We start from the raw sequence: 54262 nt of genomic DNA, 5'->3' as shown, positions 1-54262 counted from the left end.
ATGAGCATGCCGAACTGGGTGCCCCAGTCGCCGATGTGGTGGCGCCGGATCACCTTCTCGCCCGTGAACTCCAGGATCTCGACCATCGCCGCGCCGATGACCGCCGAGCGCAGGTGGCCGACGTGCATCTCCTTCGCGACGTTCGGCTGCGCGTAGTCGATCACCGTCGTGCCCGCGTTCGCTGCGTACGGGACACCGAGGCGGTCGTCGCCGGCCCGCGCGGCGAGGGTCTCGATGATCGCCCGGTCGGAGACCGTGATGTTGAGGAAGCCGGGGCCCGAGACCTCGATCTCCTTGATCAGGTCACCGCCGGGGATGGCCGCGACCACGGTCGTCGCCAGCTCGCGCGGGTTGGCCTTCGCCTTCTTCGCGAGGGCGAGGATGCCGTTGGCCTGGAAGTCGGCCCGGTCGCTTCGTCGCAGCAGCGGGTCGGCGCCGCCGGCCTCAGGCAGGGCCGAGGCGAGGGCGTCCGCGACGCGCTGATGGACGGAAGAAGCGAGGGAAGGGACCGAGGCCATGAGCTGCCGTTCCTGTGAGGTCGTCGTGCGTGTGGGCGCACTTGGTTGTTCCGACAAGCCCCGAGTATCCCACGGAGGGGCTGTCCGGATTCCGGGATTTCCCGGGCACTGCAGTGCGGGGACGGACGAGATCACCCCGCGCGGTGAGGGTCCGGCGGTCGCTCCGGAGACGGTCCCGGCGGCAGTCCTTCGGACGCGCCCGGCGAGATGCTCGCCGCCGTGCAGCGACTCGGGGGATTCCGCTCGGCGCGGGCTGACAGGCAACCTCGAAGGGGCTGCTTCCGTCTGGGAGAATGGCTGAAGCCAGCATTCGAGATAGAAGGACGTGTCGTGGCTCAGAGCAGCACCGAGACCGACTGGGTCTCCCGTTTCGCGGACGAGGTCATCGCCGAGGCGGAGCGCCGAGCACCCGGCAAACCTGTCGTCGTCGCGTCCGGACTCTCCCCCTCCGGCCCGATCCACCTGGGCAACCTCCGCGAGGTCATGACCCCGCACCTGGTCGCCGACGAGATCCGCCGCCGCGGCTTCGAGGTCCGGCACGTGCTGTCCTGGGACGACTACGACCGCTACCGCAAGGTGCCGGCCGGCATCCCCGGCGTGGACCCCGAGACCTACGGCCAGTACATCGGCATGCCGCTGACCTCCGTCCCGGCCCCGGCCGGATCGGAGTACGCGACCTGGGCCGAGCACTTCAAGGCCGCCATGGTCGAGTCACTGGCCGAGCTGGGCGTCGAGTACGACCCGATCAGTCAGACCGAGCAGTACACCTCCGGTGCGTACCGCGAGCAGGTCCTGTTCGCGATGAAGCACCGCGGCGACATCGACGCCGTCCTCGACCAGTACCGCACCAAGCAGAAGCCGGGCGGCAAGAAGCCCCAGCAGAAGCAGGTCGACGAGGCCGAGCTGGAGGCCGCCGAGGGCTCCGGTGCGGCTGCCGAGGACGACGGCAGCAGCGCCGAGGGCGGGTACTTCCCGTACAAGCCGTACTGCGGCCGGTGCGGCAAGGACTTCACCAAGGTCACCTCGTACAACGACGAGACGACCGAGCTGACCTACGTCTGCACCGAGGACGAGTTCACCGAGACGGTCAAGCTCAGCGAGTTCAACCGCGGCAAGCTGGTCTGGAAGGTCGACTGGCCGATGCGCTGGGCCTTCGAGGGCGTGGTCTTCGAGCCCTCGGGCGTCGACCACTCCTCGCCCGGCTCGTCGTTCCAGGTCGGCGGGCAGATCGTGCACATCTTCGGCGGCGAGCAGCCGATCGGGCCGATGTACGCGTTCGTCGGCATCAGCGGCATGGCCAAGATGTCCTCCAGCAAGGGCGGGGTCCCCACCCCGGCCGACGCGCTGAAGATCATGGAGCCGCAGCTGCTGCGCTGGCTGTACGCCCGCCGCAGGCCGAACCAGTCCTTCAAGATCGCCTTCGACCAGGAGATCCAGCGGCTGTACGACGAGTGGGACAAGCTGGAGGCCAAGGTCGCCGACGGCTCCGTCCTCCCCGCCGACGCCGCCGCGCACACCCGCGCCGTACGCGTCGCCTCGCACGAGCTGCCGCGCACCCCGCGCCCGCTGCCGTACCGGACGCTCGCCTCCGTCGTCGACATCACCGCCGGCCACGACGAGCAGACCCTGCGCATCCTGGCCGACCTGGACCCGACGCAGCCGCTGGCCTCCCTCGACGAGGTACGGCCGCGCCTGGACCGCGCCGAGAACTGGATCACCACCCAGGTCCCGGCCGACCAGCGGACCCTCGTCCGCGAGGAGCCCGACACCGAGCTGCTGTCCTCCCTGGACGACGAGGGCCGCGAGTCGCTGCGGCTGCTCCTGGAGGGCCTGGACTCGCACTGGTCGCTCGACGGGCTCACCACGCTCGTCTACGGCGTCCCGAAGGTGATGGCCGGCCTGGAGCCCGACGCGAAGCCGACGCCCGAGCTCAAGGTCGCCCAGCGCTCGTTCTTCGCGCTGCTGTACCGCCTGCTCGTGACCCGGGAGACCGGGCCGCGCCTGCCCACGCTGCTGCTGGCGGTCGGAGCGGACCGGGTGCGCAAGCTGCTCGCCGCCTGAGCCGTCGAGGCGTCGTGTACGACGTCGGAAGGGCCCGCACCCCTCGGGGGTGCGGGCCCTTTCCTGTATGCATGACCGCTACTTCGGGTCGCTGTTGAACTTGGAGGTGGACCAGAAGTAGCCGAGGACGGTGAGGGCGATGCACCAGGCGATGGCGAGCCATCCGTTGTTGCCGATTTCGGTGCCGAGGAGGAGTCCGCGGAGGGTTTCGATGGCGGGGGTGAAGGGCTGGTATTCGGCGATGGGGCGGAACCAGCCGGGCATGGACTGGGTGGGGGTGAAGGCGCTGGAGAGGAGGGGGAGGAGGATCAGGGGCATGGCGTTGTTGCTGGCGGCTTCGGCGGTGGGGCTGATGAGGCCCATGCCGACGGCGATCCAGGTGAGGGAGAGCGCGAAGAGGACGAGGAGTCCGAAGGCGGCGAGCCATTCCAGGGGGGTGGCGTTGGTGGAGCGGAAGCCGATGGCGATGGCGACGAGGGCGACGAGGACGACGCTGGCGATGGATTGCAGGACGCTGCCGATGACGTGTCCGACGATGACGGATCCGCGGTGGATGGCCATGGTGCGGAAGCGGGCGATGATGCCTTCGCTCATGTCGTTGGAGACGGATACGGCGGTTCCGATGACGGTGCTGCCGATGGTCATCAGGAGGAGGCCGGGGACGAGGTAGGCGATGTAGGCGTCGCGGTCGGGGGTGCCACCGGTGATTCCTGCGCTCATGGTGTCGCCGAAGATGTAGACGAAGAGCAGCAGGAGCATGATCGGGGTGAGGAGGAGGTTGAGGGTGAGGGAGGGGTAGCGGCGGGCGTGCAGGAGGTTGCGGCGCAGCATGGTGGTGGAGTCGCGTACGGCGAGGGAGAGGGAGCTCATCGGACGTTCTCCTTGTGCTGGGCGGGCTGGGTGGGCTGGGCCGGCTGGTGGGGGATGTCGGTGTTGGCGGTGAGGGCGAAGAAGACGTCGTCGAGGTCGGGGGTGTGGACGGTGAGTTCGTCTGCTTCGATGCCGGTGGTGTCGAGGTGGTCGAGGATGGTGCGCAGTTCGCGCTGGCTGCCGTCGCTGGGGATCTGCAGGGTGAGGTTTTCGTCGTTGCGGGTGGCGTGGTGGAGGGTGGCGGCGGCGCTGCGGTAGGTGGTGGGGTCGGTGAAGCGCAGGCGGATGTGTCCGCCGGGGATGAGTCGTTTGAGTTCTTCGGCGGTGCCGTGGGCTGCGATCTTGCCGTTGTTGAGGACGGCGATGGTGTCGGCGAGTTCGTCTGCTTCTTCGAGGTATTGGGTGGTGAGGAAGACGGTGACGCCGCCGGTGACGAGTTGGCGGATGATCTGCCACATGTTGTGGCGGGATCGGGGGTCGAGGCCGGTGGTGGGTTCGTCGAGGAAGATGATCTTCGGGTTGCCGACGAGGGTCATGGCGATGTCGAGGCGTCGTTTCATGCCGCCGGAGTAGGTGGAGGCGGGCTTCTTGGCGGCGTCGACGAGGTCGAAGCGCTGCAGTAGTTCGGTGGTGACGCGGCGTCCCTCGGTTTTGGGGAGGTGGTGGAGGTCGGCCATGAGGAGCATGTTCTCCTCGCCGGTGATGAGGCCGTCGACGGCGGAGAACTGTCCGGTGACGCCGATGGTCTTGCGGACGGCCTGGGGGTGGGTGGCGAGGTTGTGGCCGCCGATGTGGATGTCGCCGGCGTCGGTGGTGATGAGGGTGGAGAGGATTTTGACGGCGGTGGTCTTGCCGGCGCCGTTGGGGCCGAGGAGGGCGAAGACGGTGCCGGCGGGGACGGCGAGGTCGACTTCGTCCAGGACGCTCTTGTCGCCGTAGGACTTGCGCAGCCCGTACGCCGCGATGGCAAGGTCGGTCATGAGGGGTTCTCCTACTGTCTGCGGCTGGGGGCTGCGCGGGCTGCGGGCTGGGGGCTGGGGGGTTAGAGGGTGCGGGCGGTGATGTCGCCGTAGGCGGTGGTCGCCTGGATGTTCAGGGCGGGGGTGTTGCCGGCGTTCTGCAGGGAGTTGTGGATGCGGCCGTGGCCGGTGCCGGCGTCCAGGGAGGCGGAGGTGCCGGGGGCGGCGCCGATGTGCAGGTTGCCGGCCTCGGTGCGCAGGGTGACCGTGCCGGTCACGGCCTCGGTGATGGTGATGTCGCCCTTCTGGGTGCTGATCTGCGCGCTCCCGCCCAGGCGGGTGACCGAGATGTCGCCGGCCTGGAGGGTCAGGCGGGCGGCGGCGGTCTCGTCGAGGCTGATGGTGCCGTGGGCGCTCTCGTAGGTGACGTCGCCGAGCCGTCCGGTGCTGTGGAGTTCGGCGCTGGCCGTCTTCGCCTGGATGCGGGAGCCGGCGGGCAGCTGGACGGTGACCTCAAGGGAGCCGGTGGCGCCGACGAGCCGGTTCTTCGCCTCCGCGGTCTCGATCCGCAGGATGCCGTCGCGGTAGTCGACCGTGGTCGCCTCCGCCGTCTTCACGTCGCGGCTCTTGCCGGCGTCCGCGGGAGCGACCTCGACCACGGCGCCGTCCTGGTCGGCGGCGACGAACCGGATACGACCCGCGGGGACGTCCAGGACGACCGAGACCGGACCGGTGGTGGCGAACTTCTGCATGGTGCTCTCCTTCGTCTGTGTCGTGCGCCGCACTTGCGGTCGCCGTTTCCGACATTGGAAAAGCTACGTTGCGTTCACGAGGTTGGGAACAGGCTTGTTGCGTAAAAACCCAATCACTGCAGGTCAAGGCAAGGAAATCGTTGCAATGGTTGCATATCTAATGCAACAAGGCCGGTCTTTTCGTTGCAATGGATTGGAGCTGAACGCTATGCGGAATCACCACGCACCACGAAGGAGACCGTGCTGGGGCCGGCCGACGGCCTCGCCCGCACGGAAATCGCCAGGCGCCTCGACCGACGACGACGCCTGATGCCAGTCGACACCGGCCGGCGTCCGGGCCGACGCTCGGCTCGTCGGGATGGCGCGGGAAGGGCTTCGGCCTTGTCGACGCCGGTGATCACCGGCGTCCGCCGCGCAGCCCGGAGGCAGGTGGGTGCGGTTCCAGCCGCACCCACCCCGCATTCTTCAGAGCGCCCAGCCCCACGCCGGACCCGGCGACCGGACGAGAACACGGTCACGAGATCCGTCGGGCGGGTCCTGGCTAGGCGATGTGTTCGTTCTCCAGGTCGCGCTGGTAGCGCTGCTTCAGCTCCGGCATCAGCCGCTTGAGCGTGGTGGCGCTGCGCGGGTGCACGATGCCGAGCCGGTCCGAGAGGTGTATGTCCAGCTGCTCCGGGTTCGGGAACTGGGAGTACTCGTCGATGTAGGCCCGGAAGACCTCGTACGCGGCCTCCGCGAACTTCACCTCGTCGACGGACCCGTCCTCGCCGACGGCCGGGATCGGGAGCTCCTGCTGCCCGGGCTGCCCCTGCTGCTCGGCCGGAAGCTCCGGGCCGGTCGGGGGCATCACCGGGGTCGGCTCCAGGCCCTCGACGTACTGGGGGTTGTAGCCGCCCTCGTACGCGGCCTGCGGGGCCAGCGGCGCGGCGAACCATGCGCTGTCGTGGGCCGCGGGCATGGCCGTCGGGTCCACCGCGAACAGCGGCGGGGCGTGCTGGCCGGGCCCGCCGGCCTGGGCGGGGAGGGAGCCCGGCGCCTGCGGCGCGCCGCCCTGGCCCTGGCCTTCCGGGCCGGAGGCCGCGCCCGCAGCCGCGCCCGGGCCCGGCAGGCCCGCCGCGCCGGAGCCGGCCTCCAGGGCCGGAGCCGGCGAAGCCGGGACCGCCGCGGCCGCCGGAGGCAGCAGCACCGGGTCGATGCCCGCCGCCGCCAGCCCTTCCGGGGCCGTCTGGGACAGGGGGACGCCGATCCGGGCCAGCTTGAGCGGCATCAGCGCCTCCACCGGGGCCTTGCGGCGCCATGCCCGCCCGTACCGGGCCTGGAGCCGCGCCTGGTAGATCAGCCGGTCCTGCTCCATGCCGACGGCCTGCTCGTAGGAGCGCAGCTCCCACAGCTTCATCCGGCGCCACAGCTTGAACGTGGGGACGGGGGAGAGCATCCACCGCGTGATGCGGACGCCCTCCATGTGCCGGTCCGCGGTGATGTCGGCGATCCGCCCGACCGCGTGCCGGGCCGCCTCCACCGTGACCACGAACAGGATCGGGATCACGGCGTGCATGCCCACGCCCAGCGGGTCCGGCCAGGCGGCCGCGCCGTTGAACGCGATCGTCGCGAACGTCAGCAGCCACGCCGTCTGGCGCAGCAGCGGGAACGGGATCCGGATCCACGTCAGCAGCAGGTCCAGCGCCAGCAGCACACAGATGCCCATGTCGATGCCTATCGGGAACACCAGCGAGAAGTTCCCGAACCCCTTCTGCAGGGCGAGCGCGCGCACCGCGGCGTACGAACCGGCGAAACCGATCCCCGCGATGACCACGGCTCCTGCGACCACGACGCCGATGAGTATCCGGTGCGTACGAGTCAGCTGCATCGCGGCCACCCGCGATCCCCTCCCCTTGTCGAGCTACGGCAGGCACAGCGTACGGGTCACTGCACGGGTGACTGAATGTCAGCCTCCCGTTAAGCCTCCCGGATCGCCACCGCCTACTGCGGGGACGGAGAAGCCTGCTGCTCAGGCTGCTTCGGCTGCTCGCCGGCGGCACCGACCGAGGCCACCGCCTCCTTCGCCGCGGTGATCGCGTCCTGGAGCAGCTTGGCCTGATCCGGTGCCCCGGCACCCTCGTAGGCGGCGCCGTTGTAGTCGAGCGTGACGACCACGTTCTGCGTGCGCGCCACGATCGTCGTGTTGAAGAAGTCGACGTCCTTCTTCACGCCGTACACGACCGACGTCGCCTGGTCGCCGATCCCGTCCGCGGCCTCGGCCTTCACGTCGTGCGCGCCCTCGGCGGCCTTCGCGATCCCGACCTGCTTGTTGTACTGGTCCTCGGCGCGCTTGTTCGCGCTGCCGAGCGAGGGGTGCGACTCGTAGCGGATCAGGGAGATCGACAGCCAGCGGTACTGCGAGCCCTTCAGGCCGTCCTCGTCCAGGCCGTTCCAGGAGCAGCTGGCGCGGGCGGTCAGGTCGTTCGACTTGGTCGCGGTGCCGTTCTTGTCCTTCGCCTGCGGAACGAGGGTCTCGATCGTCTTCGTCTGGACCGACTTGCAGGGGTCGGGCAGCGTCGCGAACGCGGCCTTCTCCAGGGCGGCCGTCGCCTTGCCGCTGGGCTTGGCGGGCGCGGAGGCCTTGGACTTCTTGTCGCCGCCCGAACCGGAGTCCTTGCCCGAATCGGAGGAACAGCCGGCGACGGTGAGTATCACCGGGACGGCTGCGCAGGCGAGAACGCGAGTGAGGCGCGAGGCTGATCGGTGCATGGTTCCTTCAGTGCGTTGTGGGGCGCGTTCTGTGGACGCGGTGCGGGCTGCGGTGTGGGGTGTGGTGCGGGCGCTGGACCCGGGCAACGGTAGCCCGACCCGGCGCGCGCCTGCTGTGCGCGCCGTCACGCCGAGCCCCCGCGCCCGCTCTCATTCGTTGAAACGCTCGACGAGGGCTTGCGCCAACTGCCGTGCTTTGTCCTGGGTTTCGGTGCTCGACGGGACCGTACCGGGCAGCGAGGGCTGCACGCTGTACTCGACCGTGACGATGACGTTCGAGGTGCGGAACACGATCCGCACGGTCCGCGCCTGCGCCGCGCTGGCGCCGGCGGCGCTCAGCTTGTCCTCCAGATAGGCCTCGGTCCCGAGCCCTTCCAGAACGCGGGAACCGAGCTCGGGCGGCGGGGCGGAGGGGCTGCCGCTCGGGGCCGGCGACTGCCCGGCCGGGGGAGGGGTGGCGGCCGGCGGGGCGCCGGTCGCGGGGCTCGCCCCCGCGGCGGGGGTGCCGGCGGGGCTTGCCGTGGGGCCGGGGAAGGGCAGGTGCGCGTCCGTCAGCCGGCGTACGTACACCTGCCGGGCCTTGTCGTCGTCGCTCATGGCGGTCCGGTCGTACGAGACCACGCGCTCGAAGCCGACCGACAGCAGCCGTGTCTCCTCGGGCGTCTGCGCCGTCCAGCGGCATCCGACGTGCCGGTCGCCGTCGTACGAGGTGTCCGCGGTGCCGGCGTACAGCTGTGCGCGCTGCTCGTCGGTGAGGGTGGCCGCGGCCGGGAGCATGGCCTTGACGCGCTTGCCGTCGGCGGCCCTGCAAGGCGAGGGCAGGCTGCGGTACTTGCCGGCCGGTGCGGGCGCGGGGCTGCTGGCGCCCGCCTTGGAGTCGGTGTCGGGCCCGGCACTGCTGCCGCTGGTGCACCCGGTCAGGCCGGTCACCCCGGCCATGAGTGCGGTGAGCATCGCGATGCCCGGCAGGACTCGTCTCCGTACCGCCTTGCGCTGCACGTCCACTGGCTCCCTTCGACCGGCCGGCGGCCCGGCGGTCAGGAAAATGCGTTGCCGCGCTTTGGACGCGGATGAACACAATGTCTATCGCACGCGCTGGTGCCGGCGCCGGTCCCCTGTCTGGTTTGGGATCAAAGGCAAGGGTTTTTGCTTATTGCGCCTTTTCTGTGTTTCCGGGGGATAGAAGTCGTATGTCGTACGTAGAGGTACCGGGGGCGAAGGTCCCGATCCGAATGTGGGCCGACCCGGCGTCGGTCGAGGCCGGCGCGATGCAGCAGCTGCACAACGTCGCCACCCTTCCGTGGATCAAGGGCCTGGCGGTCATGCCGGACGTCCACTACGGCAAGGGCGCCACGGTCGGCTCGGTGATCGCGATGAAGGACGCGGTGTGCCCGGCGGCGGTGGGGGTGGACATCGGCTGCGGCATGTCGGCGGTGAAGACGTCCCTGACGGCGAACGACCTGCCGGGAGACCTGTCGGGCCTCCGCTCGAAGATCGAGCGGGCGATCCCGGTGGGCGCGGGCATGCACCGCGACCCGGTGGACCCGGACCGGCTGTACGGGTTCCCGGTGGACGGGTACGAGGGGCTGTGGGAGCGGTTCGACTACCTGGCGGATGCGGTCAAATTCCGTCGTGAACGTGCCACGAAGCAGATCGGTACGCTCGGAACCGGCAACCATTTCATCGAATTCTGTCTCGACCAGTCGGGTTCGGTCTGGCTGATGTTGCACTCGGGCTCCCGGAACATCGGCAACGAGCTGGCCGACCACCACATCAACGTTGCCAGGGGGCTGTCGCACAACCAGGGCCTGGTCGACCGGGACCTGGCGGTGTTCCTCGCCGCCACTGCGGAAATGCAGGCCTACCGGAACGACCTCTTCTGGGCGCAGGAGTACGCCAAGTACAACCGGGCCGTGATGATGAGCCTGTTCAAGGAGGTCGTCCGCAGGGAGTTCCGGAAGGCGAAGGTCTCCTTCGACCGCGAGATCAGCTGCCACCACAACTACGTGGCGGAGGAGCGGTACGACGGGATGGACCTGCTGGTCACCCGCAAGGGAGCGATCCGCGCCGGCAGTGGTGACTACGGGATCATCCCGGGTTCCATGGGGACGGGCTCGTACATCGTGAAGGGGCTGGGGAACGAGAAGTCGTTCAACTCGGCCTCGCACGGCGCGGGCCGCAAGATGAGCCGGACGGCCGCGAAGAAGCGCTTCTCCGCGCGGGACCTGGCCGAGCAGACCAAGGGCGTCGAGTGCCGGAAGGACTCGGGTGTGGTCGACGAGATCCCGGGCGCGTACAAGTCGATCGAGCAGGTCATCGACCAGCAGACGGACCTCGTCGAGGTCGTGGCCAAGCTCAGGCAGGTCATCTGCATCAAGGGCTGAGCCCTTGGTGCGGTCGTCGGGAGGCCCGCCGGTCAGGTGCATCCGATGGCTGTTCGCACGGATCAACGATCTCGCGGCGGTGCCGCGAGATCGTCCTCCTCAGGGCCGAAAACGCAGTAGGCCAAAGGATGCGGTCGCTTGCGGAGAGCTCGTGCCCCATGTGAAGACGGCGGGAATCGTCTAGAGCTCGCGGTGGACCTTCGTGTTCGAGGCCTGGGCGCGGGGGCGGACCACCAGGAGGTCGATGTTGACGTGGCTGGGGCGGGTCACCGCCCAGGTGACGGTGTCGGCCACGTCGTCGGCGGTGAGGGGGGCCGCCACGCCCGCGTAGACCTTCTCGGCCTTCTCCGCGTCGCCGCGGAAGCGGGTCTTGGCGAACTCCTCGGTCTTCACCATGCCCGGGGCGATCTCGATGACGCGGACGGGCTGGCCGACGATCTCCAGACGGAGGGTCTCGGCCAGGACGCGGGCGCCGTTCTTGGCGGCCACGTAGCCTGCGCCGCCCTCGTACGTGGAGTGGCCCGCGGTGGAGGACAGGACCACGACCGTGCCGTCGCCGGAGGCGATGAGGGCGGGGAGCAGGGCCTGGGTGACGTTGAGCGTGCCGAGGACGTTGACCTCGTACATCGTGCGCCAGTCCGCGGGGTCGCCGGTGGCGACGGGCTCGGCTCCGATGGCGCCGCCGGCGTTGTTGACGAGTACGTCGCAGCGGTCGAGGGAGGCCGCGAAGGCGTCGACGGCGGGGCGGTCGGTGACGTCGAGGGCGTGGGCCGCGGCGGAGAGGCCGGCTGCCGTCAGCTCCTCGGCGAGGGCCTCGATGCGGTCCTTGCGGCGGGCCGTGAGGACGACGTGGTAGCCGGCGCCGGCGAGCTGCCGGGCGGTGGCCGCGCCGATGCCGCTGCTCGCGCCGGTGACTACGGCGGTTCGGGTGGCCGTGCTCATGTGCGGGGCTCCTCGGGCGTTCAGTCGTTCGTGCGGGCGAATACCCGCCAGCATAGGCGGGGGTCAGCGGCCGCGCGGGGCATACATGATCACTGCCATGCCGGCGAGGCAGACGAGGGCGCCGGCGACGTCCCAGCGGTCGGGGCGGTAGCCGTCGGCGGCCATGCCCCACACGAGGGAGCCGGCGACGAAGACCCCGCCGTACGCAGCGAGGACGCGGGCGAAGTCCCCCTGGGGCTGGAGGGTGGCGACGAAGCCGTAGAGGCCGAGGGCGATGACTCCGGCGCCGATCCAGGCCCAGCCCCTGTGCTCGCGGACACCCTGCCAGACGAGCCAGGCGCCGCCGATCTCCAGGACGGCGGCGAGGGCGAACAGGGCGGCGGAGCGGGCGATCAGCATGGCCCGAAGCGTACGCAGGCGAGGCGGGGCCGCCCCGCCGGTTGGGGGAGGGCTCGCCCTCGTTCGTGTGATGGTCCGACCGGGCGGGGGCGGTGCTGGCTAGCCTCCGCGCGTGGAGGTGGTGGCGGTGCGCCGTGGTGCCGTACGGAGTGTGGTGGTGGCGGGCTTGCTGGTGCTCGGGGCGGCCGGGGTGCCGGGGCTGCCGGGGATGTCCGGGAGTGCCCGGGCGTGGACCGGGCCCGAGGCGGACGTGGCCTACCACGGGCGGGTGTCGCTGTCGCGGGGGCTGCTGCGGGTGTGGGTGGTGCCGCAGAACGAGGGGCCGGCCGCGCTGTCCGACGCGACGCTGCGGGTGCGGCTGTCGGCGGAGCTCGCGGACCGGCAGGAGCTGGCGGAGGGGTGTGCGCGGGCCGGTCTGCGCGAGGTGATGTGCGAGACGGGCGCGCTCCCGCTGCACGGGCGGGGCAGGCACATCGGGCTGCTGCTGGCGCTGAAGGAGCCGGTGCCGGAGGTGGTGGTCCGGATCGACACGTGGTGGAACGGCGGGGCCTCCGACCGGGACCTGTCCAACAACCAGCACACGGTGCTCGCGCTGGACACGGGCGATTCGTACGCCTTCTGAGCCGGCAGGGGCCGGCCGGGGCGTCCGGCCCTGGCCGCCTGTCCGGGCAGCTCCTACGGGGTGGCCACGCCGCCGAACTCCTCCACGGCCTCGCTGACGATCCGCTCCAGGCGGGCGTGGTGGGCGCCGCGCCAGTAGACGCGCTCGCACGCCGTGCACTGCGCGAAGACGTCGTAGGAGCGGTGCGTCCCGCTCTCCAGGCGGTCGCCGACGCTGTTCTTGTCGGCGTCCCGGAGCGGCCCGTTGCAGGCGGTGCAGCGGGTCCAGGGGGCGAGGGCCGGGGCGAACCGGCCGAGTACGTCCCGGAGTTGCTCGTCGGGGTTGTCGCTGTAGACGTACGCGCCGGCGAAGAGCTCGCGGCGGCGCAGCAGTCCGCGGTCGCGGGAGAGCAGGACGCGCTGTTCGGCGGCGGAGCGGGTGGCGAGGGCGGGGTCGCCGATGTCCTCGTTCTCGTACGCGGCGTCCACACCGAGCAGGCGCAGGCGGCGGGCGAGGGTGCCCAGGTGGACGTCGAGGAGGAAGCGCAGCGGGGCGCCGGGGACGTGCTGGGGGCGCTGGACGCCGAAGACCTCGACGGACTGGCCGGCGCGGGGCACGTACGAGACGGGCACCTCGTGGCCGTCGACGAGGAGTCGGCCGACCTCGGTGAGCGGGACGCCGGCCGATTCGACGACGTGGCCGAGGCTGGAGGCGCCGTCGGTGGGTGTCGGTACGCGTTCGGCGCGCCGGCTGGGCGGGGCGAACAGGCGTAGTTCGGGTGCGAGGGTGAGCTGAATGCCGGGTCCGTTCACGCTGTCAGCATGCCATCGGTGGGCCGGGTGGCGCGGCCGAATTACCAGGTCCTACGAGGTCGCGGCGGTGTCGTCGTAGGCCGTGCGGTGGGCGTTCACCTCATCGAAGTGGTTCTCGGCCCACTGCTTCACGGAGGTGAGGAGGCAGGCGAGGCTGCTGCCGAGCCCGGTGAGGCGGTAGTCGACGCGGACGGGGACGGTGGGGGTGACGGCGCGGGTGACGAGGCCGTCGCGTTCGAGGGAGCGCAGGGTCTGGGTGAGCATCTTCTGGCTGACGCCGGGGATCTTGCGGCCGAGATCGCTGTAGCGCATCGTGCCGTCCTCGGCCTGGGCGAGGGCGGCGACGACGAGGCCGACCCACTTGTCGCTGATGCGGGCCAGGAGCTGGCTGGTGGGGCACTCCTTGAGGAACGCGTCGTAGGCGTAGCGGGCCTCTTCGCGGCGGGCCGCGGCGGTCTGGGTGGCCATCGGGTGCCCCACTTCCGGGTCGGGTACGCACCCCGAAGTGCGTACTTACGAAAGGAGAGTACCTCTCCCTAAGTTAGTGCTCAGAAGGAACGAGCGAACGAAACAGACCGGGGAGAGACCATGAGCGAGAACGTGCAGACCATGCAGGCGGCCGTCGTGAACGGCTTCGGCGGGCCGGAGCAGGTGGAGATCGTGCAGGTGGCGGTCCCGCAGCCGGCGGCCGGCCAGGTCCGGATCCGGGTCGCGGCGGCCGGGGTGAACCCGGTGGACGGGGCGGTCCGCGTGGGCGTCTTCGGCGGCGCCGGGCAGCGGCTCGGGCTCGGCTGGGACGTGGCGGGCGAGATCGACGCGGTCGGCGCGGAGGTCACCGGCTGGTCGGCCGGGCAGCGGGTGGTCGGGCTGCAGTACGGGCCGGTCAAGCCGCTGGGCACGCACGCGGAGTACGTCGTGCTCGACGCCTCGGCGGTGGCGGCCGCGCCGGCCTCCGTGGACGCCGTGGCCGCGGCCGCACTCCCGCTGAGCGGGCTGACCGCCGCCCGGGCGGTGGGGCTGCTGGGGCTGGCCCTCGGGTCCTCGGTGCTGGTCACCGGGGCTGCCGGTGTGGTCGGCGGGCTCGCGGTGCAGCTCGCGGTGCGGGCGGGGCTCGTGGTGACGGCCCTGGCGGGCGAGTCGGACGAGGAGCTCGTACGGTCGCTGGGCGCGACGGCCTTCGTCCCGCGGGGCTCGGCTCCGGCCGAGCCGGTGGACGGGGTGCTGGACGCGGCCGTCATGGGCGGGGCGGCGCTGGGCTTCATCCGTGACGGCGGGGTCTACGTGGGCCTGCGGCCGCACGACGAGCCGACCGCGGAGCGCGGGATCCGGGTGGTGGTGCAGGAGGTCGCGGCGGACGGCGCGCACCTGGCGGAGCTGGTGGGCCTGGTGGACGAGGGCGCCCTGACCCTGCGGGTCTCGGAGACGATCCCGCTGGCGGACGCGGGCAAGGCCCACACCCGCCTGGCGGAGGCGGGCACCCGCGGCCGCCTGGTCCTGACCACCTCCTGACGGCCTCCTGGCGACCTCGGGATCCGATGTGCCCGCCGTGACCCGCAGCGTGGGCCTCCGCAACCGGGTGGATCAGCACTGACCAGCGCAAACGGTGTGGGCTGGCCCGGGGGTCCGGGCGGTGGAAGACTCGGGGGAGAGTGGCGAAGAGCCGCGAGGAGTGACCCATGGGTGCCTCGACCGTGCCGACTGCGACCCCCGCCCCCGCACCGGATCCGGCTCCGGTGCCGGTCCGGCTGGACGACTCCGCGTACCACGAGCTGGCGCGTTCCTTCCGCGGGAGTCTGGTGCGGGCCGGGGACGCCCCGTACGAGGAGCGCCGGCGGATCTGGAACGGCTCGATCGACCGGCATCCCGCGCTGATCGCGCCCTGCACCGGTTCGGCCGACGTGGTGGCGGCGTTGAAGTGGGCGGTGGAGACGGGCGCGCCGGTCGCGGTGCGCAGCGGCGGGCACAGCTTCCCCGGGCATTCGGTGTGCGACGGCGGCGTGGTGGTCGACCTGTCGGCGATGAAGGAGGTCCGGGTGGACCCCGAGGCCCGTACGGCCCGGGTCCAGGCGGGGGTGCTGCTGGGCGAACTGGACGCGGCGACGCAGCCGTTCGGGATGGCGGTGCCTTCGGGGATCGTGACGCACACGGGCGTCGCGGGGCTCACGCTCGGCGGCGGGATCGGCTGGCTGAGCCGCAAGTACGGGCTGAGCGTGGACCAGCTGCTGTCGGTGGACCTGGTCACGGCGGACGGGGAGCGGGTCACGGCGAGTGCGTCGCACGAGCCGGAGCTGTTCTGGGGGATGTGCGGGGCGGGCGGGAACTTCGGCGTCGTCACGGAGTTCACGTTCCGGCTGAACCCGGTGGGTCCGACCGTGCTCGCCGGGCCGGTGCTGTGGCCGGCGGAGGAGTCGGCGGCGGTGCTGCGCTTCTACCGGGACTGGATCGCGCAGGTGCCCGACGAGCTGACGACGATCGTCGTCCACCGCAAGGCCCCGCCGCTGCCGGCGATCCCGCCGGAGCTGCACGGCAGGCCGGTGGTGATGGTGATCTTCTGTTGGGTGGGGGAGACGGAGGCCGGCGGGCAGGTGCTGCGGCCGATGCGGGAGTTCGGCCGGCCCTTGCTGGACCTGTGCCGGCCCAAGCCGTTCCTGGCGCACCAGGCGATGTTCGACCCGTCGTTCCCGCACGGCTGGTGGTACTACTTCCGCGGCTGTGGTCTGGACGGGCTCGGCGACGGGGTCGTGGACACGATGGCGCGGTACGCGGCGCGGATCGCCTCGCCGCAGAGCGGTTTCCCGCTGTTCCAGCTGGGCGGTGCGGTCGCCCGGGTCGGCGAGGACGACACGGCGGTCGGCGGCCGGGGCCTGGGCCACATGCTCAACATCAACGGGATCCGGGAGACGGCCGCGGGTTTCGCCGAGGAGTGCCGGTGGGTCCGGGAGTTCTGGTCCGCGCTGGAGCCGTACCACTCGGGCGTGTACGTGAACTTCCTGATGGACGAGGGCGAGCAGCGGATCCGCCAGGCCTACGGGTCGCGGGAGCGGAAGCTGGACCGGCTGCGGGCGCTGAAGGCGCAGTGGGACCCGGGGAACGTGTTCCGCCTCAACCAGAACATCCCGCCGGCCGGCCGGGACGCGGTCCGGCCGCATCCGTGATCACTTCCGGCGCGGCTACGGGTACTCGGGCGACGGCATGGCCAGGCTGGGTGCGGACCCCCACCGAGCCGGAGGCACAGAGATGAACCAGGCCGTACCGTTCACGACCGCCGAGACCCGCGGACTGCGCGACGCGCTGGGCGGGATCGTCGCCGACGGCGCCACTCCGGGGGGCGTCGTCGTCTGCGGTACGGCGGCGGGGGACCGCGAGGTCTTTGCGGCCGGGGTCGTCTCCCCGTTCACCGGCCCCGGCACTCCCGACGAGAACACGGTCTACGACATCGCGTCGCTGACGAAGGTGCTCGCCACGTGGCCGCTCGTCGGCCGTGCCGTCGACGCGGGCCTGCTCGGGCTCGACACCCCCGTGCGGGAGTTCCTGCCGGGCATGGAGGGGTCGGTGCCCAGTGCGGAGGCCACCGTGCGGCAGCTGCTCTCGCACACCTCCGGCCTGCAGGTGTCGACCCGGCTGGACCTCTACGACCTGACCGCGCGTCCGCTGCACGAGCTGATCTGCCACGAGCCCATGGAGAACCTCCCGGGCATCCACCGCTACATCAATCGCGGCTACATCCTCCTCGGCCTGGCCCTCGCCCACGTCCACGGGCAGCCGCTGGACGTGCTCGCCGGCGCCCTGTGGGCCGATCTGGCCATGAACGGCACCGCGTACGGACCCGTCCGGCAGTCGTCCCGGGTCGCACCGACCGAACAGTGCGACGGCCACGACCGGCTCTGGGGTGCCGTGCACGACGAGAACGCGGCCGTCATGGGCGGCGTCGCCGGCCACGCCGGGGTGTTCGCGCCGGCCGCCGACCTCGCCACGTACGCCGAGCACCTGCTGGCCGCCGGGGAGAGCCCGCTCGGCCTCTGGTTCCGGGCCGGCCTGGAACCGCAGGCCGAGATCGAGCCCGGTCTGTACCGCGGCCTGTGCTGGGTCCTGGGCGCCGGCGGCGCCGTGGCCTACCACCACGGCTTCACCGGTACGAGCCTCTGCCTCGCTCCCGCCACCGGCCGGTACGTGGCGATCCTCACCAACGCCGTCCACAACGGAGCCGCCTCGCGCACCCGGATCACGCCGCTGCGCGAGCTCGCCCTGAAGACCCTCTCCGCCGGCTGACCGTGGGAACGCGAGTCCGGGTCAGGGCCAGACCAGGCAGTACGGCTGGTGGCCCGCCTCGTGGAGGCGGTGCGAGAAGTCCTGCCACTCGTGCAGCAGCTGGTAGACGTTGAAGGCGTCGCGCGGGCCGCCGCGGTCCGGGACCGTGGACCAGATGAACGCCGCGGCGCCGACCGTCTCCTCGCCGATGCCGCGCAACGGGTCGACCACCGTCATCGGGAGCTTGACCACCGCGTAGTCGGGGTGGAGGACGACCAGCTCCAGCGGGGGCACCTTGTGCAGGGGTATGCCCTCGATGCCGGTGAGGACCATCGCGGCCACCGTCTCCGGCTTGATCTTGGTGAACAGGCCGCCCATGCCGAGCTCGTCGCCGCCGAGTTCCTCCGGCCGCATCGTGACCGGGACCCGGGCCGCCGTCGCGCCGTCGGGCGCGCCGAAGTACTTGTACGTCACGCCCATGCCGCGGCCCTTGGGCAGGCCGTCAGGGGACTCCAGCGGCTCTGGTGCCGGATCGGCTGCGTCCGCGGCCCGGCGCCGGTGCTTGCCCCGACGGCGGGCTTCGCGGGCCTCGCGGGCGCGCTGCGGGTCGAGGCCGTCCGTACCCTCGCCCGGTCCACCACCGCGTTGCATATCTCCACCCGACTGGTCTTGCCTGCCCCGGCCCCGTGGCCCGCGCCACGCAGCCTGATCATCATGGCAGTGACCTCCCCAGGGGCGGCGCGGTGAAACGCCCGTCCGCAAGTCAGTCGCGGCCTGATGAGACCATGGCTGGTGTGAGCTACCCGTACCCGTATGAAGCCAAAGTCTCGCAGACTCTCTTTGACCGCGCGTCCCTCGTGACGCCTGGCGGCGTGAACTCTCCCGTGCGGGCCTTCCGCGCGGTGGGTGGAACGCCCAGGTTCATGGTGTCCGGTACCGGTCCGTACCTGACCGATGCCGACGGTCGCGAGTACGTCGACCTGGTCTGCTCGTGGGGACCGATGATTCTCGGCCACGCCCACCCGGCCGTGGTGGAGGCCATCCAGGCCGCCGTCGCCCGCGGCACCTCCTTCGGTACGCCCGGCGAGGGCGAGGTCGCGCTCGCCGAGGAGATCGTCCGGCGCATCGAGCCTGTCGAGCAGGTCCGCCTGGTGTCCTCGGGCACCGAGGCGACCATGTCGGCGATCCGACTGGCGCGCGGCTTCACGGGCCGGGCCAAGGTCGTGAAGTTCGCGGGCTGCTACCACGGCCATGTGGACGCGCTGCTCGCCGCCGCCGGTTCCGGGCTCGCGACCTTCGCGCTCCCGGACACCCCCGGTGTGACCGGCGCGCAGGCCGGCGACACGATCGTGCTGCCGTACAACGACCTCGAAGCGGTACGGGCGGCGTTCGCCGCGCACCCCGGCGAGATCGCCTGTGTGATCACCGAGGCCGCGCCCGGCAACATGGGCGTCGTGACCCCGGCCCCCGGCTTCAACCAGGGGCTCGCGGACGTGTGCCGCGAGAACGGCGCGCTCTACATCTCCGATGAGGTGATGACCGGTTTCCGCACCTCCCGCGCCGGCTGGTACGGCGTCGACGGCGTGAAGCCCGACCTGATGACCTTCGGCAAGGTCATGGGCGGCGGCTTCCCGGCCGCGGCGTTCGGCGGCCGCGCGGACGTCATGGGGTACCTGGCGCCGGCCGGCCCGGTCTACCAGGCGGGCACGCTCTCCGGTAACCCGATCGCCACCGCCGCCGGCCTCGCGCAGCTGCGGCTCCTCGACGCGGCCGCGTACGAGAAGGTCGACGCGGTGTCGGCGCAGATCCAGGGCCTGGTCACGGACGCGCTCGCCAAGGAGGGCGTCGCGCACCGGCTCCAGACCGCGTCCAACATGTTCTCCGTCTTCTTCACCGAGGACGAGGTCAGGAACTACGACGACGCCAAGAAGCAGGAGTCCTTCCGCTTCAACGGCTTCTTCCACTCGATGCTGTCGCAGGGCGTCTACCTGCCGCCGTCGGCCTTCGAGTCGTGGTTCGTCTCCACCGCCCACGACGAGCGGGCGATCGAGCGCATCGCGGCCGCGCTGCCCGCCGCCGCCCGCGCCGCCGCGCAGGCCACCCCGGAGGCCGCCGCATGAGCGAGATCACCGTCGTCCACCTGATGCGCCACGGCGAGGTGCACAACCCGGACGGGGTCCTGTACGGGCGCCGTCCCGGCTACCACCTCTCCGAGCTGGGCCGCGAGATGGCCGAGCGCGTCGCCGAGCACCTGCAGAACCGTGACATCACGTACGTGGTCTCCTCCCCGCTGGAGCGGGCGCAGGAGACGGCGGCGCCGGTCGCCAAGAGCCACGGGCTGGTCGTGGCCAGCGACGCGCGGCTGCTGGAGGCGGAGAACGTCTTCGAGGGCAAGACCTTCGGCGTCGGGGACGGCGCGCTGCGCAAGCCCGCCAACTGGAAGCACCTGACGAACCCGTTCAAGCCGTCGTGGGGCGAGCCGTACGTGGAGCAGGTCGTCCGGATGACGAGCGCCATCGAGGCGGCCCGCGACGCGGCCCGTGGCCACGAGGCGGTGGCGGTCAGCCACCAGTTGCCGATCTGGATCGTGCGCAGCTTCGCCGAGAAGCGCCGGTTGTGGCACGATCCGCGGCGCCGGCAGTGCACGCTGGCCTCGCTCACGTCGTTCACGTACCAGGGCGACCGGCTGGTGTCGGTGGGCTACAGCGAGCCGGCGCGGGACCTGGTCCCGGCGCATCTCCTGGCGGGGGCGAAGCCGGTGAAGGGCAAGTCGAAGGCCTTCGGCGCCTAGTGACCCGGAGAGCCTAAAAACTCGTACAAGTCGTACGGTTTTTGCCGCGCGGAACCTCGACTTCATTGAAAAGTCCGTTTATGTGACTATTCATGAGCGATGCGACGCGTGACGTCACCCGCAGGGGACTGCTCGGGCTCGGTGCCGCGGCCGTGGCCCTGGCGGCCGGAGCCGCCGCCTGTGGCGGCGGCAGCCGCCCGGGCCGGCCCGGCCCCGGCGGCACCGGTCCGGGCGGGTCCGCGGCCCCGGTCCGGCCGATCGGCGACGGCTCCACCGCCGACACCGGCCCCCAGCCCCGCCAGCCCGCCGGGCCCGTGCCGCTCCAGCCGGGCGAGACGCCGCCGCAGTTCGTGGTGTTCAGCTGGGACGGCGCGGGGGAGATCGGCAACGGCCTCTTCCCGCGCTTCCTCAAGCTGGCCAAGGACCACGGCGCGGCCATGACCTTCTTCCTCTCCGGCATCTACCTCCTGCCCGAGGCGAAGAAGGACCTCTACAGGCCGCCGAAGAACCCGGTCGGGGCGTCCGACATCGGCTACCTCAAGGACGAGAACGTCCGCAACACCCTCAACTGCGTCCGGCAGGCGTGGCTCGACGGCCACGAGGTGGGCACCCACTTCAACGGCCACTTCTGCTCCGGCTCCGGCTCCGTGGCCCACTGGACCCCGGACGACTGGGAGAGCGAGATCGAGCAGGCCGTGTCCTTCGTCACCGGCTGGCGGACCAACACCGGCTTCACCGACATCGAGCCCCTGCCCTTCGACTACCGCAAGGAGCTGGCCGGCGGCCGCACGCCCTGCCTCCTCGGCCAGGACAACCTGCTGCCCGTCGCGCGGAAGCTGGGCTGGCGCTACGACGCCTCCTCGCCCGGCGGCCTCCAGGTGTGGCCGGGGAAGAGGTCGGGCCTCTGGGACCTGCCGCTCCAGTCCGTGCCGTTCCCCGGGCACACCTTCGAGGTGCTCTCGATGGACTACAACATCCTCGCCAACCAGTCGAAGAACACCACCCGGGGCGCGTCCTCCAACTATCCGGCCTGGCGCACCCAGGCCACCAGCGCCTACCTCGGCGGCTTCCGGCGCGCGTACGAGACGAACCGCGCGCCGCTTTTCATCGGCAATCACTTCGAGGAGTGGAACGGCGGCATCTACATGGACGCCGTCGAGGAGGCCCTCAAGGGCATGTCGGACAAAAAGGACGTACGGCTCGTCTCTTTCCGGCAGTTCGCCGACTGGCTCGACGTGCAGGACCCCAAGCTGCTCGCCCGGCTCCAGGAGCTGGCCCCCGGCCAGTCCCCGGCCGGTGGCTGGCGCACGTACCTCTCCGGTGCCTGACCAGCGGCTTAACACACCTTCGGGGGGTGCGGAAGATCCCCAAATCAGTCATGCGAAACTTTTCACATGAGAATTGGCCGCGCGCGTCGTCGTCGAACCAGCTGCCGCTCGACCAGCGGCCGTGCCCTCCTGCTCACCGCGATGACCCTCGCGAGCGCCCTGACCCTGTCGGCGTGCGGCGACGGCGGCAGCGGCAAGCCGAACGGCTCCGCCGGCGGCAACTACGTGACCGGCACCCGCGGCATCTCGACCGTCGCCAAGGACGCGCGCACCGAGGCCCCCAAGCTCGACGGCGAGACCGTCGACGGCAAGACCCTCGACACCACCACCCTCAAGGGCAAGGTCGTCGTCCTCAACGTGTGGGGCTCCTGGTGTCCGCCGTGCCGCGCCGAGGCCCCGTACTTCGCGAAGGTGTCCAAGGAACTGGCCGACGCGGGCAAGGACGTCGCGTTCGTCGGCATCAACACCCGTGACACCAGCAAGCAGAACGCCGCCGCCTTCGAGGAGAACTTCGGGATCACCTACCCGAGCCTCTACGACCCGGACGGAAAGCTGCTGCTCCGCTTCCCCGCGGGCACGCTCAACCCGCAGGCCATCCCCTCCACGATCGTCCTCGACAAGCAGGGCCGCATCGCCGCCCGCACCCTCGTCGCGATCAACGAGACGCAGCTGCGCTCCATGATCGACCCGCTGCTCGCGGAGCAGTGACCTCGTGGTCCCCGAGCTCCTCACCCTGGCCGCCGAGCCGACCGGCGTGAACACGACGGTCCTCGACGGGGCCCTGATGCTGGCGCTGCCCATCTCGGTCCTCGCCGGGCTCGTCTCCTTCTTCTCGCCCTGCGTGCTGCCGCTGGTCCCCGGTTACCTCTCGTACGTCACCGGCATCAGCGGGGCCGACCTCGCCGAGGCCCGCCGCGGCCGGATGCTGGCGGGCGCGAGCCTGTTCATCGCCGGCTTCACGGCCGTGTTCGTCTCCACCGGCGCGCTCTTCGGGTACTTCGGCGCCACGCTCCAGGAGAACAGGGAGATCATCTCCCGGGTCCTCGGCGGCCTGGTGATCGTCCTCGGCCTCTTCTTCATGGGCCTGATCCCGGGCCTGACGATGCGGGAGTTCCGCTTCCACAAGAAGCCGACCGCCGGCCTGATCGGCGCGCCCCTGCTCGGTGTGCTGTTCGGCGTCGGCTGGACCCCCTGCATGGGCCCCACCCTCGCCGCGGTCAGCACGCTCTCGATCGACCAGGCGAGCGCCGGCCGGGGCGCACTGCTGACCGTCGCCTACTGTCTGGGCCTGGGCCTGCCCTTCATCCTCGCCGCGATCGCCTTCCGCAAGGCGCTCGGCGCTTTCGGCTGGGTGAAGCAGCACTATGCATGGGTGATGCGGATCGGGGGCGGCATGCTGGTCCTGACCGGCCTGCTGCTCGTCACAGGTTTGTGGGCCAGCATCATCAGCGACATGCGGAGCTGGACCCAAGGCTTCACGGTGGGGATCTGAGGACTACACGCACATGAGTACGACAGACAAGGCGTCCAGCGAGGCGCCGAACCCGTCCGAGGAAGCCGCGGATTCCGCCGAGGCGGCCGCCGGCGCGCAGCTGTCCACCGCCCCGACGGAGGACACCGCCCCCGTCGGCATCGGCGTGATCGGCTGGATCCGCTGGTTCTGGCGGCAGCTCACCTCCATGCGGGTGGCGCTGATCCTCCTCTTCCTGCTCTCCCTGGGCTCCATCCCGGGCTCCCTCGTCCCGCAGACCCAGGTCGACGCGATGAAGGTGGCCCAGTGGAAGAAGGACCACTCCTTCTGGGTCCCGCTCGCCGAGAAGCTCCAGCTCTTCGACGTCTACAGCTCGGTGTGGTTCTCCGCGATCTACCTGCTGCTGTTCATCTCGCTGATCGGCTGCATCGTCCCGCGCAGCTGGCAGTTCGTCGGCCAGCTCACCGGCCGCCCGCCCGGCGCTCCCAAGCGGCTGGACCGGCTGCCCGCGTACACGACGTGGCGTACCGAGAAGTCCCCCGGCGAGGTGCTCGCGCAGGCGAAGACGGTCCTCGGCGCGCGGCGTTTTCGCACCGAGGCCGGCGCGACGTCCGTCGCCGCCGAGAAGGGCTATCTGCGCGAGGCCGGGAACCTGGCCTTCCACGTCGCCCTGATCGTGCTGCTGGTGGCCTTCGCCTGGGGCCAGCTCTTCAAGTCCGAGGGCGGCAAGCTCGTCCTGCGCGGCAAGGGCTTCGCGAACACGCTCACCCAGTACGACGACTTCAAGTCCGGCAGCATGTTCACCCCCGAGGACCTGTCGCCCTTCTCCTTCACGCTCGACCGGTTCGACGCCACGTACGAGGAGAGCGGCCCGCAGAAGGGCACCGCGCGCGACTTCAAGGCGCACGTCACCTTCAGCGACGGCGCGGACGGCGCACCGCAGAAGCGCGAGATCCAGGTCAACAAGCCCCTGGAGGTCGACGGGGCCAAGGTCTACCTGATCGGCCACGGCTACGCGCCGATCGTCTCGGTGACCGACCCGGCCGGCAAGGTGGTCTACAAGGACGCCGTGCCGATGCTGCCCTTCGATTCGAACCTCAGCTCCTCGGGCGCGGTCAAGGTGCCGGACGGCTACCACGACAAGGACGGCAAGAAGGAGCAGCTCGGCTTCAACGCCATGTTCGTGCCGACCTTCGCCGGCGAGGGCAAGGGCACGATGCTCTCCCAGTTCCCGGACCTGAAGTTCCCCGTCCTCGCCCTCAGCGCCTACCACGGCAGCCTGGGCGTCGATGCGGGCCTCCCGCAGAACGTGTACCAGCTGAACACCTCCAAGATGCAGGAGTTCAAGGACGACTCCGGGCAGCTGTTCAAGAAGCGGCTGCTGCCCGGCGAGACGATGGAGCTGCCGAACGGCGCGGGCACCGTGAAGTTCGAGGGCGTCGAGCGCTGGGCCACCTTCTCGATCACCCGGCAGCCGGGCAGCGGCCTCGCCCTCGCGGGCGCGGTCTTCGCGATCGGCGGCCTGGCCGCGTCGCTGTTCATCCAGCGCCGCCGGGTCTGGGTGCGCGCTGTGGCCGGCGAGGACGGTGTGACCGTCGTCGAGATGGCGGGCCTCGGCCGCAGCGAGTCGGCCAAGCTCCCGGAGGAGCTGGGGCAGCTCGCCGCCGCTCTCCACCAGCAGGCGCCCACGGCGCCCGACCGACCTGTCAAGGAAACTGTTGAAGGGGAGCGCGGATGACGCCGCTCGCAGCCGAAGTCAACGAGAATTTGGCTCAGATCAGTAACTACCTGGTCTATTCGTCGATGGCGGTCTACACGCTCGCCTTCCTCGCCCACATCGCCGAGTGGATCTTCGGCAGCCGCAGCAAGGTGGGCCGTACGGCCGCCGCGCTGACCGGCGCCAAGGCCGCCGGCGCCGACGCCCCCGCGGTCCGGGTGCGCGGCAAGGGGGGCACGGCCGTCCTGGACCGGCCGAAGGTGGTCACGCGGTCCGCCGCAGGCACCCGCGACGTCCCGGACGGCCCCGGCGCGGCCGGCGGCACCGAGGACGGCGACCTGTACGGCCGGATCGCGGTCTCGCTGACCGCGCTGGCGTTCCTCATCGAGGCGGCCGGTGTCGTGGCCCGCGCGATGTCCGTGCAGCGGGCCCCCTGGGGCAACATGTACGAGTTCTCGCTCACCTTCTCCACGGTGGCCGTCGGCGCGTACCTGATCCTGCTCGCGCTGAAGAAGAACGTCCGCTGGATGGGCCTGATCCTGGTCACCACCGTCCTGCTGGACCTGGGCATCGCCACCACCTGGCTCTACACCGCCAGCGACCAGCTGGTCCCGGCGCTGCACTCGTACTGGCTGTGGATCCACGTCTCCACCGCGATCATCTGCGGTGCGGTGTTCTACATCGGCGCGACCGGCACGGTGCTGTACCTCTTCCGCGACTCCTACGAGTCCAAGCTCGCGGGCGGCGGCACCCCGGGCCGGTTCGCGACCTCGGTCATGGAGCGGCTCCCCTCGGCGGCCACCCTCGACAAGTTCTCGTACCGGATCAACGCGGCCTTCTTCCCGCTGTGGACCTTCACGATCATCGCGGGCGCGATCTGGGCGGGCGACGCCTGGGGCCGCTACTGGGGCTGGGACCCCAAGGAGGTCTGGTCCTTCGTGACGTGGGTGGCGTACGCCTGCTACCTGCACGCCCGCGCCACTGTCGGCTGGAAGGGCCGCAAGGCCGCGTACCTCGCGCTCTTCGCGTTCGCCTGCTGGATCTGGAACTACTACGGCGTGAACATCCTGCTCAACGGCAAGCACTCGTACGCGGGCGTCTGACCCGCGGAAGTGGGACGCTGGTGGCATGACCCCTGTGACTCATGCCACCAGTGAGGCCCGGGGCGAGGACCGCTGGCTGCTGCGCTTCGAGGTGCACGTGCCGAGCGCGTACGAGGCCGTGTGGCCCGCCCTGACCACGCCGGACGGGCTGCGCGGCTGGCTGGCCGCGGCGGACGTCCTGGAGCGCAGGCTCGGCGGAGCCGTGACCCTGCACTGGCTCAACGGCGGATCGACGGTGTCGGGCCACGTCACGGCGTGGGACGTCGAGCGGGTCGCGGAGTACACGGTGAGCGAGCACGGCCGGATCCGCTTCCACCTGGAGGCGGTCGGGACGGACTCGACCGTGATCCGCTTCCTGAACGAGCGCTCCGGTTCGCCGGAGGACCGCCTCGACTGCCTGGCCGGCTGGCACCACCACTTCGAACTGCTGGAATCCGCGCTGCAAGGCCATCCGGCGGACTGGTCCCGGTGGACGGACGCCCGCTGGGCGGAGTTGCGCGCGTCCTACGCGTCCTTCTCCAGGACGTAGGTGCCGCGGGCGTCCGGATCGCCGAAGAAGAAGTACAGCTCCAGCGTCTGGCGGCCGTCGCGGCGCAGCTCGAAGGTCCACTTGTACCGTTCGGGCGCGGAGCGCCTGGCGGCCGGTGCGCCGCTCCTGGCCGCCGTGCCGGTCGGGGCGGGCAGGTGGAGGCGGACGTGCTGGCCGTAGTTCCGGCCGGCGGGCTGTCGGCTGATGAGCTTCCAGGTGCCGCTTCCGGAGAGCCGCCAGCCGTGGGCGTAGTCCCGTTCCTGCCCGTCGAGGAGGGTGACGGCGGCGGTCCCGTCGGCCCGGAAGACGACCTCGGTGCCCTCGACGCAGCGCCAGGTGCCGACGATCTCGTCGGTGCGCGCGTCGTAGACGGCGGGGGCGGAGCGGTGCGTGTTCGGATCGCCTCCGGTCATCGCGAGCAGGGCGGCGACGGCGACCCCGTACGCGAGCAGATTGCGCAGGATCGTGTCGACGACTCGCGGTCCCCCGCTGGTCTCCGGCATCCGCCCATTCTTGCAGCCGCCTTGAACGCGTTCAATCGTGTCCTGTGTCACACGCCCGCCGCGTCTCGGCGGTGCCCCACCAGGCGGGCCGCAGCGGCGGCAGGCTCCCGTCGACCGCGAACAGGTCTGGACGGACCGGCGCTCAGTCCTTGTCCGTGTCCTTGTTCTTGTCGCGCTCCTCGCCGAGGGACCGCAGGAACTCCGGGTTGTCGTCGGGTGCCACCCACTGCGTTCGGTGCGCCCGGCCGCCGCCGACCGCCGACCGCTGCCTGCCGGCGAACAGCCACACCACCGGACCGACGATCGAGAAGAGCAGGATGATGATCACCCAGACCACCTTGGGGAGGTGCTTGACCTCTTCCTCGGGGGTGTTCAGACAGTCGATGAAGGCGTAGATGGTCAGCGCGATGATCAGCAGGAACGGCAGATAGCGCAGCACGGTGTGGGACCGACTCCCCAGCAGTGACGGGGGACCCGCCCTCGGGCCCCGGTGACGCTCCCAGGTTAGTGGGTGACGGATACTGGCCCCTATGGCTTACGACGATCTCCGCTCGCTGCTCCGGGCTCTGGAGCGGGAGGGCGACCTCAAGCGCATCAAGGCCGAAGTCGACCCGTACCTGGAGGTCGGGGAGATCGTCGACAGAGTGAACAAGGCGGGCGGTCCCGCGCTGCTCTTCGAGAACGTCAAGGGCTCGGCGATGCCGCTGGCCATGAACGTCTTCGGGACCGACCGCCGGCTGCTCAAGGCCCTCGGGCTGAAGTCGTACGGCGAGATCAGCGAGAAGATCGGCGGCCTGCTCAAGCCCGAGCTGCCCCAGGGGTTCATCGGGGTCCGCGAGGCCTTCGGCAAGCTCGGCTCGATGGTGCACGTGCCGCCGAAGAAGGTGAAGGGCGACGCCGCGCCCGTCCAGGAGGTCGTCCTCACCGGCGACGACGTCGACCTGGACCAGCTGCCCGCCCTCTTCACCTGGCCCAAGGACGGCGGGTCCTTCTTCAACCTCGGCCTGACGCACACGAAGCACCCCGAGACGGGCGTGCGCAACCTCGGCCTCTACCGCCTCCAGCGGCACGACAAGCGCACCATCGGCATGCACTGGCAGATCCACAAGGACAGCCGCAACCACTACGCGGTCGCCGCCAAGCGCGGTGAACGGCTGCCCGTCGCCATCGCCTTCGGCTGCCCGCCGGCCGTGACGTACGCGTCGACGGCGCCGCTGCCCGGCGACATCGACGAGTACCTCTTCGCCGGGTTCGTCGCGGGCAAGCGGATCGAGATGGTCGACTGCAAGACCGTCCCGCTCCAGGTCCCGGCCAACGCCGAGGTCGTCATCGAGGGCTGGCTCGAGCCGGGGGAGATGCTGCCGGAGGGTCCCTTCGGCGACCACACCGGCTTCTACACCCCGCAGGAGCCGTTCCCGGCGCTGAAGATCGACTGCGTGACGATGCGCAAGCGCCCGCTGCTCCAGTCGATCGTGGTCGGCCGGCCGCCGACCGAGGACGGCCCGCTGGGCCGCGCGACGGAGCGGTTCTTCCTCCCGCTCCTGAAGATCATCGTCCCGGACATCGTGGACTACCACCTGCCCGAGTCGGGCGGCTTCCACAACTGCGCGATCGTCTCGATCGACAAGAAGTATCCGAAGCACGCCCAGAAGGTCATGCACGCCATCTGGGGCGCGCACATGATGTCGCTGACCAAGCTGATCATCGTGGTGGACGCCGACTGCGACGTCCACGACCTGCACGAGGTGTCCTGGCGGGCCCTCGGCAACACCGACTACTCCCGCGACCTCACCGTCGTCGAGGGCCCGGTCGACCACCTCGACCACGCCTCGTACCAGCAGTTCTGGGGCGGCAAGGCGGGTATCGACGCCACCAAGAAGCTCCCCGAGGAGGGCTACACCCGCGACGGCGGCTGGCCCGACATGGTGGAGTCCGACCCGGCGACCGCGGCCCTGGTGGACCGCCGCTGGAAGGAGTACGGCCTGTGAGCCCCATCGGCATGGAAGGCCCGGCCCTCTTCATCGGCACCGAGGAGACCTACGTCGCCCTGCTGCGCCCGCAGCTCGACCCGGCGGACCCGGAGGTCCGGCTGGCGGCCGAGCAGGCGGGCGTGAGCCCCGAGGAGTTCGCCGGCCCCGGCAACGTCTGGGCGCTGATGTGGGAGCAGAGCGCCGACGAGGGCGGCGGCTTCGAGCTGCCCGGTCTGCAGGACGCGGAGGCAGAGGACTTCGCCGACCGGCTGCTGGCCGAGCTGTCCTTCGAGACCGGCCCGTTCATCGTCGGCGCGGGCGAGGTGCTCCGCCTCCAGGCCTACCCCGCCGGTGACGGCTGCCGCTTCGTCTCCACCATCACCCCGCCGGAGGGCGAGGAACTGGCCCCCCTCACCCTGGACATCCCCGCGGTGTCCACCGAAGCGCTCCGCGCGGATCTCGAAGACTTCCGCAGGAGCCTTGCATGATGACGACCGCCGACGGGGTGATCGGGCCCGGCCCGGCGCCGCAGCCGACCGGCAAGGTGAAGGCGTTCCTGCGGCTCGTGATGATCGAGCATTCGGTCTTCGCGCTGCCCTTCGCCTACATCGCGGCGCTGACCGCGATGTTCCAGGTCGACCGGACCGTGCACTGGGCCGAGCTGCTGCTCGTCACCGTGTGCATGGTGGGACTGCGGACCTTCGCGATGGCCGCCAACCGGATCATCGACCGGGAGATCGACGCCCGCAATCCGCGCACCGCCGGGCGCGAGCTCGTCACGGGCGCGGTGTCCGTGCGCTCGGCCTGGACCGGGGCCGGGATCGCGCTGGCCGTCTTCCTCGGCGCGGCGGCGCTGCTGAACCCGCTCTGCCTGGCGCTTGCACCGGTCGCGGTGATCCCGATGGTGGTCTACCCGTACGGCAAGCGGTTCACGAACTTCCCGCACGCGATCCTGGGCCTGGCCCAGGCCATGGGTCCCGTCGGGGCCTGGCTGGCGATCACCGGCGCGTGGTCCTGGGACGCGGTGGTCCTGGGCCTCGCGGTGGGCGTGTGGATCGGCGGTTTCGACCTGATCTTCGCCTGCCAGGACGTGGCCGCGGACCGCGCCGACGGCGTCAGGTCCGTCCCGGCCCGGTTCGGCGTCCCGGCCGCGCTGTGGGGTGCCCGCGGCGCCCACGTCGTCACCACCGGCCTGCTGGCCTGGTACGCCGTGGCCACGGACGCCGGCGTGCTGTTCTGGGCCGGCCTGGTGGTCGTCGTGGCGGCCTTCCTCTACGAGCACACCATCGTCACGCCGCACGACCTGTCCCGCCTGAACCGCGCGTTCTTCACGGTGAACGGTTTCATCGGCATCGCGCTCTTCGCGTGCGCCCTGCTGGACCTCGCGGTGCGCGGCCTGACCCTCTAGCGCGGACCCGGCACAGGCGCGTCCCTACCGGCGTTGGTCACTCTGTGTGCAATCATCGTCGCGCACTGTGATCACGTCGGTACGGACCGAGAGGCTCCCGTCATGGCCCAGCAGGCCGAGATCCACGTCAGCCGCAAGATCATCGAGGGCGTTCAGGCGCCCTCGGCCGACCACCCCGCCACACCGGCCGGCCACCTCCGTCAGCACGTCTGGTTCGCCACGGAGGAATCCGGCGGCAGCACCGCACCCCGCCCCACCTTCGAGTGGCCGCTGCGCGGCACCTACTCCCACGAGGGCAAGTCCGCGACCGGTACCGCGCACGTCTTCCTCGCGCACGGCCACCGGAACCTCGAACGCCCGCTCATCCTCGCCGACGGCTTCAACCACGGCCCCAGCGACCTCCCCGGCCTGTGGGAGCACTTCGACAAGAAGGAGGGCGGCGGCTTCCTCACCCGGCTCCGCGACTCCGGAATCGACGTCATCCTGCTCGGCTTCGACGAGCGACACACCTACATCCAGGCCAACGCGGGCGTTGCGGCCGCGTGTATCGACCAGGCCATCGCCGAGCGCATCGGCGACGAACCGCTGATCGTCGGCGGAGTCAGCATGGGCGGCATGATCACCCGCTACGCCCTGGCGCGGATGGAGTCCGAGGGCCACGACCACCAGACGGGTACCTACTTCTCCTGGGACACCCCGCACCAGGGCGCCTGGATCCCGCTGGTCCTCCAGCAGATGGCCTACTTCTTCGAATCGTTCATCCCCGAGGACCCGGACCACCCGAAGCAGGCCGAGCTGATCCGCAGTCCCGCCGCCCAGCAGCTGCTGTGGGCCTGGGTCGGAAACTCCAAGTACGAGGGGCCGGTGGCCACGTCCAGCAAGCTGCGCACCGACTTCCTGCGTGAGCTGGCGGACTACGGCCAGTTCCCGCAGCGGCCGAGGAAGATCGGTGTGGCCAACGGCCATGGTGCGGGCGTCGGCCTGAAGCTGACACCCGGCGAGACCGCCTTCGACTGGAAGGACAAGTACAACACCGTCAGCGCCAAGGCCCTCGTCCAGCCGGACAAGGGGGAGAAGGAGCCGATCGGCAGCATGCACATCGCCCTTGAGATCCGTCGCAGCTCCACCACCGCCGTGCCGGCGCTCGACGGCGTGCCCGGCGGCACCCTCGGCTCCTTCGGCATGGTGGCGCAGGCGCTCGGCATCGAGGTCGACGAGCGGTTCTACAGCACCTGCTTCGTGCCCGCGGTGAGCGCCGTCGCACTGGACTTCGACCCTGAGGCCTGGGACATCGACCCGGCACTCGACATCTCCGCCGTCGACCCGGAGGAGAGCCGCCTCGACGACTTCCTGTGCGACAGCGAGAACTCGCCGCACAGCGAGCCGCGACGGGCCCTGACGGAGTTCCTGTTCAAGCAATTCGTGCGCTGACGCACTGACGCACTGACGCACTGACGCGCCACCGGGGCGCAGCGCGTCCCGTGGGCCGGGCCGGCCGGATGGCGGGCCCGGCCCACGTCCGGCCCTCCTGCTCCCGGCGGCCGAGTGCGGCGGCAACCGCCGCGATCACCCCGGCCCTCCCCGTGAACCCGGGCGCGACCGCTCACCGCCCCTGCGGTGTCCGGCGGGGGAAGAGGAACGCCGCCGCGATGCCGGCCGGCACACCCGGCGGGCGGCGTTCGACGAAGCCGAGGACCGGCAGGGGGACGCTGTTGGACGCCACGTGGCCGAAGCCGAAGCGGTGGAACGGGGCCAGCGGGATCCCGGTCAGTCCGTCGGCCGTACGCGCGGTGATCCCGTACGCGTCCAGGGCGTGCCCGGTGGCCAGGTCCACCCCCTCGACCAGCCACAGCAGGGCCACCCAGCCCGGCATCAGCCTTCCGGCCGCCTCGGCCCGGTCCCTCTGGCTCCACTCGGCGAGACGCGTGCCGGCCATGTCCTGATCCCCTTGTCGATGCTCGGGGCACCTTACTCAGCGTCGCTCTGCCGTGGCCGGATAGTCTCGGAGCTATGACTGACGGCAAGCGCACCCCGTGGGTGGTCGGGGTTTCCGGGGCGTCCGGGACGCCGTACGCAGCCGCGGTGATCCGCGGACTGCTGGCGGCGGGGGAGAGCGTGGACCTGGTGGTCAGCCGGGCTTCGAGGCTGACCCTGCTGGACGAGACCGGGATCGCCTTCCGCGACGCGCACTGGCGGGACGATCTCGCCGCCTGGCTCGAACGCGGGGCGGACGGCAAGCCGGCCACCTTCGCCCGGCCGGAACTGGACGGCGTCCGCTACTGGGGCGCCGGCGACCTGGCCGCCGGGCCGAGCTCGGGCTCGTACCCCGTGAAGGGGATGCTGATCGTGCCGGCGTCCACGGCCTGTGTGGCGGGAGTGGCGCTCGGGCTGTCTAAGGACCTGCTCCAACGCGTCGCGAGCGTGACTCTCAAAGAGCGGCGCAGGCTGGTGGTCGCAGTGCGGGAGACCCCGCTGAACGGGCAGACGCTCAAGCATCTGGTGGCGCTGGACGAGGCGGGCGCAGTGGTGCTGCCCGCCTCTCCGGCGTTCTACGCGGGTGCGACGCACATCCAGGACCTGGTGGATTTCGTCGCGGGGCGGGTGCTGGATGCGGCAGGGGTGCCGCACCGGCTGTACCGCCGGTGGGAGGGGGAACTCGGTGGTGCGTCCCGCCTCCGGGAGGCAAGCGGCGGTGACTAGCGCTTCTTGGCAGTGCGCGGCTTGCGGGTCCGGTCGACGCGGTGGGCGGCGGCGGGCTGGTCGGTGCGGGATCGGTTGGCCAGCTCCTGGAGCTGTCGCATGTGCGCGTAGGCCATCTCGATCGTGTACACGGTGAACCACTCCTGATGCTCGTCAGATCATCATTGATCTATTGAAAGATTCACAGGGCGTTGACCCTGTGTGCCTTTGATTCTATACGTAAACTTGCGGGATCGCCGAATAATGGAAGGCTCCAGGTATATGGACGCGGTGGATAGGCAGCTCATCCAGGCACTCCGGGAGAACGGACGTGCCTCGTACGCGGAGCTGGGCCGGCTCGTGGGCCTCTCCGGCCCCAGCGTCACCGACCGGATCAACCGGCTCGAATCGGCCGGCGTGATCACCGGCTACCGCGCGACCGTCGACGCGGCCTCGCTCGGACTCGGCGTCACGGCGCTCATCGGCATCTCCCTCTCCGACGCCGCGGACCACGAGGACGTGGCCCGCCGGCTGCGCGACCTGGCGGAGATCGAGGACTGCTGGTTCATCGCCGGCGACGACTCGTACATGCTCAAGGTGCGGGCCGGCGACGTGGACGGGCTGGAGAAGATCATCCGTAAGCTCTCCAGCACCAAGGGCGTCTCACGCACCCGTACCACGATCGTGCTCTCCACGAAGTGGGAGAACCGGGTCGGGGACCTGCCCGAAGAGGGCTAAGAGTACGGTTGCGGGGTTGGGCAAGGCTGTCCGTACGGGGCAGTCCGGGCAGCGGTACAGGACAGCAGGACACAGAGGAGGCGACCGGCCGATGGACGCTGGGCTCAAGCGTGAGCTGGAGGAGAAGGTCCGCTCCGGCGAGCGGCTGACCCGTGAGGACGGCATCGCCCTCTACGAGTCCGACGACCTGGCCTGGCTGGGCGGCCTCGCCCACGAGGTGCGCACGCGCAAGAACGGCGACGTCGTCCACTTCAACGTGAACCGCCACCTCAACATGACGAACGTGTGCACCGCGTCGTGCGCCTACTGCTCGTTCCAGCGCAAGCCGGGCGAGAAGGACGCGTACACGATGCGCATCGAGGAGGCCGTGCGCCTGGCCAAGGCCATGGAGAACGAGAACCTCACCGAGCTGCACATCGTCAACGGCCTGCACCCGAGCCTGCCGTGGCGGTACTACCCGCGCTCGCTCTCCGCGCTGAAGGAGGCGCTGCCGAACGTCTCGCTGAAGGCGTTCACGGCGACCGAGATCCACCACTTCGAGACGATCTCCGGCATGTCGGCCTCCGACATCCTGGACGAGCTGATCGAGGCCGGTCTGGAGTCGCTGACCGGCGGCGGTGCGGAGATCTTCGACTGGGAGGTCCGCCAGCACATCGTCGACCACCGCACCCACTGGGAGGACTGGTCGCGCATCCACCGGCTCGCGCACGAGAAGGGTCTCAAGACCCCGAGCACGATGCTGTACGGGCACATCGAGGAGCCGCGCCACCGCGTGGACCACGTGCTGCGGCTGCGTGAGCTCCAGGACGAGACCGGGGGCTTCCAGGTCTTCATCCCGCTGCGCTACCAGCACGACTTCGTGGACATGCAGGACGGCAAGGTCCGCAACAGGCTCCAGGCGCGGACCACGATGGCGACCGGCGCCGAGGCGCTGAAGACCTTCGCCGTCTCGCGGCTGCTGTTCGACAACGTCCCGCACGTCAAGGTCTTCTGGGTGATGCACGGCGTGCAGACCGCCCAGCTGGCCCTCCAGCACGGCGCGGACGACATGGACGGCTCGGTCGTCGAGTACAAGATCACGCACGACGCGGACAACTACGGCACGCCGAACAAGCTCGGCCGTGACGATCTGCTGGAGCTGATCCGCGAGGCGGGCTTCCGCCCGGTCGAGCGCAACACGCGCTACGAGATCATCCGCGAGTACCCCGGCCCGGACGCGGCCCTGCGCGAGACCCCGCAGGCGATGCGCGTCTGACGCGCCACAGCACCCGAAGCGCCCTGGTCCGCATGCCGGACCGGGGTGCTTTTTTGCTGGCGAACCCCCGCAAGTAATAGATACTCTTGCCTCATGACCCTTACGTTCACTCTGGATCCGCAGATCGACCCGGCGCTGCACGAGGCTCTCCTCGACCTGTGGACGGACGCCTCCAACGCCGGGGGCGCCGTGGGTTTCGTCCCGCCGGTCGTCCAGGACGACATCCGCCCGCAGCTGATCAAGCAGCTCGGCCTGATCGCCGATGGTCATATGCGGCTCCTGGTGGGCCATGACGAGGCCGGGCTGGCCGCCGTCGCCTTTTTCGGGCTCAACCGGCACGCCCTGATGACCCACTGGATCTGGCTCTACACGGTGATGGTCCATCCGGGCCGTCAGGGCCGGGGCTACGGCCGCCGGCTGATGGCCGCTTCCGCCGACTGCGCCCGCGGGATCGAGGGCGTCGAAGCCATCCGGCTGTCCTGCCGCGGCGGCATGGGCCTGGAGCACTTCTACGCCGCCTGCGGCTACAAGGAGGTCGGCCGCGTCCCGGGCGCCATCCGGGTGGCCCCGGGCGACGACCGCGACGACATCACGATGCTGCTGCCGCTGCACTGACCCCCGCCCGGGCGACCCCGCCGGGCCGGGGCGGGGGCCCGGCGTGCTTCACTGGACGGGCACGTGACGACGTACCGACGAGAGAGAAGGGGTCACCGTGTCCCTCAAGCCGAGCGCGACGATCCGCTACACCGCGATGCGCCTGGGCATCTTCGTCGGATGCCTCGTCCTGGTCGCCGTTCTGGTCAACGTGGGCTGGGTGCCCGCAGGCCTCGGCGACGCCAACCCCGCCTGGGTCGTGCTTCTCGCCCTCGTGATCTCCGCGCCGCTCTCCTTCGTGCTCCTGCGCAAGCAGCGCGACGAGATGTCCGCGCAGATCTCCGGACGCGTCGCGGGTGCGAAGGACCGGCTCGCCGCGAACCGCTCCCAGGAAGACGCGGCGGACGACGCCGCCCGCGCCTGAGCCCGTACGCCTGACCCCGTACGCCTGACCCCGTACGCCTGACCCCGTACGCCTGACCCTGCAGGGGAGCCGTTGGCTTCCTCACACACCGAACCGCCCCAGTACCGGGAACTTCCCCCGCGTGCTGGGGCGGTGGCGTTTGCGCATGCCCCTGGCTCAAAGTGCACCTTTGAGAACCTCAAAGGGAAAGTGTTAGCGTGTTAAACATGTTGACCACAGTTGCGCACGAAATGACCACGAGTGTCCCGCTCGTGGCGCGCCTGCACGTCGACCTGTGCCGCCGCGTGTCCGCGGCCTGTTGTGGCTGTCGCTGAGCCCACGCCCCCTTCTTCTCTCTTTCTCTTCTTCTCTGCATCTTTCTTTGCGCATCACCCCCGGAGTGTGTCCGTGTCCGCGACCCCTCAGGCCCCCGCCAAGGCCTCCTTCAAATTCCCGTTCTGGGCCCAGATCGTCACCGGCCTCGTGCTCGGTGTCCTGCTCGGCTGGCTAGCCCGCAGCCAGGACATCAGCTGGCTCGCCAAGACCCTCGAACAGGTCGGCGACATCTTCGTGCAGCTGCTGAAGCTGGCCGTGGCCCCGCTCGTCTTCTTCGCGATCCTGGTGTCCATCACCAACCTGCGGAAGGTGAACAACGCCGCCCGCCTCGCCTCGCGCACCCTGCTCTGGTTCATGATCACCTCGCTGATCGCCGTCGGCATCGGCCTCGCGATCGGCCTGCTGACCAACCCGGGCGCCGGCACCGGCCTCACCCCGCAGGACGGCAAGCTGCCCAAGCGCACCGGCTCGTGGCTCGACTTCCTGACCGGCATCGTGCCGAAGGACGTCATCACGCCGTTCACCGAGCTGAACGTGCTCCAGATCGTCTTCCTGGCCGCCGTCGCCGGCATCGCCGCCCTCCAGCTCGGCACCAAGGCGCAGCCGCTCCTGAACGTCGCCGAGTCGGTCCTGGAGCTGCTCCAGAAGGCCCTGTGGTGGGTCATCCGCCTCGCCCCGATCGGCACCGTCGGCCTGATCGGCACCGCGATCGCCTCGTACGGCTGGGAGCTCATCGGCAAGTACGCGACCTTCACCGCCGACGTGTACGTCGGCTCGGCGCTCGTGATGTTCGGCGTCTACCCGCTGCTCCTCGCGACGGTCGCCAAGGTCAACCCGGTCCAGTTCTTCAAGGGCGCCTGGCCCGCGATCCAGCTGGCCTTCGTCTCCCGCTCCTCGGTCGGCACCATGCCCGTCACCCAGAAGGTCACCGAGCGCCTCGGCGTCCCGAAGGAGTACGCGAGCTTCGCCGTCCCGTTCGGGGCGACCACGAAGATGGACGGCTGCGCCGCGATCTACCCGGCGCTCGCCGCGATCTTCATCGCGCAGATCTTCGACGTCCAGCTGACGGTCACCGACTACCTGCTGATCGCGTTCGTCTCGGTGGTCGGCTCGGCCGCCACGGCCGGCCTGACCGGAGCCACGGTCATGCTGACGCTGACCCTCTCCACCCTGGGCCTGCCCCTGGAGGGCGTCGGCCTGCTGATGGCGATCGACCCGATCCTGGACATGATGCGCACCGCCACCAACGTCGCGGGCCAGGCGCTGGTCCCGGTCGTGGTCGCGGCCCGCGAGGGAATCCTGGACAAGAAGGCCTACGCGGCCGCCTCGTCCTCCCCGCTGGACGAAGGCACCCCGGTGGCCGTGGCCGCCTGACCGGCCTGCCACCCCACCCGGCGCAGCCCCCCCCGCCCCCGTCCGGGCGGGGGGGGCTGCGGTGCGTGTCGGCCCGATCGGAACGAGAACCGCAATCCGTCCGCCGCCCCGGGACGTATCGGATGTGCAGGGCACACCGATGGTCATGGCGTTCGGCGCCTTCGGTACCGCCCGGAAAGGGGATCGTACGATGAGGTCCATCGCTCGCAGGGTGGGCATCGGCATCAGTGGTGCACTCCTCGGCCTGGGAGTCTTTGCCGGTCCGTCCTTCGCCGAAGCGAACCCCGGCGGAACCGGCCAGCCGTCGGCGGAGTGCGAGGACGTCAGGCCGGGCCATGCCTCCGAAGCACCTGGGTCCGCCTTCAACGAGGACGGCGTCGCCGGCACCCACTACGCCGGCGAGCAGCCGCAGAACTCCAGGAACAGCCACTCCGTCTCCCAGTACGACGTGGCCTGCTTCCAGCTCTCCCAGCACTGAACGGGACACTCGACAGCTCCCGCACGCGTGAGCCGCGAACCGTGCCCACGCCGGGAGCTGCAGCGCGGTCGCCGCAAGGGGCGTCCGCTACCCGGTCCGGCACTCCGCAAACGCTCCCACCGTCACTGACGATGTATTAACTTGTGTATCCTCGCGGGCAATTCACCCGCACGGGCCGCTGAGCTGGAGGAACAGGGTGCTGTCGGAAACTCTGGAGATGCTGGCCGCGTCGGGCGGTGCGGCTCTGGTGGGCGCGGCCGCGACGGATGCATGGCAGACGACCCGGTCCGGCTTCACCCGGCTCCTGGGACGCGGGAACCCGCAGACCGAACAGGCCACGGCCGGCAGGCTCGACCGCCTCGCCGCGGAGGTGAGCCGGGCTGCCGGCCCCCAGGAGCTGGAGTCCGTCCGGCGCGACCTCCGTGCGGAGTGGTGCGGCCGGCTGAAAGACCTCCTGGAGGAGCAGCCCGAGCTCGCGGCGGAGCTCGGCGAGCTCATCGACCGCGTCCAGGGCGAGCTGCCGGCGGCCCAGCAGACCTGGGTGCAGAACAACACGGCGTACGGGGGCGGGATCCAGAACATCACCCAGGGCGGCGACATCATCGTCGGCGACGTCGGCCGGCCCCGGCGGTGAGCACACCCGACGAGCCCGGTAGCCAGAACAACACCGCCCACGACGGCGGGGTGCAGAACATCGCCCAGGGCGGCAACGTCTACAACCTCAACGTGTACCCGCCGGCTTCCGGTGAGTCCGCCGGCGTGCCGGCCGAGCCGGCCCCGTCCGGGCAGCGCGCACGGGTGTTATCGGGCCGAAGGCTCGCTCTTGCCGTCGGCGCGGCCGTCACGGTGATCGCCGTGCCGACGACGATCCTGGCCCTGCAGTACGGCCCGCTGAGGACCGAGAACGTCGACAGTGCCCGTTCGGCGCCGCCGGCCGGTGCCCCGTCCTCGCCCAGCGGCTCCGCGGCATCCCCGTCCGCCCAGCCGTCTGCGTCCGCGTCTGCGTCCGCGGTGATCGCCGGGCCGACCGCCCCCGCCGCTGCCGCCCCGGAGACGCCGAAGCCCTCGGCAGCACCGACCCGCCGGTCGGCCACGGCCAGCTCCGCGTATCCGTCCAAGGATGTGGCCTGCGCGACCCGGTGGTTCACCGCCCCCGGCGTCCCCGACATCGAGTTCCAGCCCTGCACCCAGGCGGTGAGCGGGTCGGGAGGGGCCCAGTTCGGTGTCATGGTGCGGAACGGGGGCGCCACCCAGCTGGTCGTCACGGTGTTGGTGCAGCCCGTCGTAACCGCGACGGCCAAGGGGTGCCCGTTGCAGGCGGGGCCGTGGCAGCAGGTCGTGATCGACCCCGGTAAGACCTGGTACAGCCAGTTCGAGAAGTGCTCGCTCGGGAACGAAGTCAAGGGGCACCGGGTGCAGTCCGCAGCCCGAGTCGCTCTCGACCCCGCCAGTGATGCGGATCTCGGGAAGGCCGACCTGCACTACTCAAGGGCATTCGACATCAGTACGAGCGGCACGGCCACGGTGGCCGGCTGAGGAGGCCGTTCGTTCAGCCCAGGGTCTCGCCGCGGATGAACGCCGTCAGGCCGAGGAGCAGTGGCGGGGCCAGCCACCACAGGCCCATGGTGCGGCGCACGCTCGGGATGAGGGTGATGAGCAGGCCCAGCATGCTCAGGGACATCGAGATGAGGCACATCGCGCCGACGCCCTCGTAGCCCGAGTGGTCCCATTCGCCCTGGGGTCCGGCGTACAGGGCCCCGAAGACGGCGATGGCGTTCAGCAGGTGGATGAGCCCGAGCGGGATGCCCAGGACCCACTGGAGGCAGCCCCGGTCCTCGGGCAGGTCGATGCTCTCGCGCCCAGACGTCATTGCATGGCCTTCTTCACGTTGCCGAGGTTCTTCTGGAAATCATCCCCGTAGTTCTGGGCCTTGTCCGACTGCCAGTACGGGCCGCCGTTGTAGCGTGCGGCGATCTCCTGCATCCGGGCGTCGGTCAGCCGGTCCGCCGGGATGTTCGCGCAGCCGGTCTCCTCCTTGATCTGCGCCAGGAACCCGGCGGCGATGAAGGCGTTCGTCTTCGGGTCCCGGAGCGCGGACTTCACCACGCTCCGCTGCTGCTCGGTGAGGTGCTCCGGGTCGTAGCCGAGCACCTCGGCACCGCGCCGCAGCTGGACGGCGATCGGGCTCCTCGGCCTGGACGAGGAGATCGCGCAGCCGCCTGAACTCGGCGGCGTTGCGCTCCACCGGCGCCGGGTTGCACTCCTCCAGGAACTGGACGTCCTTGCGGTGGCTCAGGCTCACTTCCGGCTCCACGTACTCGCCCCCCGTCGAGGAGGTTGTCGAGGAAGGTGCGGGCGGTTCCGTCTTACATCGGCTACGGCTACACCACCTTCGGGCCGGGCGTGAAGTGCGCCCAGGTCTTCGCCAACCGCTACGGCGGGTACGCGGGCGCGATCCAAGAGGACGGCCGATATGGACAGGAGACGCAGTCGGCGATCAAGAAGTTCCAGGCCCGTGCCCGCCAGTACCCGTACAACTACCAGCTGGCGATCGACGGCATCGTCGGCAGGGCCACGGGTGCGGCCATGCTGAAGATCGCGCAGCAGGACCACGACCTGGAGCCGCACATCTACATCACCTGCACCTTCGAGCTGCCCAGCTGACGGAGCACTCCCCCTACACTCGGTCGCTGTTGTTCAACTGACTTCGTATGGAGGCCTGGTGACGGTACGGGAGATACGTGCGGCGGCGCAGATGATCGGGCGGCGCAACGCACTGCGCTACCTGGCCATCGGGGTCGGAGCCTCGCTGGTCGCGGCGTGCGGAGGCAAGGGCAAGGACCCCCTGCCCGGCACGCCGTCGGCCCTGGCCGACCCGGCCGCTCCGGCCGCCGGGGGAGGCGCGGCGGCATCGTCCGCGGCTCCGGCTCCGGCCTCGTCGGGTCCGATCGCCCGGGCCTTCGACGCCTTCATCGGGGGCACCTGGAAGCTGGAGTCGACCACGCCAGGCGGCAAGACGGTGCACGGCACGGCCACCGTGATGGCCCCGCCCGGGGGCAACGGCGGCTTCACCATCGCCTGGGACGCCGTCGGCGGCCACGCCCCGGTCACGTGGACCGGATCCTGGCTCCTGCGCGGCGGCCACCTGAGCTGCGACGTCTTCGAGGGGGGCAAGGAGCTGAGGAGGCTGAGCGGCGGCGAGGCCCTCACGGTACCGGCGACCGTCGAGGACACCGCCTCGCTCACCCTGCCCTGGAAGCCGCCGGAGTCGCACGGCATGGTCGACGGCCAGCAGCTGAAGGTGACCTACAAGGACAACGTCCTGCGGATCGTCCACAACAACGGCCACAACAGCGAGTCGGTGCACGTCTGCACCCGCGCCTGAGCGTCGTCGTCAGACTCCGGATGCGTGGGCCACGAACCCGGCCCACGCGTGCGGCCCGACGGTCAGGTGGGCCCGCTGGATGTCCTTCGAGTCCCGGACCAGGACCGCGGTGGGGGTGGCCGCCACCTCGACGCAGTCGTTGATGTTGCTGCTGTCGCTGTAGCTGCTCTTGAACCACTCCAGCTCAGAGTTGTGGATCACGTCTCTCCCAGCAGTTTTTCGACGAAGGCTCGTGACTCCCGCGGCGAGAGAGCCTGGGCCCGGATCATGCCATATTGCAGCTCAAGGATCCGGAGCTGCTTCGGATCGGAGACCGGGCGACCGTTGAAGATGCCCTCGCCGCGCCCTACCGCCGAACCGTCTGCGAACTTCAGCACTTGGATCAGGCCCTCCATCCCGGCGTGATCGTCACAGTTGGTCGGCATCACCTGGATCGTGACGTTCCGCAACTGACCCAACTCCAAAAGCCGTTCGAGTTGTGTGCGTCGAACCATTGTGCCTCCGATGGTGCGCCGCAGGGTCACCTCTTCTTGGACGAAACTGAGCGCTGCCCCCGGCGACCGCTCGAAGATCGATTGCCGGGCCAGCCGTGCAGCTACCCCCCGCTCCACCTCTTCCGGTGACTGTGGGGGCTGAGCCATCTCGAATAGCGCCCGTGCGTACCCCTCGGTCTGCAACAGGCCATGAATGTTGTGGTTGCCGTAGGCGGCGAGCTCGACCGCCTTCCCCTCCAGCTTGGCCAGGGCCCGGACCTTCTTCGGGTACCGGACCTGCTCCAAGTCCGCCTTCATCGCCTTGATCCTGCCGCCCGCGTTCAGCACCTCGTCCGCCCTGTCCAGGTACTCGGGGCGGGGGATCCGCTTGCCCGCCTCGACCTTGCGGACCTGGTCCTCCCCGTACTGGATGGCCGTCCCGAAGTCCGCCGGCCGCATCCCGGCCGCCTCGCGCCAGGCCTTGAGCTGGCGGCCCAGCGCGGCCACCACCGCCACTCCCTGTTCGTCCTCCGGGTCGACGTCCCAGCCGGGCTCTTCCGTACCATCACTGCTGTCCACGCTCATGCGCGCCCACCTCCGACGAGCCGATGTCCTCAGCGCCCCGTACCCGTCGGGTCGGCCCGGACGGCCAGGACAGCGCTGGACAAGCTCCGGACAAACGCGGGACGTACGGGCGGCTTCCCTTCTCACAGTACGCACGGACGGCCACGCTGAGTGACGTGATTCCTCAACTCGTCGACTTTCACGTTCAGCTCTCCGCCACCCCGCGCGGGGCCCGACTCGGCCGCATGCTCGCCATCGAGCAACTCCGGGCCTGGGGACTCCCCTTGGAGGCGCCCGCGCAGATCATCGCGGAGCTCGCCACCAATGCCGTGACCCACGGGCGGGTCGCCGGGCGGGACTTCCGGCTGGCCCTCACCGTCACCCCCGGCACGCTGCTCATCGAGGTGACGGACGCCCGGGGTGACCGGGTCCCGCAGATCCGCGACGCGGGGCGGGGGCTCGTGCTGGTCGAAGAGCTGGCGGATCGCTGGGGCGTAAGGGAAGGGCCGGCGCCGTGCAAGGTGGTGTGGGCCGAGGTGTCGTTCGCCGCCGCGTCGCGGGCCGCCGAGATCCGGCGCGCCCGGACGTAAAAAGACCAAAGAACCGGGGGTAAAACCAACCGACCCAACCCCACCGGACCCCGTCGCCCGGTCGGGTGAACTATGCCAACTGGGCTGGATTCGGGGCCGGTTGGCGGGCATATGCTCGCCCCGACAACCGCAGACATGAGACGGCCCCCGGCGGGACTGCAATCCCGGTCGAGGGCCTGACCATCTTAGGAAGTGGCTCGCTTCCCCATGGCTCTTCAGCACCCTAGCGCGCCCTCGCGCGCATCGTCCCGAGTTCGGCCCGGGACCCCCCGATCCGGTGTCATCCACGTCAACACGTGGCACACGAGTCACTTCACCGTGGTCGGCAACCACCTCCTCCAGCACCCCGAGCTGTCGGCGACGGCGATCGGGGTCGCGGCGTACATCCAGTCGCTGCCCGACGGGGCCCCGGTCGGAGTCAGGGCGCTCACCGAGCGGTTCCCGGAGGGGGAGATCCGGATCGGCACCGCCCTGCGGGAGCTGGAGCGGCACGGGTACCTGGAGCGGCGCCGCGAGCGGCTGGAGACCGGGCAGGTGGTGACCCGGACGTACTCGTACAACAAGCCGGTGACCACCTCGGGCGGGCCGCCGCCTCCGCCGGACCGGGAGCCCGTACCGGAGCCGGAGCCGGACCGGGAGCCCGTACCGGACCCGGAGCCGGACCCGGAGTGCGACCCGGTGCCTGCGCCCGACCCCGGGCCGGTGCCTGCGCCGGAGCCGCAGGAGGCCGCCGGGCCGGAGCCCGACCCCGCGCCGCAGCAGTTGCACCCCGGGGCCGCCGATCTGCTCGCCGGGCTGCGGCGGTACGACCCACGGCTGCTGCTGGCCGAGCGCGACGTGGTGCGGCTCGCGCCCCACGTGTCGGCCTGGCTGGAGCGAGGGGCCGATCCCGAGGCCATCGGGCAGACCCTGTCCGGGAACCTCCCCGAGCCCCTGCGCAGCGCAGCCTCCGTACTCAAGTACCGGCTCACCGCGCTGATCCCCCCGCACCTGCCACCGGCCCCGGCGGCGGCCGTCGCGGTCAGACGGCGGCCGGACCCGTTCCAGACCTGCGACGGCTGCGAACGCGCCTTCAGGTCCCCGTATCCCGGACGCTGCCGCGACTGCCCGCCGGAGGCGCGCGAGGCCGCCTGAGCCGGGGCCCTCTCGGGTTGACGTGCTGCGCCGCCCTGCCGCTCGGGCGGGACTCGGCACGGTCGTCGGACCCCGCCTCCGCAGCGGCGGTGCAGCGAACGGGAGTTGAGGCCGTCGCGTTCGGCGTGGCGGTCGGGTGAATGTCGGCGCTCGCTGATACGTTCGAATCGCAACGCGAGATCGGGTTCTGCTCACGGGGAGAGATCTGAATGAACATTGCGAAGCGCATGGGCGCGGCCGCGGCCGCCGCCCTCACCATCGTCGGGGGCACGGTCGCCTTCGCGTCCTCGGCCAACGCGGCCGGCTCGTGGCAGTGCCGCCACTGGACCGAGGGCACGGCATGCGCCCGGACCGTCTCCAACGGCTATGACGTCCAGTGGTACAAGCAGCCGGAGGCCGGCGGCGCCCACCACGTCGACTTCAGCCTGGAGTGCACGAACGGGTACACCTACGGCGACCCGGGGTCCTTCTGGATCGACTCGTACCAGACCCGCAGCTACGTCTTCGCGGTCGGCGTCCGCGGTTCGTGCCGCGCCGTGGTCACCGACTACACCTCGGGCAAGACCTTCTACTCGGGCTACGCGACCAAGCTCGGCTAGTCAGCGCAGCAGGCCCGCCGTCCCCTTCGCCGCCCGCGATCCGCAGGCGGCGAAGGGCTTTCCGGGCGTCCGGCGGCGGCTCGGCCTGGAGCCGGAGCGCGGCCTCACCCGTTCGGCGTAACCGCGGTCGACGTGCTCGCCACGGTTCCTGCCGATGCCGGGGCGGAGCACGTCGTGGGATCCCAGTGCCGGACGTTCGTCGCGATGGCGTCTCCGGGGTTGTCGTGCTGCGCCGTCCGGCCGCTCCGGCGGGATGTCGCCACGGCTGCGGCCCCGGGGCGTGGTCAGCTGGCAGGCGTCCCCGCTTGCCGACATCGAAAGATGGTGCCCGGTGTTCCGAGCCCGCTTCCTCGCCGCGGCCGCTGCCTCCCCGCTTACACCGGTGCGCCCCCCTTCACGGTCGTCCCCCGCCCTGCCTTGGACCGGGTGATGTCGTGATCAACCCGACTGCGGCAAGGCGAATCTTGCTGGTCAGACCGCCGCGGGAGCTGCTTTTGCGGTGTGTGTAGTCCGGTTGCGGGGCATTCGACGCAGAGTAGCCTGGACTTGATCGACGCTGCCCGATTCTGGAGGTAGGCGATGTTCGTCCGACGGCTGCGGCGCCGTATGCCGCATCGGTTTGTTCTTCTCGGCAACGGCCGTTCGATTCGAGGCTTCAGCGGGGAGCTTTACGACGGCCACGGATATCAGTCCTGATACAGCGCCTCGTGTCGAACTCGGCCTGCCGCAGAGTCCGTGCGGCAGGCCGAGTTTGGAGTGTGTGAGGTGGCGGAAGAGACCGACACCCTGGTGGCCATTACGCGGGTCCTGTCACCGCATTGCCGTGTCACCAGGACGTCCAGCGGTGCCCTGATCGCCGACTGGAGGCGGCGGACCCGTTTTCTCGGCATGACGACGACGGACGTTCAGAAATTCGTCGAGGGAAGCTCCGAGGAACGTGCCGAACTCGTCACCGATCTCATCCGCGCTGGGTGCGCGACGGATCACCGGAAGGCGTACTCGGACGTCGAGGTCGGGCTCTGGCTGCGCGGAGTGCACCTGTCGATCCGGACCATGGGATTCGGGCGCGTCCTTCGGCTCCTGTCCGTGGCGGCCCCGGTGTACACACGTGCAGACCCTCCTTCGGCGGACGAGGTGGCGCGGCTGAAACGGGCCGTGCGATCACACAGCCACAGGAGCTGGTTCGTGAACGACGACTGCAAGGCCGAGGCCGTGACGGCCTTCGTCCTTCTGCGGCGATGCGGCTTGAACGCCGTGCTCCACGTCGGTGTGCGCGAGCACCCGTTCGCCTTGCATGCCTGGAGCTCTTCGGCGGGCGTGTGCATCCCTGATGCCGATCCGCGGGGCCACGCGTTCGCGCCGGTCCTCTCGATCAGTTGCGCAGGGCAGTGACGTGCAAGCACTCCGCCTTGACTGGGCAAAGGGTGCACCGAGGCTCCGGGCGGCCGAGGCCATGGCGCGGCAGGGACTCGTGACGACGGTCTCCTCACGGGCCGGCACTGCAGTGGTCGTCGGCTGGGTCGGCTCGGTCCGTGACCGCGAGGCGGGCGCGCGCGGGCTCCTGGACGACGTCGGCCGAACGGGAGCCACAGCACGTCTGCCGATCGGCGACTACGCGGCTGTCCTGGTGTGCCGCGACCGCATTGTGCTGATGCGCGACGACCATGCGCGCATTCCCCTGTTCTTCAGGGAGTCCGGCGGGCGCGTGAGTGCGGTGAGTACGTCGGCGCGCTGTCTGGGCGACTTCGAAGCGCTGGAACGCAGCTACTTCTGCCGGTACCTGACCGGGAACATGGCGCAACCGCACTCGGAACTCACCCCGTTCTCCGGTGTGCACCGGATCCTCGGTGGCGAGGTCGTGGAGCTTTCGATCACGGGGCAGATGCGCGATCGGGTGCGCAGACGCGTCGGTGGGGCCGACGCCCCGGGGGAATCGACGGCGGACGGGCTCCGTCTCAGCGGGGCCGCGAAGAACCTGCGCCTCGCACTGGAGCATGCCGTCGGGCGCAGAGTGGGCCGGATGACGGCATGCCACGTCTCCGGCGGCATCGACTCCACCAGCATTGCATTGCTTACAGCGCGCCTGCTGTCCCAGGGGCGGGGCCACCCCGGGGACCTGGTCCTGCTCGCCGGGCGCTTCGACAGAGGAGAGCTGGCCGGGGAGCAGCCGTACCTCGAAGAGGCGATGAAGGAGATCTGCAGTCATGTACCGGCAGCCCGCCCGGTGATTGCCGATGTCGGCGACGTGGCCGATTTCGACGACTTCGAACACCACGCGGGAGACGCGGACGAGCCCCATGCGCACGCCTTTCGCGCCCCGTTCTGGAGCAGGCTCCATGGCAATGCGGCGGAACTCGGCTGCGACATCCTCATGACCGGTTGCGGGGCCGATGCGATCGCGGACGCCAACCCTCTCCACCTGCACAGACTGGCCCGCACAGGGCAGTTCCGGCAGATGACGAAGCAGGCACGTGCCTGGGCCGCGGGCACCGAGCGTGGCGTGCGCGACGTCGTCTACGACTACGTCGTGCGCCCGGCCCTCCCACTGGCAGCCGAACGGATCACTGCGCTCGACCGCCGCGGGACCGTGCTGGGCAGCCTCGGCAGCTTCGCCCGCCCCCGTTGGCTGCGATCCGGATTCGCGCGGGCCCACGGCTACCGTGAGGCGAGCATCGCGGAGAGCCGCTTCGTGTTCGGGCGCAGGCCGGAAGAGTCGTTCTTCGAAGCGGCCAATTACCTCGCCGCTCCCGACCCGCTGTCCTGGCACCGGGCAGGGCAGGACGGATTCTTCCTCTCGCACCCCTTTCTCGACCGCGAGGTCATCGCCACGATGCGCCGCCTGCCTGCTGAGGCCACGTTCCATCCGGGCCGCCCCAAGGCGGTTCTGCGCGAGGCCATGGCAGATCTGCTCCCCTCCCGGATCGTCGGCCGAGCGGTCAAGGTCCCCTTCGACCAGCTCTACGCCCGTGGCCTGCGGGCACACGGCGACGAACTGATCGACCTCTGCCGCTCCGCGAGGCATCCGCTGGTCGCGGAGATGTTCGACATCGAGGTGCTGTGCCGGGCAGTGAGGGAGGCACGGCTCGGCGTCGGGGACGCGGAATCCTGGGACCGCATGAACAGCTCCCTTGCCCTCGTGGCGTGGCTGGAGCGACTGGACCCGCGGTCCCGCGCGCTCGGTGCGGCAACGGCGGTCACCGACGGCTCTTGATGTCCCACAGCGATTGCTGGATCGGGCCCGTCACGACATCGACGAGGCCGTACCGGTCCCTCACCTCGCGGCTTTTCGCGTCGGACGGGACACGATCTTCCTCACCCTTTCGGGTGATGGATGCGGACACGCTTGCGCCCTTCGTGCCGAAGTTCCAATAGACGTCGACGAAACGGGGTTCCATCGTGCGTTCGTTGATCGAATTGTTTTCGTGCACCCTGCCGCGGTAGATGAGGGAGTCGAAATCCTTCTGGTTCCTCTTCATCCACTTGGGAACTTCGCCGCCGCTCCAGGAGTACTTGGTGAATTTGACGGAATCCAAGCCGAGTCGGTCTTTGCGTGCGAAGCTCGCGGTGGCGTAAAAGGCCACTTGGTCGTACGGTGTGTCGATGGGCAGCTGCACAACCGTTCGAATGGCGAACGAGTCGCTTGCCTCGATCCAGTGTCCCGGGGTCATCCATGGCTGCGCCGCCACCAACTCGCCGGGCTGGTGGACTTCCCTGCGGGAGAGCGGGCTTTTCTCCTGGGATTTTGTCCACTGCTCGACATCGTCACGCCATTGCTGCCGGAGCCGGTCATACGTGCTCACCGGCACTCTTTGCCCCATGGCGTGGAACTCGGCTCCCATGATGTAGAAACCCACATCGCTGTGGTTTTCGAGTGTGATGTCGACCGGCAGGGCGAATGATTTCCGGTCCGTGCTCAATTCGGGATCCCTCATGACCAGCTTGATGACAGGCCTGGCCCCGTGCTGGTATGGCTGATAGAGGTTTTGGTAGCCAAAATTGGCGATCGCGAATACGGAGGAAGCGATGAACGCCGTGGCCACCCTCTTCGGAGCGGGGATCTCGACCGATGTCCGCCACACCGCGAAGACGGCCCATGCAGAACCCGCCGTGAGCAGGCCCGACAGCGCCTTGTAGTACGAAGAGTCGCCGGTCAGCACCTCAAGCAGGAGCATGGAATTGGTCAAAAGTGCCATGACCGTGCCGGCCAGCGCGACCAGTCCGGAGTAGGGGAAGCTCTTCCAGAACCAGTGGTCCATGACCCCGGCCCCTCCCAACACCGCGGTGACCGAGGCCACGACGAGGCCGGCGCCGGCGATGCGGCCCATGAAGGTCAGGGCCTCGCTGAGGTCCTCGATACCGAACCGGCCCAGATAGGCCGCCGTCAGGAGGAGGAGCAGGAGGATCAATGCCGGGGTCGTCCATGACCATCGGGTCTTCTTCGGAACCCGTCGCGCCCGCAGGTGCGAGCCGGATCCGGACCTGGGTGGGGTCCTCACGTGATCACCTCCTGAGACTGCAGTCCATGCGCGGTGCTCCGGAGCCGAGGCTCAAGCATCATCGTCCGTGCCGATCCGCGCGACAGCCATCCGGATGCCTCTGGACGGCCTGGCCAGTCCGCGCAGCAGACCCGCCGTTCGCTTCGCCGCCCGCGATCAGCGGGCGGCGAAGCGCTTTCCGGGAGTCCGGCGGCGGCTCGACCTGGGGTCGGAGCGCGGCCTCACCCGTTCGGCGTCTGCCCTGAAGATCCTTGCCGTCTCGTCCTCGGCATTCAGGGAAGGATGTGGAACGTGAGCTCGGTGGTCGTGGCGTCCACGGTGTGCCCGTGCACATAGCCGCGGCTCGACTGGTAGCTTCCCGTACCTCCGGTGATCGCGACGTCGAAGTCCTGCGGGGGCACGGCGTAGGGAGCATGGCCCTGGACCGTGATGTCGCCGTTGGCGAGGGCGAAGGTGAGCAGGCACTGCAGAGTGCCCGAGCCTGCTTCGAAGTCGATGATGGTGCAGTCCCCGCCGCCGGAGCCGACCACCTGGCCGTCGCGGTAGAGGTCGTTGGAGAGCGTGAACCCGCTGCCCTGGGCATCGCCGGGGCCGTTCGGTGTGAGAAGAGTGGTCTTCGCGATCAATGACAGCACCTGCTCGGAGTTCTTGCTGTTGCCCTGGGGAGAGGCAGCAGCAGCTGAAGCCAGCGGAGCGGAGAACAGCACCGCACTCAGGGCGGCCACAAGACTCCGACGGACCAAGCGGGAATTACGCATGCCGGGATTCTCCTATCAGATCGTGGGTAATGCGGCCATTCCGGCCGTCTGATTTTCCCCGTGGTTCGCGTCAGAGTTGATCACGGGACATTCCGTCCCGGGAGGAGACTCACGTCGTCATTCGGGTGACATCGGAGCCTTGGGCGGAAGCGGCTCCTGCGCGGGGTCGGACGTCTCCATGGGTGGAGCTGACCAGGGCGGATGCCACGCGCCCCGTCCCGGAGCACCGGGACGGGGCGTGACGGAACCCGCCCGGCGGGTGGTCAGGGCTTCTGGAGCCGGAGCCGGAAGTCCGGGCAGACGTCCGGGTCGAAGTCGTCGTAGAGGAACGTACGGGTGGCGTCCACACCGATGGAGAGCCTGTCGAGGGTGTCGCCCTTGAGGAAACCGACCGGCTTGTCGAAGTGCAGGCGCAGCAGCGCGCGGTCGTTGGAAGCGGTTGCCTGCTGGATCTCCCAGGTGCCGGAGGCGTTGAACGTGTCGCCGGAATCCGCGCCGAAGTAGCTGCCGTTGAGCCACTTCTCCGCTGTCATGGCGCCGCCGGAGGACAGGGTGAGACGGACTCCCCCGGCCTTGCCGGAGCCCTCGTAACTGCCGATGACCTCCAGGGGCGTGGCGCCCTTCCCGGCGACCGGAACGCAGCGCTGGAAGGCGTCGGAGCCGCAGGCCGTGAGGGTGGCGGCGAGAACCGCGAGGGTGGTGGCGGCGCCGAGGGCGCGCCGGGTGTGGTGGGACATGGTGCTACTTCCCTGCTGCCGGGATGCGTTCGTCCCACGTCATCTCCTGGCCGACGGTGGAGAAGACGCCGCTGTCGCGGTTCGTCTCCTTCAGCCAGTCGTAGTAGCCGAGGTAGTGGAGGAAGGATTCGTTGCTGGTCTTGTTCTTGAGCGTGTACTCGACGACGAGGGAGCCGTCGGGGTCCTGGCCCTTGACCGTGTAGTCGAGGGAGTACGAGCCGGCGAAGGCCTCGCCCAGGTGCTTCTCGTCGCCGGTGGCGATCGCCGGCAGATCCGTGAAGACGAGCTTCTCCAGGGCGGCGATCTTTCCGCCCTTGGAGATCGAGTAACTGACGGTGCCCTCCTCGCTCCCGTCCTTGCGCCATTGGGCGAGGGTGTCCGCCCTGAGCTGTTCCATGCTCACGCTGGATTTGATCAGCTCGGTCATCCGGTCGCCGTCGTGGTACTCGCGGTTGCGCGGGCCGTCGCCCGTGACCCAGGCCCAGCCGAGGGAGTACGGGTCGTCGCCCTGGGCGCCCGGATGCGGGTCCTTGCCCTGCATGGCCAGGTCGAGGGCGTTGTAGTCGGCCTGGCTGATCGAGTTGGTCGTGTCGATGTTCTTGTGCTGCGGGTCGGTGTTGAACCAGTCGCCGAGCCCGATGTCCGACATCAGCGAGAACGCAAGATTCCGGTCGGCGACGATGCCCCGTTTCACGATCTCGACGATCTCCTGCTGGGCGCCCTCGATGACCTTCGCGTCCGCAGAGCCCTTCTCGATCACCTTGCATTCCCCGTTGATCACGTCGGGCGACACGGCGCCGCTGGACTCTATGTGCAGCCCCTTGTCCTGCGCGCGCTTGACGGCGTCCTTCAGGTCCTTCTGCACTGCCTTGAAATCGCCGAGCGCGTCGTCGAGCACACCGACCGCCGCCTCCGCGACCTTGGCGGCCGCATCGATCTGGCGCTCGATGTCGTCGATCATCCGCCAGGCGTAGGGGGCAGCCGCGCCCTCCCAGTAGCCCTTGTCCCGCAGCGGAGTGAGCATCTCGTCGTGGACCCGCTTGGGGAGGCCGGTCAGGTCCGTGTGCGTGGCGCGCCACTGGTCGGCGAGCTTCTGCAGCGGCCCGAGGTCGGTGTCGAGGATCTCCTGGTAGAACGAAGGCACTACAGCCCCTCCAGATTCGAGCGGCGCGGCGCGATGCACATGAACGATTCGTCGATGGCGGTGTCCGTCTTGCGGTAGTCCCGGGCTCCGGCGCGCAGGCTCTCGGCTATGTGGGCCAGCCAGCCCGCTACGGTGCCGGCCTGCTTCTCCCACTGCGTTCCTGCCGTGCTGATGGCCTTGGCCGACTCCCAGCCGTCCATCGCCGTCGCCGCAGCCTTCGACGGGTCCTCAAGGGAGGCCGCCGGCTTGGTGAACGCCGTGTGGATCTCGTCCGCGCGTTCCGCCGCCCTGGTGAGGACGCCGGGTTCGATCTGGAGGCGGTCCTGGGGCGGGCCCGGGGGTGGTGTGACGGGCGGGTACGGCCGGAGCCGGAAGTCGGGCGCGGCCGCGAGCGGGGGGCCCTGGAGGGACGGGCCCTGGAGCGGCGGGGCGAGGTAGGGCGGGCTGGTCAGGGGCGGGGCCGGACGCAGCGGGACCGGTGTCAGCGGATCCGTGTAGCTGTCGGCGGGCGGGGCCTTGATGACGCCGGCGGCCCAAGCGGAGTTGTGCCGCTTCAGCTCGTCCGGGGACAGCGGAAGTTGGGACGGTTCGGGCAGTTTGTCGTCGCTCATATGCAATTCCCCCGTGTCGTGCGAGTGCGCCCAGCAGCCTAACGGGGATGCCGGGATGGGCTGGTGGCGAGAGGGGCAGCCTGGTCGACGTGACGCAACCGCCGATCGGCTGGTCCGAGACGGTGAGCGCGGGCCCGGCGGAGCAGATGAGCGGATGAGCGGATGGTGCTAGTGTCATTGGCACCATGTTGCTGAGGCTGAACATCGCAGACAGTCAGCCCCTGCACGAGCAGGTGGCCGCCGCCGTCCGGCGTGCCATCGCCGAGGGGGAGTGCGGTCCGGGGGACCGGCTGCCCTCGGCGCGCGAGCTCGCGCAGGTGCTGGGCGTCAACACCAACACCGTCCTGCGGGGCCTGCGCGCCCTGCGCGACGAGGGGCTGCTCGAATTCCGGCGGGGCCGAGGGGTATCGGTGGCCGTCGGGGCGGAGCAGCGGTCGACGCTGGTGGAGCGCGTGCGCGAGCTGGTGGCGGATGCCGCGCGCGGGGGGTACAGCAGGGCCGATCTCATTGAAATGATCAAGGAGGCGCCGTGAACGGCCGTACGGGGCGGAGCAGTGGACCGGTGTGGGGGGCGGCCGTCTGGGCGGCGGGGGTCCTCGTCTTACTCGTGGCGCTGCCACTTGCGGCGAGCGGGCGGCTGCCGGACCGCCTGGCGACCCACTTCGACGGCGGCTCCGGACGGCCCGACGGCTCCATGCCGCTGTGGGCGGCGGTGCTGTTCCCGGCGCTGATCTGGGCCGGGCTCGCAGTGGGCTCGGCGTACCTGCGGCGCGGGGCGGCGGCGGGGCTGCTGTGCGGCGGGGTGTTCCTGGCCGGAGCCCAGGTGTCGATCGTGCGGGCGAACCTGGACCACGCGGACTGGCAGGACGCGGACTCGGTGAACGCCGGCGTCGCGGTGACCGGCGTGGTGGCGGTGCTGGCGGGCCTGGCCGGCTGGCTGGCGAGCCGCCGCTTCCCGGCGCCGGTGGGGGAGTCGGCGCACGAGGGTTCCGTCATGGACATCCCGGCCGGTGAGCGGCGCGTATGGCTCTCCCGTACGTCGAACCCGTGGCTCCAGCTGACGGCGGCAGGCCTGGGGGTCGTGGCGCTGGCCGCCGTCCTCGCCGCGGCGGGCGGCCTGATCGAGGTCCCCTGGGCGCTGGTGCTCCCGTTCTCCCTGGCTTCGGCCGCGGCACTGACCTGCTCGTCGGTCCGGGCCCGGATCACCGCGCAGGGCCTGGAGGTGGCCTTCGGCCCGCTCGGCCTGCCTGTACGCCGCTGGGCCGCCGAGGACATCGAATGGGCCCGCGCGGAGCAGCGCACCCCGGCGCAGGCCGGCGGCTGGGGCTACCGGGTCGGCGCGAAGGGCACGACGGTGATGCTGCGGAGCGGGACCTGCCTGGTGGTCCGGTCCGGGGGCAAGGACTTCGCGATATCCGTGGACGACGCGGCCCGCGGCGCGGCCCTCCTGAACACCCTGACCCCCCGCCGCCCCCACTGACCCTGTCAGCCGAACTCAGCCGGACTCAGCCGGACTCAGCCGCGAACCGGGCGAGGCAGGCCGCCGCGCCGTGCCACTCTGCTGCGTTAACTCGTGTAGTAGCCGGCGATGTCGGCGATGAGGTCGACGGATCCCGCGTTGTTGTAGAAGCTGACCTTTCCGTTGACGACGGGGACGATGACGAGGTTCGGGATCGTCTGTCCGGCCGTGACGTTGAGGTTGGACGCGCTGGTGCGGGTCGTGCCGTTCGGGTAGACGGAGACGTAGCTGGCGTCGGTGGGGTTGGTGGCGGTGACGTTGAGGACGACCGCGGTTACTCC

At 70.2% G+C, this 54262-nt stretch carries 62 protein-coding genes (1 of these 62 cut by a window edge); 36 read left to right on the top strand and 26 right to left on the bottom strand.

Annotated elements, in window-relative coordinates; translation table 11 throughout:
- On the bottom strand, positions 1–518 hold the start of the coding sequence (gene argS, locus ABTY04_RS30395; protein ID WP_352216624.1) for an arginine--tRNA ligase. Its footprint begins 1261 nt before the window's first position; 518 of the gene's 1779 nt are visible here — the first part of the coding sequence; its start codon is at positions 516–518; its stop codon lies beyond the left edge, outside the window.
- 330 nt (positions 519–848) lie between these two features.
- On the opposite strand from argS, the gene lysS reads away from it, so the two are divergent.
- Positions 849–2579 (top strand): lysine--tRNA ligase, encoded by a 1731-nt coding sequence (gene lysS / locus ABTY04_RS30390; protein WP_352216623.1) that lies wholly within the window; start codon positions 849–851, stop codon positions 2577–2579.
- A gap of 78 nt (positions 2580–2657) precedes the next feature.
- On the opposite strand, the gene ABTY04_RS30385 is transcribed toward lysS, so the two are convergent.
- The 6 genes from ABTY04_RS30385 to ABTY04_RS30360 form a co-directional block, all read right to left on the bottom strand.
- A complete protein-coding gene (locus tag ABTY04_RS30385) occupies positions 2658–3449 on the bottom strand; it encodes an ABC transporter permease (protein ID WP_352216622.1) in 792 nt (263 codons plus the stop codon).
- The gene (locus ABTY04_RS30380) at positions 3446–4429 is read right to left on the bottom strand and encodes an ATP-binding cassette domain-containing protein (protein WP_352216621.1); all 984 of its coding nucleotides are present in this window, start codon (positions 4427–4429) and stop codon (positions 3446–3448) included. Before ABTY04_RS30380 ends, ABTY04_RS30385 begins: the two co-directional genes overlap by 4 nt.
- Before the next feature lie 62 nt (positions 4430–4491).
- Positions 4492–5160, bottom strand: a complete 669-nt coding sequence (locus ABTY04_RS30375) for a DUF4097 family beta strand repeat-containing protein (RefSeq protein ID WP_352216620.1) — start codon at positions 5158–5160, stop codon at positions 4492–4494.
- A gap of 541 nt (positions 5161–5701) precedes the next feature.
- Entirely contained in the window at positions 5702–7027 is a 1326-nt protein-coding gene (locus ABTY04_RS30370) for a DUF2637 domain-containing protein (RefSeq protein WP_352216619.1), read from the bottom strand.
- A gap of 113 nt (positions 7028–7140) precedes the next feature.
- Positions 7141–7908, bottom strand: a complete 768-nt coding sequence (locus ABTY04_RS30365; RefSeq protein ID WP_352216618.1) for a DUF3558 domain-containing protein — start codon at positions 7906–7908, stop codon at positions 7141–7143.
- A gap of 150 nt (positions 7909–8058) precedes the next feature.
- Positions 8059–8907 (bottom strand): DUF3558 domain-containing protein, encoded by an 849-nt coding sequence (locus ABTY04_RS30360; RefSeq protein WP_352216617.1) that lies wholly within the window; start codon positions 8905–8907, stop codon positions 8059–8061.
- A 191-nt stretch (positions 8908–9098) separates the two neighbouring features.
- Between ABTY04_RS30360 and ABTY04_RS30355 the strand changes: the two genes are divergently transcribed.
- Complete coding sequence (locus tag ABTY04_RS30355) at positions 9099–10292, top strand: RtcB family protein (protein WP_352216616.1); 1194 nt, start codon at positions 9099–9101, stop codon at positions 10290–10292.
- Between the two features lie 180 nt (positions 10293–10472).
- On the opposite strand, the gene ABTY04_RS30350 is transcribed toward ABTY04_RS30355, so the two are convergent.
- Positions 10473–11234, bottom strand: coding sequence for an SDR family NAD(P)-dependent oxidoreductase (locus ABTY04_RS30350; RefSeq protein ID WP_352216615.1), 762 nt, complete (start codon positions 11232–11234; stop codon positions 10473–10475).
- Positions 11235–11297: 63 nt separating this feature from the next.
- Positions 11298–11633 carry a YnfA family protein gene (locus tag ABTY04_RS30345; RefSeq protein WP_352216614.1) on the bottom strand — a complete coding sequence of 112 codons (336 nt, stop codon included), beginning with the start codon at positions 11631–11633 and terminating at the stop codon, positions 11298–11300.
- Positions 11634–11745: 112 nt separating this feature from the next.
- On the opposite strand from ABTY04_RS30345, the gene ABTY04_RS30340 reads away from it, so the two are divergent.
- A complete protein-coding gene (locus ABTY04_RS30340) occupies positions 11746–12255 on the top strand; it encodes a hypothetical protein (RefSeq protein WP_352216613.1) in 510 nt (169 codons plus the stop codon).
- Between the two features lie 53 nt (positions 12256–12308).
- On the opposite strand, the gene ABTY04_RS30335 is transcribed toward ABTY04_RS30340, so the two are convergent.
- Both ABTY04_RS30335 and ABTY04_RS30330 read right to left on the bottom strand, forming a co-directional pair.
- Positions 12309–13046, bottom strand: coding sequence for a Mut7-C RNAse domain-containing protein (locus ABTY04_RS30335; RefSeq protein WP_352216612.1), 738 nt, complete (start codon positions 13044–13046; stop codon positions 12309–12311).
- A 51-nt stretch (positions 13047–13097) separates the two neighbouring features.
- Positions 13098–13514 carry a winged helix-turn-helix transcriptional regulator gene (locus ABTY04_RS30330; RefSeq protein ID WP_352216611.1) on the bottom strand — a complete coding sequence of 139 codons (417 nt, stop codon included), beginning with the start codon at positions 13512–13514 and terminating at the stop codon, positions 13098–13100.
- A gap of 141 nt (positions 13515–13655) precedes the next feature.
- Here ABTY04_RS30330 and ABTY04_RS30325 point away from each other — a divergent pair, with 141 nt between their 5' ends.
- From ABTY04_RS30325 to ABTY04_RS30315, 3 genes are all read left to right on the top strand, one after another.
- On the top strand, positions 13656–14555 hold the full coding sequence (locus ABTY04_RS30325) for an NADP-dependent oxidoreductase (RefSeq protein WP_352216653.1): 900 nt from the start codon (positions 13656–13658) through the stop codon (positions 14553–14555).
- Positions 14556–14722: 167 nt separating this feature from the next.
- Positions 14723–16201, top strand: a complete 1479-nt coding sequence (locus tag ABTY04_RS30320) for an FAD-binding oxidoreductase (RefSeq protein ID WP_352216610.1) — start codon at positions 14723–14725, stop codon at positions 16199–16201.
- Between the two features lie 82 nt (positions 16202–16283).
- Positions 16284–17315 (top strand): serine hydrolase domain-containing protein, encoded by a 1032-nt coding sequence (locus tag ABTY04_RS30315; protein WP_352216609.1) that lies wholly within the window; start codon positions 16284–16286, stop codon positions 17313–17315.
- Positions 17316–17336: 21 nt separating this feature from the next.
- Here ABTY04_RS30315 and ABTY04_RS30310 read toward each other — a convergent pair whose 3' ends face one another.
- Positions 17337–17774, bottom strand: coding sequence for a hypothetical protein (locus ABTY04_RS30310; protein WP_352216652.1), 438 nt, complete (start codon positions 17772–17774; stop codon positions 17337–17339).
- A gap of 305 nt (positions 17775–18079) precedes the next feature.
- Here ABTY04_RS30310 and hemL point away from each other — a divergent pair, with 305 nt between their 5' ends.
- The 8 genes from hemL to ABTY04_RS30270 all read left to right on the top strand — a co-directional run bounded on the left by hemL (position 18080) and on the right by ABTY04_RS30270 (position 26233).
- The gene (gene hemL, locus ABTY04_RS30305; protein WP_352216608.1) at positions 18080–19414 is read left to right on the top strand and encodes a glutamate-1-semialdehyde 2,1-aminomutase; all 1335 of its coding nucleotides are present in this window, start codon (positions 18080–18082) and stop codon (positions 19412–19414) included.
- Positions 19411–20085, top strand: coding sequence for a histidine phosphatase family protein (locus tag ABTY04_RS30300; protein ID WP_352216607.1), 675 nt, complete (start codon positions 19411–19413; stop codon positions 20083–20085). Before hemL ends, ABTY04_RS30300 begins: the two co-directional genes overlap by 4 nt.
- 92 nt (positions 20086–20177) lie before the next feature.
- Positions 20178–21413: a polysaccharide deacetylase family protein gene (locus ABTY04_RS30295; RefSeq protein WP_352216606.1), complete on the top strand. Its 1236-nt coding sequence runs from the start codon at positions 20178–20180 to the stop codon at positions 21411–21413.
- Between the two features lie 66 nt (positions 21414–21479).
- Positions 21480–22121 carry a TlpA family protein disulfide reductase gene (locus ABTY04_RS30290; RefSeq protein ID WP_352216605.1) on the top strand — a complete coding sequence of 214 codons (642 nt, stop codon included), beginning with the start codon at positions 21480–21482 and terminating at the stop codon, positions 22119–22121.
- Between the two features lie 76 nt (positions 22122–22197).
- Complete coding sequence (locus ABTY04_RS30285) at positions 22198–22905, top strand: cytochrome c biogenesis CcdA family protein (protein WP_502996748.1); 708 nt, start codon at positions 22198–22200, stop codon at positions 22903–22905.
- A gap of 13 nt (positions 22906–22918) precedes the next feature.
- Positions 22919–24622, top strand: coding sequence for a cytochrome c biogenesis protein ResB (gene resB, locus ABTY04_RS30280; protein ID WP_352216603.1), 1704 nt, complete (start codon positions 22919–22921; stop codon positions 24620–24622).
- Complete coding sequence (gene ccsB, locus ABTY04_RS30275) at positions 24619–25704, top strand: c-type cytochrome biogenesis protein CcsB (RefSeq protein WP_352216602.1); 1086 nt, start codon at positions 24619–24621, stop codon at positions 25702–25704. Before resB ends, ccsB begins: the two co-directional genes overlap by 4 nt.
- Positions 25705–25729: 25 nt before the next feature.
- Entirely contained in the window at positions 25730–26233 is a 504-nt protein-coding gene (locus ABTY04_RS30270) for an SRPBCC domain-containing protein (protein ID WP_352216601.1), read from the top strand.
- Here ABTY04_RS30270 and ABTY04_RS30265 read toward each other — a convergent pair.
- Both ABTY04_RS30265 and ABTY04_RS30260 read right to left on the bottom strand, forming a co-directional pair.
- Complete coding sequence (locus tag ABTY04_RS30265; RefSeq protein ID WP_352216600.1) at positions 26209–26736, bottom strand: hypothetical protein; 528 nt, start codon at positions 26734–26736, stop codon at positions 26209–26211. The two genes, ABTY04_RS30270 and ABTY04_RS30265, sit on opposite strands and share 25 nt — an antisense overlap.
- A gap of 142 nt (positions 26737–26878) precedes the next feature.
- The gene (locus ABTY04_RS30260) at positions 26879–27175 is read right to left on the bottom strand and encodes a PLD nuclease N-terminal domain-containing protein (RefSeq protein ID WP_352216599.1); all 297 of its coding nucleotides are present in this window, start codon (positions 27173–27175) and stop codon (positions 26879–26881) included.
- Between the two features lie 91 nt (positions 27176–27266).
- Here ABTY04_RS30260 and ABTY04_RS30255 point away from each other — a divergent pair, with 91 nt between their 5' ends.
- The 4 genes from ABTY04_RS30255 to ABTY04_RS30240 all read left to right on the top strand — a co-directional run bounded on the left by ABTY04_RS30255 (position 27267) and on the right by ABTY04_RS30240 (position 31545).
- Positions 27267–28724: a menaquinone biosynthesis decarboxylase gene (locus ABTY04_RS30255; RefSeq protein WP_352216598.1), complete on the top strand. Its 1458-nt coding sequence runs from the start codon at positions 27267–27269 to the stop codon at positions 28722–28724.
- A complete protein-coding gene (locus ABTY04_RS30250; protein ID WP_352216597.1) occupies positions 28721–29194 on the top strand; it encodes a hypothetical protein in 474 nt (157 codons plus the stop codon). The genes ABTY04_RS30255 and ABTY04_RS30250 overlap by 4 nt, the downstream gene beginning before the upstream one ends.
- Entirely contained in the window at positions 29191–30114 is a 924-nt protein-coding gene (mqnP, locus tag ABTY04_RS30245; protein WP_352216596.1) for a menaquinone biosynthesis prenyltransferase MqnP, read from the top strand. Before ABTY04_RS30250 ends, mqnP begins: the two co-directional genes overlap by 4 nt.
- Positions 30115–30216: 102 nt before the next feature.
- The gene (locus ABTY04_RS30240; protein ID WP_352216595.1) at positions 30217–31545 is read left to right on the top strand and encodes an esterase/lipase family protein; all 1329 of its coding nucleotides are present in this window, start codon (positions 30217–30219) and stop codon (positions 31543–31545) included.
- A gap of 172 nt (positions 31546–31717) precedes the next feature.
- Here the strand turns inward: ABTY04_RS30240 and ABTY04_RS30235 are convergent, their stop codons facing one another.
- Positions 31718–32050 carry a hypothetical protein gene (locus ABTY04_RS30235; RefSeq protein WP_352216594.1) on the bottom strand — a complete coding sequence of 111 codons (333 nt, stop codon included), beginning with the start codon at positions 32048–32050 and terminating at the stop codon, positions 31718–31720.
- Between the two features lie 74 nt (positions 32051–32124).
- Between ABTY04_RS30235 and ABTY04_RS30230 the strand changes: the two genes are divergently transcribed.
- Positions 32125–32814 carry a UbiX family flavin prenyltransferase gene (locus ABTY04_RS30230; RefSeq protein ID WP_352216593.1) on the top strand — a complete coding sequence of 230 codons (690 nt, stop codon included), beginning with the start codon at positions 32125–32127 and terminating at the stop codon, positions 32812–32814.
- Here ABTY04_RS30230 and ABTY04_RS30225 read toward each other — a convergent pair.
- Positions 32811–32945 carry a hypothetical protein gene (locus ABTY04_RS30225; RefSeq protein ID WP_352216592.1) on the bottom strand — a complete coding sequence of 45 codons (135 nt, stop codon included), beginning with the start codon at positions 32943–32945 and terminating at the stop codon, positions 32811–32813. The genes ABTY04_RS30230 and ABTY04_RS30225 overlap by 4 nt on opposite strands.
- Positions 32946–33075: 130 nt before the next feature.
- Between ABTY04_RS30225 and ABTY04_RS30220 the strand changes: the two genes are divergently transcribed.
- From ABTY04_RS30220 to ABTY04_RS30185, 8 genes are all read left to right on the top strand, one after another.
- Positions 33076–33531: an Lrp/AsnC family transcriptional regulator gene (locus tag ABTY04_RS30220; RefSeq protein ID WP_327284774.1), complete on the top strand. Its 456-nt coding sequence runs from the start codon at positions 33076–33078 to the stop codon at positions 33529–33531.
- 91 nt (positions 33532–33622) lie between these two features.
- The gene (mqnE, locus tag ABTY04_RS30215) at positions 33623–34786 is read left to right on the top strand and encodes an aminofutalosine synthase MqnE (RefSeq protein ID WP_352216591.1); all 1164 of its coding nucleotides are present in this window, start codon (positions 33623–33625) and stop codon (positions 34784–34786) included.
- Positions 34787–34879: 93 nt separating this feature from the next.
- Positions 34880–35401, top strand: coding sequence for a GNAT family N-acetyltransferase (locus ABTY04_RS30210; RefSeq protein WP_352216590.1), 522 nt, complete (start codon positions 34880–34882; stop codon positions 35399–35401).
- 136 nt (positions 35402–35537) lie between these two features.
- Complete coding sequence (locus ABTY04_RS30205; RefSeq protein WP_371646903.1) at positions 35538–35804, top strand: DUF4229 domain-containing protein; 267 nt, start codon at positions 35538–35540, stop codon at positions 35802–35804.
- Between the two features lie 387 nt (positions 35805–36191).
- Positions 36192–37493 (top strand): dicarboxylate/amino acid:cation symporter, encoded by a 1302-nt coding sequence (locus ABTY04_RS30200; protein WP_502996747.1) that lies wholly within the window; start codon positions 36192–36194, stop codon positions 37491–37493.
- Positions 37494–37683: 190 nt separating this feature from the next.
- Positions 37684–37971 (top strand): hypothetical protein, encoded by a 288-nt coding sequence (locus ABTY04_RS30195; RefSeq protein ID WP_352216588.1) that lies wholly within the window; start codon positions 37684–37686, stop codon positions 37969–37971.
- 196 nt (positions 37972–38167) lie between these two features.
- Positions 38168–38605, top strand: coding sequence for a hypothetical protein (locus tag ABTY04_RS30190; protein ID WP_352216587.1), 438 nt, complete (start codon positions 38168–38170; stop codon positions 38603–38605).
- Positions 38602–39507, top strand: coding sequence for a hypothetical protein (locus ABTY04_RS30185; RefSeq protein WP_352216586.1), 906 nt, complete (start codon positions 38602–38604; stop codon positions 39505–39507). Before ABTY04_RS30190 ends, ABTY04_RS30185 begins: the two co-directional genes overlap by 4 nt.
- A 13-nt stretch (positions 39508–39520) precedes the next feature.
- Here the strand turns inward: ABTY04_RS30185 and ABTY04_RS30180 are convergent, their stop codons facing one another.
- Together ABTY04_RS30180 and ABTY04_RS30175 are read right to left on the bottom strand one after the other, a co-directional pair.
- The gene (locus ABTY04_RS30180; RefSeq protein WP_352216585.1) at positions 39521–39841 is read right to left on the bottom strand and encodes a hypothetical protein; all 321 of its coding nucleotides are present in this window, start codon (positions 39839–39841) and stop codon (positions 39521–39523) included.
- Positions 39838–40122, bottom strand: coding sequence for a hypothetical protein (locus ABTY04_RS30175; protein ID WP_352216584.1), 285 nt, complete (start codon positions 40120–40122; stop codon positions 39838–39840). The genes ABTY04_RS30180 and ABTY04_RS30175 overlap by 4 nt, the downstream gene beginning before the upstream one ends.
- A gap of 186 nt (positions 40123–40308) precedes the next feature.
- Here ABTY04_RS30175 and ABTY04_RS30170 point away from each other — a divergent pair, with 186 nt between their 5' ends.
- Positions 40309–40635 carry a peptidoglycan-binding domain-containing protein gene (locus ABTY04_RS30170; protein WP_352216583.1) on the top strand — a complete coding sequence of 109 codons (327 nt, stop codon included), beginning with the start codon at positions 40309–40311 and terminating at the stop codon, positions 40633–40635.
- Positions 40636–40693: 58 nt separating this feature from the next.
- A complete protein-coding gene (locus ABTY04_RS30165; protein ID WP_352216582.1) occupies positions 40694–41356 on the top strand; it encodes a hypothetical protein in 663 nt (220 codons plus the stop codon).
- Positions 41357–41365: 9 nt separating this feature from the next.
- Here the strand turns inward: ABTY04_RS30165 and ABTY04_RS30160 are convergent, their stop codons facing one another.
- Complete coding sequence (locus ABTY04_RS30160) at positions 41366–41554, bottom strand: DUF397 domain-containing protein (protein WP_352216651.1); 189 nt, start codon at positions 41552–41554, stop codon at positions 41366–41368.
- Positions 41554–42414 (bottom strand): helix-turn-helix domain-containing protein, encoded by an 861-nt coding sequence (locus ABTY04_RS30155; protein WP_352216581.1) that lies wholly within the window; start codon positions 42412–42414, stop codon positions 41554–41556. Before ABTY04_RS30155 ends, ABTY04_RS30160 begins: the two co-directional genes overlap by 1 nt.
- 155 nt (positions 42415–42569) lie before the next feature.
- Between ABTY04_RS30155 and ABTY04_RS30150 the strand changes: the two genes are divergently transcribed.
- From ABTY04_RS30150 to ABTY04_RS30130, 5 genes are all read left to right on the top strand, one after another.
- On the top strand, positions 42570–42983 hold the full coding sequence (locus ABTY04_RS30150; RefSeq protein ID WP_502996746.1) for an ATP-binding protein: 414 nt from the start codon (positions 42570–42572) through the stop codon (positions 42981–42983).
- A gap of 318 nt (positions 42984–43301) precedes the next feature.
- Positions 43302–44117 carry a helix-turn-helix domain-containing protein gene (locus tag ABTY04_RS30145; RefSeq protein ID WP_352216580.1) on the top strand — a complete coding sequence of 272 codons (816 nt, stop codon included), beginning with the start codon at positions 43302–43304 and terminating at the stop codon, positions 44115–44117.
- 209 nt (positions 44118–44326) lie between these two features.
- Positions 44327–44716 (top strand): hypothetical protein, encoded by a 390-nt coding sequence (locus ABTY04_RS30140; protein ID WP_352216579.1) that lies wholly within the window; start codon positions 44327–44329, stop codon positions 44714–44716.
- Positions 44717–45481: 765 nt separating this feature from the next.
- Positions 45482–46108, top strand: coding sequence for a lasso peptide biosynthesis B2 protein (locus ABTY04_RS30135; RefSeq protein ID WP_352216578.1), 627 nt, complete (start codon positions 45482–45484; stop codon positions 46106–46108).
- Between the two features lie 61 nt (positions 46109–46169).
- Positions 46170–47927, top strand: a complete 1758-nt coding sequence (locus ABTY04_RS30130; RefSeq protein ID WP_352216577.1) for an asparagine synthase-related protein — start codon at positions 46170–46172, stop codon at positions 47925–47927.
- On the opposite strand, the gene ABTY04_RS30125 is transcribed toward ABTY04_RS30130, so the two are convergent.
- The 5 genes from ABTY04_RS30125 to ABTY04_RS30105 form a co-directional block, all read right to left on the bottom strand.
- Complete coding sequence (locus ABTY04_RS30125; protein ID WP_352216576.1) at positions 47911–49122, bottom strand: hypothetical protein; 1212 nt, start codon at positions 49120–49122, stop codon at positions 47911–47913. The two genes, ABTY04_RS30130 and ABTY04_RS30125, sit on opposite strands and share 17 nt — an antisense overlap.
- Positions 49123–49484: 362 nt before the next feature.
- Positions 49485–49970, bottom strand: a complete 486-nt coding sequence (locus ABTY04_RS30120; protein ID WP_352216575.1) for a hypothetical protein — start codon at positions 49968–49970, stop codon at positions 49485–49487.
- A 263-nt stretch (positions 49971–50233) separates the two neighbouring features.
- Positions 50234–50707 carry a hypothetical protein gene (locus tag ABTY04_RS30115; RefSeq protein ID WP_352216574.1) on the bottom strand — a complete coding sequence of 158 codons (474 nt, stop codon included), beginning with the start codon at positions 50705–50707 and terminating at the stop codon, positions 50234–50236.
- A gap of 4 nt (positions 50708–50711) precedes the next feature.
- Complete coding sequence (locus ABTY04_RS30110) at positions 50712–51851, bottom strand: hypothetical protein (RefSeq protein ID WP_352216573.1); 1140 nt, start codon at positions 51849–51851, stop codon at positions 50712–50714.
- Positions 51851–52462, bottom strand: a complete 612-nt coding sequence (locus ABTY04_RS30105) for a WXG100 family type VII secretion target (RefSeq protein WP_352216572.1) — start codon at positions 52460–52462, stop codon at positions 51851–51853. The genes ABTY04_RS30110 and ABTY04_RS30105 overlap by 1 nt, the downstream gene beginning before the upstream one ends.
- Before the next feature lie 185 nt (positions 52463–52647).
- Here ABTY04_RS30105 and ABTY04_RS30100 point away from each other — a divergent pair, with 185 nt between their 5' ends.
- On the top strand, positions 52648–52995 hold the full coding sequence (locus tag ABTY04_RS30100) for a GntR family transcriptional regulator (RefSeq protein ID WP_352216571.1): 348 nt from the start codon (positions 52648–52650) through the stop codon (positions 52993–52995).
- Entirely contained in the window at positions 52992–53942 is a 951-nt protein-coding gene (locus ABTY04_RS30095) for a DUF1648 domain-containing protein (protein WP_352216570.1), read from the top strand. The genes ABTY04_RS30100 and ABTY04_RS30095 overlap by 4 nt, the downstream gene beginning before the upstream one ends.
- A gap of 86 nt (positions 53943–54028) precedes the next feature.
- Here the strand turns inward: ABTY04_RS30095 and ABTY04_RS30090 are convergent.
- Positions 54029–54262: hypothetical protein (locus ABTY04_RS30090; protein WP_352216569.1), on the bottom strand; the 234-nt coding region annotated here is incomplete at its 5' end.

Source organism: Streptomyces sp. NPDC097981 (assembly GCF_040302565.1).
GTDB lineage: Bacteria > Actinomycetota > Actinomycetes > Streptomycetales > Streptomycetaceae > Streptomyces.
This window is presented reverse-complemented; position numbering and strand designations above follow the sequence as displayed.

Excerpts from the sequence above, each read along its gene's own strand:
- ABTY04_RS30235 (WP_352216594.1), bottom strand. The coding sequence starts at position 32,050 with ATGGCCGGCACGCGTCTCGCCGAGTGGAGCCAGAGGGACCGGGCCGAG.
- ABTY04_RS30180 (WP_352216585.1), bottom strand. The coding sequence starts at position 39,841 with ATGACGTCTGGGCGCGAGAGCATCGACCTGCCCGAGGACCGGGGCTGC.
- ABTY04_RS30310 (WP_352216652.1), bottom strand. The coding sequence starts at position 17,774 with ATGGGCGTGACGTACAAGTACTTCGGCGCGCCCGACGGCGCGACGGCG.
- ABTY04_RS30375 (WP_352216620.1), bottom strand. The coding sequence starts at position 5,160 with ATGCAGAAGTTCGCCACCACCGGTCCGGTCTCGGTCGTCCTGGACGTC.
- ABTY04_RS30130 (WP_352216577.1), top strand. The coding sequence starts at position 46,170 with ATGGCGCGGCAGGGACTCGTGACGACGGTCTCCTCACGGGCCGGCACT.
- ABTY04_RS30220 (WP_327284774.1), top strand. The coding sequence starts at position 33,076 with ATGGACGCGGTGGATAGGCAGCTCATCCAGGCACTCCGGGAGAACGGA.
- ABTY04_RS30155 (WP_352216581.1), bottom strand. The coding sequence starts at position 42,414 with ATGAGCGTGGACAGCAGTGATGGTACGGAAGAGCCCGGCTGGGACGTC.
- ABTY04_RS30385 (WP_352216622.1), bottom strand. The coding sequence starts at position 3,449 with ATGAGCTCCCTCTCCCTCGCCGTACGCGACTCCACCACCATGCTGCGC.
- ABTY04_RS30240 (WP_352216595.1), top strand. The coding sequence starts at position 30,217 with ATGGCCCAGCAGGCCGAGATCCACGTCAGCCGCAAGATCATCGAGGGC.
- ABTY04_RS30205 (WP_371646903.1), top strand. The coding sequence starts at position 35,538 with ATGCGCCTGGGCATCTTCGTCGGATGCCTCGTCCTGGTCGCCGTTCTG.
- ABTY04_RS30210 (WP_352216590.1), top strand. The coding sequence starts at position 34,880 with ATGACCCTTACGTTCACTCTGGATCCGCAGATCGACCCGGCGCTGCAC.
- ABTY04_RS30320 (WP_352216610.1), top strand. The coding sequence starts at position 14,723 with ATGGGTGCCTCGACCGTGCCGACTGCGACCCCCGCCCCCGCACCGGAT.
- ABTY04_RS30315 (WP_352216609.1), top strand. The coding sequence starts at position 16,284 with ATGAACCAGGCCGTACCGTTCACGACCGCCGAGACCCGCGGACTGCGC.
- ABTY04_RS30140 (WP_352216579.1), top strand. The coding sequence starts at position 44,327 with ATGAACATTGCGAAGCGCATGGGCGCGGCCGCGGCCGCCGCCCTCACC.
- ABTY04_RS30230 (WP_352216593.1), top strand. The coding sequence starts at position 32,125 with ATGACTGACGGCAAGCGCACCCCGTGGGTGGTCGGGGTTTCCGGGGCG.
- ABTY04_RS30100 (WP_352216571.1), top strand. The coding sequence starts at position 52,648 with ATGTTGCTGAGGCTGAACATCGCAGACAGTCAGCCCCTGCACGAGCAG.
- ABTY04_RS30285 (WP_502996748.1), top strand. The coding sequence starts at position 22,198 with ATGCTGGCGCTGCCCATCTCGGTCCTCGCCGGGCTCGTCTCCTTCTTC.
- hemL (WP_352216608.1), top strand. The coding sequence starts at position 18,080 with ATGGCTGGTGTGAGCTACCCGTACCCGTATGAAGCCAAAGTCTCGCAG.
- ABTY04_RS30355 (WP_352216616.1), top strand. The coding sequence starts at position 9,099 with ATGTCGTACGTAGAGGTACCGGGGGCGAAGGTCCCGATCCGAATGTGG.
- resB (WP_352216603.1), top strand. The coding sequence starts at position 22,919 with ATGAGTACGACAGACAAGGCGTCCAGCGAGGCGCCGAACCCGTCCGAG.
- ABTY04_RS30380 (WP_352216621.1), bottom strand. The coding sequence starts at position 4,429 with ATGACCGACCTTGCCATCGCGGCGTACGGGCTGCGCAAGTCCTACGGC.
- ABTY04_RS30295 (WP_352216606.1), top strand. The coding sequence starts at position 20,178 with ATGAGCGATGCGACGCGTGACGTCACCCGCAGGGGACTGCTCGGGCTC.
- ABTY04_RS30370 (WP_352216619.1), bottom strand. The coding sequence starts at position 7,027 with ATGCAGCTGACTCGTACGCACCGGATACTCATCGGCGTCGTGGTCGCA.
- ccsB (WP_352216602.1), top strand. The coding sequence starts at position 24,619 with ATGACGCCGCTCGCAGCCGAAGTCAACGAGAATTTGGCTCAGATCAGT.
- ABTY04_RS30270 (WP_352216601.1), top strand. The coding sequence starts at position 25,730 with ATGACCCCTGTGACTCATGCCACCAGTGAGGCCCGGGGCGAGGACCGC.
- ABTY04_RS30300 (WP_352216607.1), top strand. The coding sequence starts at position 19,411 with ATGAGCGAGATCACCGTCGTCCACCTGATGCGCCACGGCGAGGTGCAC.
- ABTY04_RS30350 (WP_352216615.1), bottom strand. The coding sequence starts at position 11,234 with ATGAGCACGGCCACCCGAACCGCCGTAGTCACCGGCGCGAGCAGCGGC.
- mqnE (WP_352216591.1), top strand. The coding sequence starts at position 33,623 with ATGGACGCTGGGCTCAAGCGTGAGCTGGAGGAGAAGGTCCGCTCCGGC.
- ABTY04_RS30290 (WP_352216605.1), top strand. The coding sequence starts at position 21,480 with ATGAGAATTGGCCGCGCGCGTCGTCGTCGAACCAGCTGCCGCTCGACC.
- mqnP (WP_352216596.1), top strand. The coding sequence starts at position 29,191 with ATGATGACGACCGCCGACGGGGTGATCGGGCCCGGCCCGGCGCCGCAG.
- ABTY04_RS30345 (WP_352216614.1), bottom strand. The coding sequence starts at position 11,633 with ATGCTGATCGCCCGCTCCGCCGCCCTGTTCGCCCTCGCCGCCGTCCTG.
- ABTY04_RS30115 (WP_352216574.1), bottom strand. The coding sequence starts at position 50,707 with ATGTCCCACCACACCCGGCGCGCCCTCGGCGCCGCCACCACCCTCGCG.
- ABTY04_RS30325 (WP_352216653.1), top strand. The coding sequence starts at position 13,656 with ATGCAGGCGGCCGTCGTGAACGGCTTCGGCGGGCCGGAGCAGGTGGAG.
- ABTY04_RS30330 (WP_352216611.1), bottom strand. The coding sequence starts at position 13,514 with ATGGCCACCCAGACCGCCGCGGCCCGCCGCGAAGAGGCCCGCTACGCC.
- ABTY04_RS30365 (WP_352216618.1), bottom strand. The coding sequence starts at position 7,908 with ATGCACCGATCAGCCTCGCGCCTCACTCGCGTTCTCGCCTGCGCAGCC.
- ABTY04_RS30265 (WP_352216600.1), bottom strand. The coding sequence starts at position 26,736 with ATGCCGGAGACCAGCGGGGGACCGCGAGTCGTCGACACGATCCTGCGC.
- ABTY04_RS30105 (WP_352216572.1), bottom strand. The coding sequence starts at position 52,462 with ATGAGCGACGACAAACTGCCCGAACCGTCCCAACTTCCGCTGTCCCCG.
- ABTY04_RS30120 (WP_352216575.1), bottom strand. The coding sequence starts at position 49,970 with ATGCGTAATTCCCGCTTGGTCCGTCGGAGTCTTGTGGCCGCCCTGAGT.
- ABTY04_RS30195 (WP_352216588.1), top strand. The coding sequence starts at position 37,684 with ATGAGGTCCATCGCTCGCAGGGTGGGCATCGGCATCAGTGGTGCACTC.
- ABTY04_RS30255 (WP_352216598.1), top strand. The coding sequence starts at position 27,267 with ATGGCTTACGACGATCTCCGCTCGCTGCTCCGGGCTCTGGAGCGGGAG.